45 protein-coding genes (1 of these 45 only partly in view) are annotated in these 57,671 nt (G+C 41.3%); 27 read left to right on the top strand and 18 right to left on the bottom strand.

Translation table 11 applies throughout. From position 1 onward, the window contains the following. Positions 1 to 671: 671 nt before the first annotated feature. Complete coding sequence (yejK, locus tag EJ103_RS06655; protein WP_004588924.1) at positions 672 to 1,688, bottom strand: nucleoid-associated protein YejK; 1,017 nt, start codon at positions 1,686 to 1,688, stop codon at positions 672 to 674. A 62-nt stretch (positions 1,689 to 1,750) separates the two neighbouring features. Here yejK and EJ103_RS06650 point away from each other — a divergent pair, with 62 nt between their 5' ends. From EJ103_RS06650 to EJ103_RS06625, 6 genes are all read left to right on the top strand, one after another. Then, positions 1,751 to 1,963 (top strand): DUF1414 domain-containing protein, encoded by a 213-nt coding sequence (locus EJ103_RS06650; RefSeq protein ID WP_004588923.1) that lies wholly within the window; start codon positions 1,751 to 1,753, stop codon positions 1,961 to 1,963. A 5-nt stretch (positions 1,964 to 1,968) separates the two neighbouring features. Then, positions 1,969 to 3,465 carry a DUF3413 domain-containing protein gene (locus EJ103_RS06645; RefSeq protein WP_126006616.1) on the top strand — a complete coding sequence of 499 codons (1,497 nt, stop codon included), beginning with the start codon at positions 1,969 to 1,971 and terminating at the stop codon, positions 3,463 to 3,465. An 82-nt stretch (positions 3,466 to 3,547) separates the two neighbouring features. Then, positions 3,548 to 4,027: a hypothetical protein gene (locus EJ103_RS06640; protein WP_029772054.1), complete on the top strand. Its 480-nt coding sequence runs from the start codon at positions 3,548 to 3,550 to the stop codon at positions 4,025 to 4,027. A gap of 200 nt (positions 4,028 to 4,227) precedes the next feature. Next, a complete protein-coding gene (gene aceK / locus EJ103_RS06635; protein WP_126006614.1) occupies positions 4,228 to 5,946 on the top strand; it encodes a bifunctional isocitrate dehydrogenase kinase/phosphatase in 1,719 nt (572 codons plus the stop codon). A gap of 17 nt (positions 5,947 to 5,963) precedes the next feature. Next, positions 5,964 to 6,902 carry a LysR family transcriptional regulator gene (locus EJ103_RS06630; protein ID WP_024032602.1) on the top strand — a complete coding sequence of 313 codons (939 nt, stop codon included), beginning with the start codon at positions 5,964 to 5,966 and terminating at the stop codon, positions 6,900 to 6,902. A 173-nt stretch (positions 6,903 to 7,075) separates the two neighbouring features. Beyond that, a complete protein-coding gene (locus tag EJ103_RS06625; protein WP_004588918.1) occupies positions 7,076 to 7,519 on the top strand; it encodes a PA2169 family four-helix-bundle protein in 444 nt (147 codons plus the stop codon). 329 nt (positions 7,520 to 7,848) lie between these two features. Here EJ103_RS06625 and EJ103_RS06620 read toward each other — a convergent pair whose 3' ends face one another. Genes EJ103_RS06620 through EJ103_RS06610 form a run of 3 tightly spaced genes read right to left on the bottom strand, consistent with a single transcriptional unit; the run spans position 7,849 to position 12,544 of the window. After that, positions 7,849 to 10,884 carry a TonB-dependent receptor gene (locus EJ103_RS06620; RefSeq protein ID WP_054982354.1) on the bottom strand — a complete coding sequence of 1,012 codons (3,036 nt, stop codon included), beginning with the start codon at positions 10,882 to 10,884 and terminating at the stop codon, positions 7,849 to 7,851. Between the two features lie 8 nt (positions 10,885 to 10,892). Further along, complete coding sequence (locus tag EJ103_RS06615; RefSeq protein ID WP_055255352.1) at positions 10,893 to 11,972, bottom strand: FecR domain-containing protein; 1,080 nt, start codon at positions 11,970 to 11,972, stop codon at positions 10,893 to 10,895. After that, positions 11,969 to 12,544: an RNA polymerase sigma factor gene (locus tag EJ103_RS06610; protein ID WP_126006612.1), complete on the bottom strand. Its 576-nt coding sequence runs from the start codon at positions 12,542 to 12,544 to the stop codon at positions 11,969 to 11,971. The genes EJ103_RS06615 and EJ103_RS06610 overlap by 4 nt, the downstream gene beginning before the upstream one ends. A gap of 119 nt (positions 12,545 to 12,663) precedes the next feature. Here EJ103_RS06610 and EJ103_RS06605 point away from each other — a divergent pair, with 119 nt between their 5' ends. Continuing rightward, positions 12,664 to 13,179, top strand: a complete 516-nt coding sequence (locus EJ103_RS06605; RefSeq protein WP_126006610.1) for a DUF2937 family protein — start codon at positions 12,664 to 12,666, stop codon at positions 13,177 to 13,179. On the opposite strand, the gene EJ103_RS06600 is transcribed toward EJ103_RS06605, so the two are convergent. Then, entirely contained in the window at positions 13,159 to 14,046 is an 888-nt protein-coding gene (locus tag EJ103_RS06600) for a LysR family transcriptional regulator (protein WP_024032599.1), read from the bottom strand. The two genes, EJ103_RS06605 and EJ103_RS06600, sit on opposite strands and share 21 nt — an antisense overlap. Positions 14,047 to 14,166: 120 nt before the next feature. On the opposite strand from EJ103_RS06600, the gene EJ103_RS06595 reads away from it, so the two are divergent. The 8 genes from EJ103_RS06595 (at position 14,167) to EJ103_RS06560 (ending at position 23,207) form a co-directional block, all read left to right on the top strand. After that, a complete protein-coding gene (locus tag EJ103_RS06595) occupies positions 14,167 to 14,817 on the top strand; it encodes a peroxiredoxin-like family protein (protein WP_126006608.1) in 651 nt (216 codons plus the stop codon). Continuing rightward, complete coding sequence (locus tag EJ103_RS06590; RefSeq protein ID WP_126006606.1) at positions 14,817 to 15,584, top strand: haloacid dehalogenase type II; 768 nt, start codon at positions 14,817 to 14,819, stop codon at positions 15,582 to 15,584. Before EJ103_RS06595 ends, EJ103_RS06590 begins: the two co-directional genes overlap by 1 nt. 381 nt (positions 15,585 to 15,965) lie before the next feature. Then, entirely contained in the window at positions 15,966 to 16,574 is a 609-nt protein-coding gene (locus tag EJ103_RS06585; protein WP_054982349.1) for a PilZ domain-containing protein, read from the top strand. Between the two features lie 57 nt (positions 16,575 to 16,631). Further along, a complete protein-coding gene (locus tag EJ103_RS06580) occupies positions 16,632 to 17,687 on the top strand; it encodes an agmatine deiminase family protein (RefSeq protein WP_126006604.1) in 1,056 nt (351 codons plus the stop codon). Then, the gene (locus EJ103_RS06575) at positions 17,684 to 18,577 is read left to right on the top strand and encodes a carbon-nitrogen hydrolase (protein ID WP_004588908.1); all 894 of its coding nucleotides are present in this window, start codon (positions 17,684 to 17,686) and stop codon (positions 18,575 to 18,577) included. The genes EJ103_RS06580 and EJ103_RS06575 overlap by 4 nt, the downstream gene beginning before the upstream one ends. Before the next feature lie 51 nt (positions 18,578 to 18,628). Next, positions 18,629 to 22,102: a transcription-repair coupling factor gene (mfd, locus tag EJ103_RS06570; protein ID WP_126006603.1), complete on the top strand. Its 3,474-nt coding sequence runs from the start codon at positions 18,629 to 18,631 to the stop codon at positions 22,100 to 22,102. Next, positions 22,102 to 22,938: a peptidoglycan binding protein CsiV gene (locus EJ103_RS06565; RefSeq protein WP_121637312.1), complete on the top strand. Its 837-nt coding sequence runs from the start codon at positions 22,102 to 22,104 to the stop codon at positions 22,936 to 22,938. Before mfd ends, EJ103_RS06565 begins: the two co-directional genes overlap by 1 nt. Positions 22,939 to 22,955: 17 nt before the next feature. Then, positions 22,956 to 23,207: a hypothetical protein gene (locus EJ103_RS06560; RefSeq protein ID WP_004588905.1), complete on the top strand. Its 252-nt coding sequence runs from the start codon at positions 22,956 to 22,958 to the stop codon at positions 23,205 to 23,207. Between the two features lie 66 nt (positions 23,208 to 23,273). On the opposite strand, the gene EJ103_RS06555 is transcribed toward EJ103_RS06560, so the two are convergent. From EJ103_RS06555 to EJ103_RS06545, 3 genes are all read right to left on the bottom strand, one after another. After that, positions 23,274 to 24,626: a hypothetical protein gene (locus EJ103_RS06555; protein ID WP_024032591.1), complete on the bottom strand. Its 1,353-nt coding sequence runs from the start codon at positions 24,624 to 24,626 to the stop codon at positions 23,274 to 23,276. A gap of 103 nt (positions 24,627 to 24,729) precedes the next feature. After that, a complete protein-coding gene (locus EJ103_RS06550) occupies positions 24,730 to 27,312 on the bottom strand; it encodes a TonB-dependent receptor (RefSeq protein WP_029774528.1) in 2,583 nt (860 codons plus the stop codon). A 917-nt stretch (positions 27,313 to 28,229) separates the two neighbouring features. Further along, positions 28,230 to 28,655: a hypothetical protein gene (locus EJ103_RS06545; protein WP_126006601.1), complete on the bottom strand. Its 426-nt coding sequence runs from the start codon at positions 28,653 to 28,655 to the stop codon at positions 28,230 to 28,232. 339 nt (positions 28,656 to 28,994) lie between these two features. Here EJ103_RS06545 and ccoN point away from each other — a divergent pair, with 339 nt between their 5' ends. From ccoN to ttcA, 11 genes are all read left to right on the top strand, one after another. Then, complete coding sequence (ccoN, locus tag EJ103_RS06540) at positions 28,995 to 30,428, top strand: cytochrome-c oxidase, cbb3-type subunit I (RefSeq protein WP_004588826.1); 1,434 nt, start codon at positions 28,995 to 28,997, stop codon at positions 30,426 to 30,428. A 12-nt stretch (positions 30,429 to 30,440) separates the two neighbouring features. Continuing rightward, positions 30,441 to 31,115: a cytochrome-c oxidase, cbb3-type subunit II gene (ccoO, locus tag EJ103_RS06535; RefSeq protein WP_004588825.1), complete on the top strand. Its 675-nt coding sequence runs from the start codon at positions 30,441 to 30,443 to the stop codon at positions 31,113 to 31,115. 5 nt (positions 31,116 to 31,120) lie between these two features. Next, positions 31,121 to 31,306, top strand: coding sequence for a CcoQ/FixQ family Cbb3-type cytochrome c oxidase assembly chaperone (locus tag EJ103_RS06530; RefSeq protein WP_004588824.1), 186 nt, complete (start codon positions 31,121 to 31,123; stop codon positions 31,304 to 31,306). Then, entirely contained in the window at positions 31,303 to 32,337 is a 1,035-nt protein-coding gene (gene ccoP, locus EJ103_RS06525) for a cytochrome-c oxidase, cbb3-type subunit III (protein WP_054982343.1), read from the top strand. The genes EJ103_RS06530 and ccoP overlap by 4 nt, the downstream gene beginning before the upstream one ends. Before the next feature lie 141 nt (positions 32,338 to 32,478). Continuing rightward, positions 32,479 to 32,970, top strand: a complete 492-nt coding sequence (locus tag EJ103_RS06520) for a FixH family protein (protein WP_126006599.1) — start codon at positions 32,479 to 32,481, stop codon at positions 32,968 to 32,970. Positions 32,971 to 32,978: 8 nt separating this feature from the next. Further along, positions 32,979 to 35,354, top strand: a complete 2,376-nt coding sequence (locus EJ103_RS06515; RefSeq protein WP_126006598.1) for a heavy metal translocating P-type ATPase — start codon at positions 32,979 to 32,981, stop codon at positions 35,352 to 35,354. Next, positions 35,351 to 35,518, top strand: coding sequence for a cbb3-type cytochrome oxidase assembly protein CcoS (ccoS, locus tag EJ103_RS06510; protein WP_002963071.1), 168 nt, complete (start codon positions 35,351 to 35,353; stop codon positions 35,516 to 35,518). Before EJ103_RS06515 ends, ccoS begins: the two co-directional genes overlap by 4 nt. Beyond that, entirely contained in the window at positions 35,511 to 36,182 is a 672-nt protein-coding gene (locus EJ103_RS06505; protein ID WP_126006596.1) for a sulfite exporter TauE/SafE family protein, read from the top strand. The genes ccoS and EJ103_RS06505 overlap by 8 nt, the downstream gene beginning before the upstream one ends. A 68-nt stretch (positions 36,183 to 36,250) precedes the next feature. Beyond that, complete coding sequence (locus tag EJ103_RS06500; protein WP_126006594.1) at positions 36,251 to 36,988, top strand: FNR family transcription factor; 738 nt, start codon at positions 36,251 to 36,253, stop codon at positions 36,986 to 36,988. A gap of 106 nt (positions 36,989 to 37,094) precedes the next feature. Beyond that, a complete protein-coding gene (uspE, locus tag EJ103_RS06495) occupies positions 37,095 to 38,021 on the top strand; it encodes a universal stress protein UspE (protein WP_126006592.1) in 927 nt (308 codons plus the stop codon). Between the two features lie 103 nt (positions 38,022 to 38,124). Then, positions 38,125 to 39,042: a tRNA 2-thiocytidine(32) synthetase TtcA gene (gene ttcA, locus EJ103_RS06490; protein WP_029774533.1), complete on the top strand. Its 918-nt coding sequence runs from the start codon at positions 38,125 to 38,127 to the stop codon at positions 39,040 to 39,042. 59 nt (positions 39,043 to 39,101) lie between these two features. Here ttcA and EJ103_RS06485 read toward each other — a convergent pair whose 3' ends face one another. The 9 genes from EJ103_RS06485 to EJ103_RS06445 all read right to left on the bottom strand — a co-directional run bounded on the left by EJ103_RS06485 (position 39,102) and on the right by EJ103_RS06445 (position 56,383). Next, positions 39,102 to 40,169, bottom strand: a complete 1,068-nt coding sequence (locus tag EJ103_RS06485) for a hypothetical protein (protein WP_126006591.1) — start codon at positions 40,167 to 40,169, stop codon at positions 39,102 to 39,104. A gap of 86 nt (positions 40,170 to 40,255) precedes the next feature. Further along, positions 40,256 to 41,317: a hypothetical protein gene (locus tag EJ103_RS06480; protein ID WP_126006589.1), complete on the bottom strand. Its 1,062-nt coding sequence runs from the start codon at positions 41,315 to 41,317 to the stop codon at positions 40,256 to 40,258. A 309-nt stretch (positions 41,318 to 41,626) separates the two neighbouring features. After that, the gene (gene recD / locus EJ103_RS06475) at positions 41,627 to 43,588 is read right to left on the bottom strand and encodes an exodeoxyribonuclease V subunit alpha (RefSeq protein WP_126006587.1); all 1,962 of its coding nucleotides are present in this window, start codon (positions 43,586 to 43,588) and stop codon (positions 41,627 to 41,629) included. Then, on the bottom strand, positions 43,585 to 47,148 hold the full coding sequence (recB, locus tag EJ103_RS06470; protein ID WP_126006586.1) for an exodeoxyribonuclease V subunit beta: 3,564 nt from the start codon (positions 47,146 to 47,148) through the stop codon (positions 43,585 to 43,587). The genes recD and recB overlap by 4 nt, the downstream gene beginning before the upstream one ends. Then, positions 47,135 to 50,437, bottom strand: a complete 3,303-nt coding sequence (recC, locus tag EJ103_RS06465; protein WP_126006584.1) for an exodeoxyribonuclease V subunit gamma — start codon at positions 50,435 to 50,437, stop codon at positions 47,135 to 47,137. The genes recB and recC overlap by 14 nt, the downstream gene beginning before the upstream one ends. Positions 50,438 to 50,597: 160 nt before the next feature. Then, positions 50,598 to 51,659: an alkaline phosphatase D family protein gene (locus EJ103_RS06460; protein ID WP_126006582.1), complete on the bottom strand. Its 1,062-nt coding sequence runs from the start codon at positions 51,657 to 51,659 to the stop codon at positions 50,598 to 50,600. Continuing rightward, entirely contained in the window at positions 51,656 to 52,783 is a 1,128-nt protein-coding gene (locus EJ103_RS06455; RefSeq protein WP_126006580.1) for an alkaline phosphatase family protein, read from the bottom strand. Before EJ103_RS06455 ends, EJ103_RS06460 begins: the two co-directional genes overlap by 4 nt. A gap of 86 nt (positions 52,784 to 52,869) precedes the next feature. Then, positions 52,870 to 55,143 (bottom strand): TonB-dependent receptor, encoded by a 2,274-nt coding sequence (locus tag EJ103_RS06450; RefSeq protein WP_126006578.1) that lies wholly within the window; start codon positions 55,141 to 55,143, stop codon positions 52,870 to 52,872. A 196-nt stretch (positions 55,144 to 55,339) separates the two neighbouring features. Continuing rightward, positions 55,340 to 56,383: an alkene reductase gene (locus EJ103_RS06445; protein WP_126006577.1), complete on the bottom strand. Its 1,044-nt coding sequence runs from the start codon at positions 56,381 to 56,383 to the stop codon at positions 55,340 to 55,342. A 415-nt stretch (positions 56,384 to 56,798) separates the two neighbouring features. Here EJ103_RS06445 and EJ103_RS06440 point away from each other — a divergent pair, with 415 nt between their 5' ends. Further along, on the top strand, positions 56,799 to 57,191 hold the full coding sequence (locus EJ103_RS06440; protein ID WP_004588808.1) for a DUF2750 domain-containing protein: 393 nt from the start codon (positions 56,799 to 56,801) through the stop codon (positions 57,189 to 57,191). 55 nt (positions 57,192 to 57,246) lie between these two features. On the opposite strand, the gene EJ103_RS06435 is transcribed toward EJ103_RS06440, so the two are convergent. Further along, positions 57,247 to 57,671, bottom strand: the 3' end of a protein-coding gene (locus EJ103_RS06435) for an alpha/beta hydrolase (RefSeq protein ID WP_126006575.1). Its footprint extends 445 nt past the window's final position; the window shows 425 of its 870 coding nt (coding positions 446-870); its start codon lies beyond the right edge, outside the window; its stop codon occupies positions 57,247 to 57,249.

Genomic DNA, 57,671 nt, shown 5'->3' with positions numbered 1-57,671 from the left:
GTAATAAACGCATATTCACAAAGAGGATAAGAGACGCTGCGCTTTTAGAGTGAGTAATAAAGCTAAACAAGCTAATTTGAAGGGCTCAGCTAATAAACAATAGCTTGTACTTTCTCATTTACTCCTCTTTCACTTCTCTTTGTGCAATAGATCTTTATTAGCAAAAATAAATAGCTGCTTCTCGCGCAAGTAAGCATTGCGCCTACAGCAGAACTTTAACACCGTGAATAATATTAACTTGTAGACGCACAACTTGTTGGCGTGACGGGCAAAGCCCGTAATAAAGGATTTATCCTCGAAGAGATTTAGAGGCGCTGCGCTTTAGAGAAGAAATGAAAAAATAATTGTTTGAATTGGTGTTGTTTTCTCATTTTCTTCTCATTCACTTCTCTTTGTGCAATAGATCTTTATTTGCAAAAATAAATAGCTGCGCTGCTTCTCGCGCAAGCAAGCTTTGCGCCTACAGCAGAACTTTAACACCGTGAATAATATTAACTTGTAGACGCACAACTTGTTGGCGTGACGGGCAAAGCCTGTAATAAAGGATTTACCCTCGAAGAGATTTAGAGGCGCTGCGCTTTAGAGCATTAATAAAACTAAATTAAAGGTAATAAAAAAGCGCGATATAAATATCGCGCTCTTAAATCGGCTTTTAACTAGATCAAATGAGTTTATTCGCTTTCATTTTCCATAAAGCGCTGTAACTGATCTTTTAAGTTTGGTGGAATGCCTTTAATAACCAGTGTATCGGTCGCTTCATTGTAAGTTACGCGCTCACCTAAATGTTTACGCTCAAAACTAACACTAACACCGCCCCCTAAACCCGAAAACTTAACCATACTGGTCACCGTTTTTTTATCGACCGGGAAAGAGTCTTCTAAATCGTAGCTTTGCTCTTTGCAAAAGTTATCAAACGGACTATCGTCACCTTTCGTTAGCGTAGCCGAGAGCTCAGTAACGCTTGCATCTTCACCCGTGGTCACGCAATCGTTACAGTAATCAAATACTTGCTTACGTAATTCGTCTTTTTCTGATTTATCGAATGATTGCTCCGATAAATAGTCTTCAACGGCATTAAGCATCACTTGGCTTTGCTGTTTAGGGTCTATGCCCTCTTCACAACCTAAAAAATCTAAGAAAAAGTCTGCCACTTTTCGACCTGCTCGCCCTTTAATAAAAGAGATATAGCGATTGTCCTCAGCTTGAGTATCCCACGCGGTTAAATCGATACGTGCAGCTAGTTGCATGCGCGATATGTCTAAGTGGCGCGACGCTGCTAAATCAAGCTCAGAGGTCATGCTGTAGTGCTCTTTAATATTGATCATAGCTATTAGCATGTAATCAGTAGCCACATACTGATAATGACAAAATACTAAGTAGCCTGTTTCGCTAAAGGCATATTTATCTAACTCTTCTTTTAAAACAGTAGATGCCTGCTCGGTCATGTGCCAAAAGCCTAACTCGTCATTACGATAGCTTTGCATTGCCGAGGCTACAACACTGTTTTTATCGCCACTAAATGCACAGTAACCTTTACCTGGCTTTGAGTTGTATGCATGATGAAGTTGTTCGATAAAAACAGCGACTTTATCGTTTATCACCATTTCATCGTTTCGTAGGTGAATTTGCGTATCGTCGTCTTTTTTGTCTACATAATGAACGACTAATTTTTTAACGTCTGTTGTCATCTTTGTTTTTCACGCCTCTGGTGTTAAAATACGAGAATATAACTCTTTTATTGAACCAACTGATGCCAATCTTATCAAAATACTCTAATGAAGAAGTAGAACAAATCGTCGATCAGCTCATTGATGTGCTAACGCAACACAATGCGCCGGTTGATTTAAGCCTTATGTGTTTAGGAAATTCTATCACGCATATCCTAAAAGAGCATGTACCTGCAGGGAAAAGACAAGCCGTAACTGAGAACTTTGCAAAAGCACTTGCTCAGTCGGTTAAATAAATTATATGAATTTATCGCAGCACAATCAGTTTTCGTCAAAAGCGAGTCAGTTATTAAGTTGGGGCCACTGGTTCACTTTTGCAAATATTGGTTTAGCGCTTTTTATTAGCCTAAGTTTTTTATTTGCAGATTCACCGCCAACTAGCTTTATGGGTATTACCTATATGTTAGTGACGTGGTTAAGCCATACCAGCTTTATCGCTTTTTTAGCATTTGTGCTGACGGTATTTCCTTTAAGCTTAGTGTTTCCCTACCCTCGACATATTCGAGGTATGGCTGCCGTTATTGCTACGCTTGGGGCGTCTATTTTAACGCTTGATGCGTATGTATACGTTAATCTGGGCTATCATTTAAGCTCTTCTGCGCTACCGGAAATCATTTCCTTACTGTGGCATCGTCTAACTAGCTCGCCCGCCCTTACTACCTTGTTAGCCGGGGGGATTGTTTTACTCATTTTAGGCTTCCAGTTAGTTGTAAGTAACTATACGTGGCAGCACTTAGCGCGTTTAAAACAACTTAAGTTTGCCCGTTTTGCCAGCTCGTTTTTAGTATTATGTTTTGCACTTAGCCACAGTATTCACATTTGGGCAGATGCAAATTTAAAGTTTGATATAACGAAGCAAGATAACGTTCTACCGCTGTCGTACCCTACGACCGCTAAAAGTTTATTAGCAAAAAATGATTTGCTCGACATTGAAAGCTATAAACAAGCTCACAATGTAAGAATTAATAACCAAAATATTAATTACCAAATACCTGCGCCAATGCAAAAATGTGAAGATTACACTGCGCAGCAAGTCGATATTTTTGTATTTGATAGCAACGAGCAGTTAAAACGCTTTGTTGCCAAGCATAAAAACCTACATAAAACTGATCAGTTCTTACAGCCAACACACCATGGCGATAGCTTGTTTAGTTTAGTGTATGGCTTACCTTCTTTTTATAAAATGGCTATTTTATCAGAGCGAACCTTACCTGCGTGGCAAAGTCAGCGCAGAAGCATAGAACTTGCTGGAATTGAAAAGCTAAACTTTATAAACGATCAAGCGCATTCAAACAGCGCAATTAAAATCATTAAAGGTGAAGATAATCCGTCTCCTCGCAGTGACGATACCCATATTTTTGCGTTTAGCTTAGCTAATAATAGCTCGGAAGTAGTTACATCATCGGTGTTATACAGCTCAGATAAGCGAATAGCCAAGGTAGATGGACTTATTCAACCCAGTGATATTATTGCAACCAGTGTAGGCCAATACTTAAACTGTAAGTCTGTGGTTAAACAAACCATGCTAGGTGAAAACCTGTATAAGAAAAAAACGGACACTGGCGTTAATTACTCGCAAGGCGTAGTAATTGCTTACAAAAAAGATAGAATTACGCTAATAGATTCAGACGGTAACTATAAAAATATATCTGCCGCTGAAGGTTTTTCTATTGAGCAAAGCCTCGATATCCCGTTTTTAGTACAAAGTATTAAAAAGCTAAAAACCTACACACAATAGCCCTATCCCTTAACCTAGCTTGCTATAACACCAAGCTAGGTTATATTTACTAAATCATAGTAAACGCTCAGGGATGAAATTAATGCAAAAACACACACTTTTTTTATGCGCAGTAATGGTATGCCCACTTTCTCTGCATGCGCAAAATGCCACAACTTACTATAAATGCGTGACAAAAAACGGCACTATCTTTTCGCAATTCCCTTGTAACGATAACGCTACCGCCTACACAATTAATACTGTATCGGGAATTAATACTGCACCGGCACAAGATTACACAAAAGAGCTAAACGCATTAGAGCGCGAACGGATTGTGCTTGACCTGCAAGCTGAGCTGAGAAGTAATACTAATAAATTAGCGATTATAAAACGTAAAAAAGACCGCGCAGAATACAACCAGCAACAGCGCCTCAACCGTATTTTAGATGACGAGGACAAAAAGTTAATTAGCAAAGATATTACCAAGCAATTAAAAATAATAAATAAAGATCATAAAAAGCAAACCACCGAAATTGAAAAGCGCATTAAAAAGTTAGAGAAAAAAATAGCTTCCTACCAATAACTTAGCTTTTGCCATCACACTCAATTATGCTTTAAGCTAAAAGTATAAAAACTGAGAATATTTACCTTGGTTTTAAACTTAAAATAACATAACCTTAACAACTATAGAGTTAAAGCTCTAACGTGTATAACACTACAGCACCACTAACATTTATAAATGCTGTACTAAAATCGTTATATACACTTTTTTAAGGAGTGTTTATGCAGCCACGCCACATAGCTGAATTAATTTTAACAGGTTTTAAAAAGCATTATCAGCTGTTTCAAAAAACCACCGCCCAAGCCCCGCTTGCCTTTGCAAAGCGCGATTGGCAGCAAATTAATGAAATTAGTAAACTGCGTATTAGTTACTACGATGACAGAGTAAACGAAACCACTAAAGCATTAAAACAAGCACAGTTAACTGAGCAATTAGATGAGCAGCTTTGGCTTGAAGTAAAAATACTGTTCCAGCGCTTTTTATGCTTTCACCCTCAAGCTGAACTTGCCGAAACATTTTATAACTCAGTATTTTGCCGTTTGTACCACAGACGCTATTTTCATAACGACTTTATATTTGTACAAGCCACATTAAAAGATGCCCCAGCCATTCCTGTTGAGGCAGAGTACCGCAGCTACTTTCCAGTGGTTGATGGTTTAAAGCCCACAATAAAACGCATTATTGAGCATTTTGATTTTAAAGCCCCGTTTGTAAATTTAGAGCGGGATATACGTTTGCTCGTAAAGGCATTTTACAAACAAGCGCCCGACACTCACCACCAGCCTTGGCAAATGCGCTTTGATATTTTGCACACCCCTTTTTATCGTAATAAAGCTGCTTACATAGTCGGCCGTGTGGTCTCTCAAAGTGGTGTGCAGCCTTTTATTATTGCAGTACTGCACCATGAAAATAAAGGCTTATACCTCGATGCGCTATTAACCAAATCATCGCAAATGCGGGTGATTTTTGGCTTTGCACGGGCTTATTTTATGGTTGAAACCCATGCGCCCTCAGCCATGGTGCGATTTTTAAATCAACTTATGCCTAATAAAACACTCGCTGAGCTTTATAATGCCATTGGGTTTCATAAACAAGGTAAGACTGAGTTTTACCGTGAATTTTTACATCACTTGTCTCACTCAGACGATAACTTTATTATAGCGCCAGGCACACCAGGCATGGTTATGATGGTATTTACGCTGCCCTCTTTTGGCTATGTATTTAAAGTAATTAAAGATAAGTTTGGCGAAAGCAAACCGTTTGGCCGCGATACCGTCCTTAAACGCTATCAACTGGTAAAAAGCCATGATCGGGTTGGCCGCATGGCCGATACCATAGAATACTCTAACGTCGTATTTCCTTTGGCACGCTTTGATAGTAATTTACTGGCACAGCTACATAAAACCATTGGCTCATCTATGGTAATTGAAGGCCCGTGGCTTATTATCAAGCATTTATATATTGAAAGGCGCATGACACCGCTTAATTTATTTTTAGAAAACGCCAGCGAAGAAAGTGCTGCCGATGCAATAGAAGAGTACGGCCAAGCACTTAAAGAAATGATTGCGGTAAATATTTTCCCAGGCGATATGCTGCTTAAAAACTTTGGGGTAAGCAAACACAAGCGCATTATTTTTTACGACTACGATGAGGTTCAATACCTAACAGATATGAACTTTAGGGCCTTACCTAAGGCCAAAAGCTATGATGATTACTTAACTGATGAACAAAGTTACTCAGTTGCGCCGCAAGATGTTTTTCCTGAGCAACTTTGTACCTTTGTTATGCCAAACCCAAAGTACAAACAGTTTTTGCTCAGTACACACCCCGAGCTTGTTGATGTTAGTTTTTGGAAGCAAGCTCAGCAAAATATAAAAAAGGGTCATGTTAGTCACATATACCCATACCCGACAGCACAACGCTTTATTCATCACTGGTAAGCGTTAAAGGACACACAATGAACATAAGTAAAATAGATTTAAATTTGCTGGTTTACCTCGACACCCTATTACGTGAGTGTAACGTAACCCGCGCCGCTAACCAGTTAAGTATTACTCAACCCGCTATGAGTAACGGCCTTAAGCGTTTAAGAAACTTGTTTAACGACCCAATTTTGGTACGTACCAGTGAAGGTATGGTCCCCACAGAGCGTGCTATAGAGCTGCAACCGGTTATTCGCGGTATATTAATGACCCTAGAAGAAACCCTCGCACCTAATCGCGAATTTGAAGCCAGCCAAAGTAAACGTGTTTTTAGAATAATGGCCAGTGACTATGCAGCCAGTACATTAGCGCCAAAGCTTTTAAGTAAACTTCATGAAGAAGCGCCCGATACAACCTTAGATATACTTACGCCTAGTGATGTAACGTTTCATGATGTTGAAAATGGTAAAGTGGATATGGCAATTAACCGCTTTGAAAACCTTCCGCAATCTTTTCATCATAAACGTATATGGAAAGACAGCTTTTGCTGCTTAGTAAAAGCCGACAACCCAATTATCGAAAACTTTAGCCTAGACAGCTATTTAAAAGCCCGCCATATATGGGTCAGTAAAACCGGCTTTGGGGTTGGCGTAGGTATGGACCCTAAAGATGTACAAAAGCTAGGTTGGGTAGATGAAGCACTTGCCCATTTTGGTAAACACCGAAATATTGCCACGTTTACCCGTAATTACCACGTAGCCATTCATTTAGCAAAAGAGCAAAATTTAGTGGCGACCTTACCTTCAAAGGCTGCCAATATTTACTTAGATGATGCAGGCCTTAAAATTTTAGAGCCTCCATTTCCTATACCACCTTTTGAACTAGATATGATCTGGAGCCCTTTACTGCATCGCGATGCAAGTCATATTTGGTTACGCCAAAAAGTAGCCGAAGTGGCGGATGAGCTTAAATAACCTTATTACAAAAGCCATGTAAAATTTGCGAGGTTGTTTTATTTTAAATAGCCTTGCAGTTTGAATATAAATAAAATAGCTAACTATTTCAGCATGTTAAAAATTAAAATAAAACTGGAATGGCCTTTGCTCTATTTACTATGAAACTTAAATTCATGTAAAGAGAGGTCATTATGAATACCCATCAAGGAACAGAAGCAACTCATATTACTGACATCATCCAAGTAATGAACAGTGGCATTGATTTTTATCAAAAAGCGCAAGAGAAAGTTGAAGACCCAGCCATTGGCGCATTATTTCAACGCATGATTGACGCACGAAAAGTAAGTGTTGAGCGCTTACAACCTTATGCAGTTAACGAAAAAGGTGAGCGTGAAGACGGCTCTTCTTTTGCTGTAGAAGCACGCAGAGCTTACACAGCCCTACTCACTTCATTTAGTTCTCATAACGATAAAACATACGTTAAAGAGCTTGAAGAGGTAGAAGATAAAACCCTTGAAGAAATTAAAGCAGCGATGGATAAACCACAGCCAGCCGACTGTGAAGCAGCCTTAGCGAAAACCTTGCTAACGATGCAAAGCTGCCACACCGAAATGAGCCGTATGCAAAAGCATTAATTTTCAAATGCATATATTTAAAACCCAGCCTAGCCGCTGGGTTTTTTATTATTAAAAGGTTTAAGGCTATAAGCCAATAATTGCAACACCCAGTTTAAACCCTGCTATGTATAGCCAAGTCCAAAATGCCACATTTAGTATTATCAAAGCCATACAGGGGTTAAACCAATCCGTAATAATGTTTAATTAAGCGAATTGGTATAATTTAACGCTGAGGTAAGGCGCAACACAATAAAATCGCGGTTGAGAAATAAATACTAAAAAGCCTAAATACAAAAAAAGGGCCTTACGGCCCTTTGAACTTAAATAACATAAGGGAGTGTTATTTATTAAAAACGGTATTCTGCGCCTACATAGTAATAAGCACCATTAAAGCCAAATGGCGCTGAACGGCGAGAGTATTCAAATACCCCATCGCTGCTTACAATCGTATTGCCATTTGAATCTACAATTGTGCCCGAGCGTGAGTTACCAATGGTGTTTTTATCTGGGTACACGTCAAATAAGTTATTTGCACCAATATTTACAGATAAATCTTCAGTCACGAAGTAATTAACTTTAACGTCAGTTAAAATTTCTGCACCGTAGGTTTGGCGTCCGCCATCTTCTACTGTGTATTCACCAAAGCGGTTAAGTGAAAGGTTCACAGTCCAATCTCCACGCTGGTAAAGCGCACTTAAGTTGATGCGATCTTCTGGTTGCCACTCTTCAATAATTGAAATTTCTTGATCAGAGAAAACATCTTCAACAGGTACGGTTTCAAGCCCTGAGCCCGATGGCGTAAATAACGACACCACCTCAGTTTCAGTAAAGTTAGCTGCTAAAGTAAAATCAAGCGTGCCACCTAATCCTTCGGTATTCCAAGTAGCTACAAAATCAATACCCGAAGTTTCGGTATCTGCACCATTTAAGAAAAACTGCCCTGCACCTGCGCCTGAGCTGATTAATGCAGCATCTAGGCTTGAAGAAAGCCCTTTACCTAAACGGTTACTAATTACTATGCGGTCGTCAATATCAATTGAGTAGTAATCCACAGTAACATTAATGTTATCCGTTACGTTGTAGACAATACCTAAGCTGCGGTTTTGCGATTTTTCTTCTTTAAGTTTTGGAATACCTAAACTTTGTGCAAGGGTTGAATCGTTTCTGAATGTACCTACTTCTTCAGCAACTAATGAGCCGTCTTCAGCCACAACAAATTGTGTGCTGATATTGTTAAAATACAATTGCTGCATTGATGGCGCTCTAAAGCCTGAGCTTAATGCACCACGCAGTGACACATCATCAGTAATTGCCCAGTTACCCGCAAGCTTAAAGTTTACCGTGTCGCCAAAGCCTTTGTAATTATCGTAACGCAGTGCGCCTGATAAAATGACATCTTCAATTAGGTAGGTTTCTGCATCAAGGTAAAACGAAATTACATCGCGTGACTCATCAACCGATGATGCCGGCGAAGAACCACCAAAACCTTGCGTACCGCCAGAGGCATCTTCAGAGCCTACACCGCCACTTAAACCACTATAAATACTTACCCCATCAAGGGTGTCGTAATCACGATAAGCATATTCGCTGCCCTCTAAAATACGGTATTCATCGGTACGAATTTCTGCACCCATAGCCAGTGAGTAGTCATCAAAGTTTTGTGTAAAATCTATATTAATGGTTTGCAGTGATAACTCCATGCCATAGGCATAGGCTTCACGCGGAATAGTACTGCGAATATCAGCGGCACTTAAACCTTGCTCGTAACGTAAAAAGTTAGCGTACGAGGCATTGATTGTGTCACTTGTTGTGTAATCAATGCTGTTTTCACCGTAGGTATACGATACATCTAAACTTGCATCGTTATCAAAGTCGGTTTTGTAACCAAAGTTGTAAGAAATATCATCAATTGTGGTATTAATTTTAGGTAAAAAGCCTAACGGGATAGTTGCGTCGTTGTCTTGTAAAACAGGGTTACCGCCCGCATTTGCATTATGACGGAAAAACGCTGCTGATTCGTTATCGCGCGTTGAATAAGTAATAAAGCCATACAGCTCGCCATCACCTAACTCATACCCTGTATTAACGGTTAAGCCAAATTGTTGTGAGTCGGCATCGCCAATACGAAAAGTGTCTCTGTCGGCGGTCAGTTCACGCGGATCGCCTGCCAGTAAAGTACCGTCGCTAAGCTCTGTACAGCCATAAAACTGACACGAGCCGTGCAAACCAGCGCGGTTAGTAGGCGAGCGGTCGCGGTAATTAAGTGTTGCATTTAAGTAGCCGCTATCACCTAGGGCAAACCCTTTATTAAAATCAACGTTTACTGTTTCGCCATCACCCTCTGAGTATTGGCCGTAATTAACCGCTGCTTTGCCGCCTTCGCTGCCATCTTTTAGTACAATATTAATTACACCGGCAATTGCATCTGAGCCGTATTGCGCTGCTGCGCCGTCTCGTAAAACTTCTATACGTTTTATAGCTGAGGCTGGAATGGCATTCATATCGGTACCTGCGGTACCACGCCCTACTGAGGTATTGATATGAATAATACTTGCCTGATGGCGGCGCTTACCATTAATAAGCACAAGTGTTTGGTCAGGCCCTAAACCACGCAGTGTTGCAGGTCGTAAGGCATCAGTGCCGTCACTGATTGACGAGCTTGAAAAGTTAAATGAAGGTGCAATAGATTGCAACATACGGCCAACTTCGGTTTGGCCTGTGTTTTCAAGTGCTTCAGCACTTAAAATATCAACGGGTACGGGTAAATCTTCTACTGAGCGCCCTGCTACGCGGCTACCTACAATAGCAATTTTTTCTATTTTCTCTTGTGCAACATCCTCTGCTGCATTCACACCGTGTGAATTTGCTGCAAGCAATGCTGGTAATACAGCTGCACTAACCCCTGAAAGCTTCATCATGTTGTTATCTTTCCTATTGATTTGTTTGAGTTTTATACTCAGTAAACCATTTTGATCAACAACCGCATCGAGCTCAGTCCCACTTAATAATGCTTGCAGTGCATCTAATTGGGTATAAAAACCATAAACCGAATTTGCTTGGTAATTTTTTGCCAACTCATAAGAAAACACCACGGTTTGCTCTGTTTGTTTAGCAAATTCTATTAAGGCTTTGTCTGCTCGCTGCGCTTGTATATCAAATTGCACCATTTGCCCAGTGGTCTGTGTTGCCCCTTGCACACTCAAGCTAAAAATAGCCGGAGCAAGTACACTTAAACCACTAAATAAATGCGTTTGGTTACTGCGCAATTTATATAAACAGCTGACAAACAAAATTCCTCTATAGTTTTTTATCTTTTTTTTAAACTTTTTTTTACTAATAACATTTAAAGATGCAACTTCACCTAACATTTGTTTGATATGCATAACATTTCTTATGATTTAGTTTGCTGTGTTAGGCTCACCATATGTTCACCTAAACGCTCATGCTCAATTGCAAAGTTAGTCTGTAAACTCTCAAGTAGCCCCTCAACATCGCCAGCTTTAAATACACCCGCCACTTTTATATTGGCAAGCTCATCGCTTGAAAGCTCAAAACGGGTAGAGGTGTAGCGGCTCACTTCATTTAATGCATCGCTTAAATGCTCGCCATTAAAAATTAACATGCCATTTTGCCACGCTAAATCACGCTGTACATCATCCACAGAAAGCTGTGTGATAGGTTTAGTAATGCTTTGCTCTATAATTGCTTTTTCACCAGAGATAACAATATTGGCATTGATTTTACGTACTTTTTTAGCGTTATTATCAGCCAGTTGGTAGTCTTTAAAATCGTTGGCACTTACCGCAACACTTGGGTCGGTGATCATCACTTTCCCTTCGGTTACAACCAGCTCTAAATCAGAAGAGGTATTGCGTTGTACATTAAATACAGTACCAAGTGCCGTAAAGCTCTTATCGCCAGCCATCACACTAAATGGGCGCGATGCATCTTTTGCTACATTAAAACGCCCTTCACCCTTGCTCAGTAATAACTGACGACGCCCTTTGCTATAAGCTACCTCTAATAGGCTATTCGTGTTTAATTGCACTATGGTGCCGTCGGGTAAAACATACGTGGCTTGTTCGCCCACCTTCGTTGTATATATTTTGGTGTAATTTATTTTAGCCAGCTCTTCGTTGTAGCCGTTTTCAAGGTTAATTAATAAGTAACTACACACCATTAATGCTGCAAATAAGCTCGCGGCAATCGCACTAGAAAACGCCCATCTTTTTTTCTGGGGCTGTTTTACACTTCTATGCGGAAATAAACTGCTTAACTCGTTTAATACGGACAATTCATCCCATAGCTGCGCAAGTTCGTAGACGGCATCTTGATGGGCGGTGCTTTGCATCATCCAAAGCTTAAATTGCTCTTTTTCAATTTCGCTTAAGCCCCTATCAATTGCGCTGATCCATTGGCAGGCTTTTTCTAAAATTAAATCTTTTGATGTAAATTGATGAACATTACTCATTTTGCTGCCCTCTCAATTGATAGAGCCGAATTACAAGCAGAATTATGTGCCGCAGATTGGTTATGATTTTGTTCATGTTCTTTCATGTATAACATGGTTTGTAATAAACCTTTGGCAATGTGTTTTTCTACTGTGCTTTCACTTAATTGCATGTGCTGGGCGATTTCTTTTTGGCTCATACCGTACACTTTTTTAAATATAAAACATTTACGGATAGAAGAATTTAGTTGATCCGTTGCTCTGCAAAAAAGTAAAAAACGCTCTTTTGAGGTGTACTCATCCTCAAGTTGTGAGGATTTAAGCAGCGGGGGTAATTCTGCGTTGTGCTCTAACGAGTCATTAAACTTGTTATCCCACTTGGCTATATGATTAAGCGCTAAGTGCTTTGCAGTTTTAAGCATGTAACTGCGTCTAAACTGAATATCTTGTTTTAAATCAGCTTCGTAGCTTTTAATAAAGGTTTCTTGCACAATGTCTTCTACGTCATCGGGCTGTACAATACGCGACACAAAGCGTTTTAACTGCTTAGTGATATCAACAAACGTTGATGTCATATTTACTTTGGTAGTCATCCTTAACATAGGCCTATTGTTATTTTTATTACCGATAGATTACGAGTTTTTGGCATAAAAACAAGCGCAAATGTTAATTTAGCGTTGTTTAGGTGGGTTTTGAGTAAACAGGAGATCAAATGAGTAAATTATTAGATTACATAAGGCTCAGTTTTTTTGCAGCAGGTTTACTATTAGGGGTACAAATACCAGCCTTTGTAAGCGACTTTGGGCACGCTTTAGATGCACATTTAATTGAAGCGAATAACGCATTAGCCCCGTTTAAAAAAGATGCTCAAAACTACTTTAACAACGATTTAAACAAGTTAATTGCCCACTATGAAAATATTGGTGATGATATTGTTGGTAAAGGGGCTACCCATATTAAAAGCCTCAATAATCGCCAGCACTCTTTACAAGTGGCAGTTAATAACTTTAACCAATCGCCCTATTTATTTACTTTAACCAGCGACTTTCTCACCATTAAAAAGCAAGTATGGCAACGCTTTGAAGGGCAAATAGTGTTAAAAAAAGACTCCATAATAGCAGCGCTTGTCAGCGCCATTATTATTGCTATTTTTGCTGAGCTTATTGGCTTTGTAACCTTGTTCATTATTAAGCGCGGGTATTACCGCTTATTCATAGCTGGCAAATAAAGACTTCATAAACTCATAAAACACCTCGGTTTTACGGGTTGTTAAGCTATTTTGAGGCCGTAAAAACCACACCGGCGCGTCGCTTTGGGCCATTACATTGGGCATCACCTCTACTAAGTTTCCGGCACTTAGCTCATCGTTAATTGCTATTTTAGATTTAATAGCTATGCCATGTCCGGCAAGCGCTGCTTGCGTCATGTTATCGGAATTAGAAATAGTAAAGCGCGTTTTGGCATTAAAGGTGTGTATTTTATTATTTTCATCATACAGCTTTAACTGCCTTTGCCAGGGTAAACACACCCAATAGTGCGTGCTCAGTTCGCTTAGTGTACAAGGCATACCATGCTTTTTTATATAACTTGGCGCTGCACATAAAATACGGGAGTTGTTGACAATTTTGCGAGAAAGCAGGCCAGAATCGGTTAATTGCCCTACTCTAATTGCCACATCTTGTGCATCATCGACCACATTGACAAAATGATCAGTAATTAAAAAGTCGAGCTTTAGCTGTGGGTATTGGGTTTCAAACTCGGTCAACTTAGGCATAACATACTTTGAAAACACCCACGGTGGCATAGTCACACGTAATAACCCGCTCACCGAAGAGCTTCGTGCGCCAATGCTGTGCTCTGCATCGTGCAAGGCTTCTATAATAGCCCCTACGCGATGATAAAATAGCTCACCGGCGGGCGATAACCTTACTCGTCTGCTGTCTCTAAACACTAACACGGTTGAAAGCTCACGCTCGAGCTTGCTTAGCCTGTGGCTTACTGTTGCCGGCGACAAACGTTGCTCACGCGCAGCTGCAAGCACCCCTTTATTTTCTACTACGGCAATAAATGTTTCTAGGTCACTTAAATTATACATACATTTGGCTAGGCAGTTTTTGGTGTTTAATATTTTCGAATGAAGCTTTCAGTTTTGCAATATATATTTAAATAACTAAAACACCCATAATCGCCATACAGTTATATTCGAGATTTAATAATGAGTTTAAAATCACAGATTGATGCCTATAACGTGCAAAAAGAAGCGAAGCTACCTGGCGATGTATTAGCCCTTATGGCGCAGACAAATGAAGAGCTCATTGCTCAGCATATAAAAAATAATGCGCTACAGGTAGGCGCTAAAGTAAGCAATTTCAGCTTAAACAATCATAGCGCTGAGCAAGTTGAGCTCGCTGATTTATTAAATAATGGCCCGGTAATAATTAGCTTTTACCGTGGTAACTGGTGTCCATATTGTAATTTAGAGCTAAAAGCACTTAATGATCACTTACCCGAATTTAAAACCCACAATGCGCAGTTAGTTGCGATATCGCCACAATTACCCGACGAAACGTTATCTAGCGCACAAAAAAATGCCCTTGAATTCGATGTGCTTTCAGATATTAATAACAAGGTGGCCGAGCAATTTGGTTTACTGTTTACTTTAGACGAGCGTATTGTGGCGCTTTATAGCCAGTTTGGAATTGATTTTGAAAAGTACTACGGCAATAAAAGTTATAAATTACCTTTACCTGCAACCTATGTAATTAACCAAAAAGGCATAATTACGTATGCCTTTTTAAACGAAGACTATACCCTACGCGCAGAGCCTACTGATGTATTGGCAGCCCTTGAATCGGAGCAACACTAATGTCTATTTTAAAATCGTTAAAAACCCTTACCCTATCACTACTTGTTGGTTCTAGCCTTGCCTCTGGCTACGCTATGGCTGAGGAGCCACAGGCACAAGTGAAACCTAAAGTACTTATTTTTGATGTAAACGAAACCTTGTTAGATTTAACCTCCATGCGCACCTCTATTGGTAAAGCGCTTGGCGGGCGTGAGGATTTATTACCGCTTTGGTTTTCGACCATGTTGCATCATTCACTCGTTGATACCGTAAGTGGCAATTATCACGATTTTGGGCAAATTGGCGTTGCGTCGCTGCGCATGGTTGCCAAAAATAACAACATAGCCATTACTAATGAACAAGCAAAAACAGCCATTGTCACCCCGCTTTTAACCCTACCTCCTCACAAAGATGTGAAAGAAGGACTGGCAAAACTCAAAGCACAGGGCTATAAGTTAGTAAGTCTGACAAATTCTTCAAACAAAGGCGTTAAAGCCCAGTTTGAGAGCGCTGGATTAATGTCGTTCTTTGATGCGCGTTACAGCATTGAAGATATTAAAATTTATAAACCAGACTTACGTGCCTATGAGTGGGTGCTGACAAAATTAAATGTAAAAGCAAATGAAGCAATGATGGTAGCGGCGCACGGTTGGGATGTAGCAGGAGCTAAAGAAGCCGGGTTACAAACAACCTTTATCGCCCGCCCAGGTAAAACACTTTACCCACTGGCAAAAAAACCAGACCGCGTTGTGAAAGATTTACATGAATTAGCCGCTCTACTTAAATAAGCTCTCCCAGCGCTAATTAATCAATACCCAAGCGGCCGATGTTAGGATGACATTGGCCGCTTTTTTATTAGGGTGTGTTGATTTTTGATAGTTAAATTTGCAGCAGTGTGTTTGGTTTTTAGGCAAGGCAGAGCCTATCAAGTGTAGTTATTCCATATAAATAAGCGAAACGCAGGAGCAGTTATCGTGTCCACTAGGTTACAAACCTCGCGCCGCAATTTAATCGCCCCTAGATTAAACAAATTTCAATCCGCAAAGTTCAACACGCCCTAATCAACATTCTTAAAAACTGGCTTATAAACAAACTATTTAGCATTTTTATCTGCTAGCAATTTACTCCCCACAACGCTACTATTTAATGAATACGCAGTGGAGATATTTATGAACAGTCAAAGATTAAGCGAATTTGAAGAATACTTTCAAATAAATGAAAGCATTCGAGTAAACTTATTTGCTGTAGAAAATCAGTTAGTGCCGCAATCTCAACTCGCGCTTGAAGACGACATACCTCCTCTATTTAAGCTAGCTAACGAAGTCAGTGAGCTTGAACAGGCCTCTTTAAGACCCCTTAGAAACCTAGGCGATTTAGCACAAGAGCTGGCGGCTTTTTTACAAGCACAGTCGCGTAAAATCGATTTAATAATGAGCCACATTTTAGCATCAGAGCAAGCTCAAGATAACGCCATACAGTGCGATAGCTACGGCGGAGGCGGTATTCGCTTTACTTCGCCTGATGTATACGCAATAGGCCAAGCATTTAGAACAAAGCTATTTTTGCACCACGAAGCCTCAGCCGTCTACTGTTATACAGAAGTTGTGGCCGTTGAAAAACAAGACAGCGAACACTACCAATACACATTACTGTTTACTGCAATAAGAACCACAGACCAAGAATTAGTTGTCAGAGCCAGCTTACATGCACAAACACGCCAGCTAAAAAAACGCCAAGAACTCGAGCAAATTGACGATGATTCTAGCGGCGATAAATAGCTGACATATGCATGTAAAATGCTAAACTAGCGCCACCGTAATTTGTATCAAAACTTCATGAACTTTAGACTTTTACCTGAATGGGCTGAGCAAGACGCCGTTATGCTTACCTGGCCCCATGCACAGACCGACTGGGCTGATACGCTTGAACGCGTAGAGCCTGTTTATGTTGAGCTTGCAACGCATATCACAGCCGTGCAGCAGCTTGTTATTGTTGCCCATAACACGGCGCTTAAAAGCCACATTACTGCCTTGCTTACAAAAGCGAATATAAACTTAAGCCACGTGCACTTTGTTGTTACACCAACAAACGATACCTGGGCCCGGGATCACGGCCCTATTACCTGCGCAAATATTGACGACGCTCGCCAACTTAAAATTTACGACTTTATCTTTAATGGCTGGGGTAATAAGTTCGAAAGTGCCCTCGATAATAAAATTAACGCAGTACTGGTAAACCAGCTAAGTAATCCAAACACTGATTACCAAGCCCAAAATGTGGTACTTGAAGGTGGCGGCATTGAAATTAACGAACACGGTGTGTTGCTTACAACCAGCGAATGTTTACTGAATAAAAACCGCAACCCCGATTTATCATCAGGCGATATTGAGTCAATTTTAACAACGCATTTAGGTGCAACTGACTTTTTATGGGTAGATCATGGCTACCTAGCCGGTGACGATACCGACAGCCATATCGACACACTGGTCCGTTTTGCCCCCAATAATACACTTGTGTATGTTAAGTGCGATGCTAAAGAAGATGAGCACTTTAACGCATTAGATGCGATGGAAAAGCAGCTGCAAAGCTTTAAAACGCAAAATAATACCCCATATACGTTAATTGATTTGCCGTGGCCAAAACCTGTGTTTGATGATGACAACACCCGTTTACCGGCAACGTACGCAAACTACTTGATTATCAATAATACGGTTTTAGTCCCTACGTATAACGATGACAACGACGCACTGGCGCTAGCGCAAGTTCAAAAAGCATACCCAGCGCACACTATTATTGGCGTTAATTGCCTACCTATTATTGAACAATTTGGTAGTTTACATTGCATTACCATGCAGTTACCTCGTGGATTTTTAGCTGGAGCAGCACAATGACAAGCCCTGCAAAATTAACCGTTGCCTTAGTGCAACAAACTAACAGTGATAACGCCTGCCAAAATATGGCAAAGTCGATTGCTGGCATTCGTGATGCTGCTAAGCAAGGCGCACAGCTTGTGGTATTACAAGAGCTGCATCGTAGTCTGTATTTTTGCCAAACAGAAGATGTGGATGTATTTGACTTAGCCGAAACAATTCCGGGCCCAAGCACAAATACACTGGGCGAGCTTGCTAAAGAGCTAGGCATCGTTATTGTGGCTTCACTGTTTGAAAAACGTGCCACTGGGCTTTATCACAATACCGCGGTGGTACTTGAAAAAGACGGCACCATTGCGGGTAAATACCGTAAAATGCACATTCCTGATGACCCTGGCTTTTACGAAAAATTTTACTTTACCCCAGGCGATTTAGGCTTTGAGCCAATTCAAACCTCAGTAGGTAAATTAGGTGTTTTAGTATGCTGGGATCAATGGTTCCCTGAAGCGGCCCGTTTAATGGCCATGGCTGGCGCAGAGGTATTAATTTACCCAACAGCAATAGGCTGGGACCCACGTGATGATAACGCAGAGCAAACACGCCAAAAAGACGCATGGGTAATAAGCCAGCGTGCGCATGCGGTTGCGAACGGCGTACCCGTTATTAGCTGTAACCGTGTAGGGCACGAAAACGACCCTAGCGGACAAAGCGAAGGTATACAATTTTGGGGTAACTCGTTTATTGCAGGCCCTCAAGGCGAAATGCTCTCAGAGGCGAACAATACTGATGAGCAAATTTTAGTAGTAGAACTTGATCAAAAAGCCTCTGAAAACGTAAGACGTATATGGCCGTACTTACGCGACCGCAGAATTGATCACTATCAAGACTTAACAAAAATTTACCGAGACTAAATAACTGCATGGCGTTTGTGAGCAAACGCCAACTAAAAAATGGAGCACTAAATGGCGTTTGAGCAATGGGCAGCCTTGCCGTGGGTAAAATCTCAAAAAGATAAAATTCAATGGGGGCAGCTAACTGGCAGTGCACTAAGTATAGCCATTGCAGAAGGTGTAAAACAGCAAAACGATTTAGTGCTTATTGTTACGCCAGATACGCCAAGCGCATTGCGACTTGAAACCGAGCTCGAATACTTATTGCCAGATAACCCGGTAATGGTATTTCCTGATTGGGAAACCTTGCCGTATGACCATTTTTCTCCGCACCAAGATATTATTTCAGCGCGCTTAGCCACTTTAAACACTTTAAAAAACGAGCAGCAAAGCGTACTTATAGTGCCTGTATCTACGTTAATGCTACGTACTGCGCCTGCTTCGTTTATTTATGGCTCTACCCTTAATTTTAAAGTAGGCGATAAACTCGACACCCATAACCTGCGCAGTAATTTAGAACAAGCAGGGTATTTAAACGTACAACAAGTAATGGAGCACGGTGAATACGCAATTCGTGGATCTATTGTTGATTTGTACCCGATGGGCAGCGTGCACCCATTTAGGCTCGACTTTTTTGATGATGAACTCGACTCTATTCGTTTATTTGACGTAGAAACCCAGCGCTCAGATGAAAAAGTTGATAAAATTGAGTTACTTCCCGCGCATGAATTTCCAACCAACGAAGCAGACGTTGAGCGTTTTAGAATAAATTATCGCGACAAATTTGGGGCCAGCTCAGAGCAAGACTCTGTTTACATGCAAGTAAGCAAAGGTACTTGGCCTGCGGGTATTGAATACTACATGCCGCTGTTTTTTGAAAAGCTTGCCACCATTTTTGATTACTTGCCAAACACCACTACGGTTATGCAACTAGGTGATTTAGAACACGCCGCAGATACCTTTTGGCACGATGTAAACGTACGCTACGAAAACCGAAAAGTAGATCCCCTGCGTCCACTACTGGCGCCCAGCGAGTTGTATCAACCTATTAATGAGTTGTTTTCTAATTTAGGTGAGTTTTCACGAATACGTTTATCGCAAGCTAAATTACCCACTAAAGCAAGCAATAAAAACTTAAATGTGAGCGAGCTGCCCGCAGTAAGAATCGATCATAAACAACACGAACCCTACGGCGCATTTATTAACTATGTGGCAGAGCAAAAAAAGAATAAAAGCCGTATTTTATTAAGTGTTGAGTCTGATGGTCGCCGCGAGTCTTTATTAAGCGTGCTTAAGCCAAGCGGCTTAAAGTTTAAAGAATTTGAAAGCTTACAGCAATTTACACAAAGCCAAAGCGATGTAGGCTTAATTGTAAGCCCTCTTGAGCAAAGTGTTGTACTGGGTACAAAACCGAGCCTTTCTATTATTACCGAGCAAGAGCTGTTAGGTATTAAGGTGTCGCAACGCAGGCGCCGTAAACATAAATACGAAGCAAGCCAAGATGCGCTAATACGCAACTTAGCCGAGCTTAAAGAGGGCCAGCCAATTGTGCACCTTGATCACGGTGTTGGACGCTATCAAGGCCTGCAAACAATTGACGCAGCAGGTGTAATCACTGAGTTTGTTACCATTACCTATGCCGGTGAAGCAAAACTGTATGTGCCGGTATCGGCACTGCATATGCTAAGCCGTTATTCGGGCGGTGAAGAATCAAGCGCCCCGCTTCACAAACTTGGTTCAGATGCGTGGGAGAAAGCCAAAAAACGGGCCGCCGAAAAAGTACGTGATGTAGCCGCGGAGCTGTTAGATATTTACGCACAGCGCCAAGCAAAACCAGGTAATAAATTTGCACTCGATGGGCAAAGTTATCGCCAATTTAGCGACAGCTTTCCATTTGAAGAAACCGACGATCAGCGTAATGCCATTGAAGCCGTACTTGGTGATATGCAATCAAAACTTGCTATGGACCGTTTAGTGTGTGGTGATGTAGGCTTTGGTAAAACAGAAGTGGCTATGCGTGCCGCGTTTGTAGCGGTTAACGATAACAAACAAGTAGCCGTATTAGTACCAACCACCCTGCTGGCTCAGCAACATTATGAAAACTTTAAAGACCGCTTTGCCGATTTTCCTATCGAAGTGGGAGTGTTGTCGCGCTTTAATTCAACTAAAGAGCAAAAAGACACGCTTGAAAAAATGGCCGACGGTAAACTTGATATCGTTATTGGAACGCATAAATTAATTCAGCAAGATATTAAATTTAACGATTTAGGTTTACTGATTGTTGATGAAGAGCACCGCTTTGGTGTACGCCAAAAAGAAAAAATAAAGTCATTACGTGCTGATGTAGATATATTAACGCTCACTGCAACGCCTATTCCGCGTACTTTAAATATGGCGATGAGCGGCATGCGTGATTTATCAATTATTGCCACCCCACCTGCTAAGCGTTTAGCGGTTAAAACCTTTGTACGCCAACGCGACAGCGACTTAATACGCGAAGCCATACTGCGTGAAATTAAACGCGGCGGCCAAGTGTACTTTTTGCATAACAATGTTGAGACTATTGAGCGAGTCTCGCAAGAGATCAGCGATTGGGTGCCAGAGGCTAGTGTCACCTCTGCTCATGGGCAAATGCGCGAGCAAGAGCTTGAGCAAATAATGACAGACTTTTATCATCAAAAATACAATGTACTGGTATGTACCACCATTATCGAAACCGGTATTGATGTGCCTACTGCTAATACTATTATTATGGACAGAGCCGATAAACTTGGCCTTGCGCAATTACACCAATTACGCGGTCGTGTTGGGCGAAGCCACCACCAAGCGTATGCTTATTTATTAACCGGCGATGCTAAAGCACTTTCTAAAGATGCCACCAAACGCTTACAAGCAATCGAGTCGTTGGAAGATTTAGGCGCAGGTTTTGCCCTTGCTACACATGATTTAGAAATACGTGGTGCGGGTGAGCTATTAGGCGACGATCAATCAGGGCAAATGCAAACTATTGGCTTTAGCTTGTATATGGAAATGCTAGAGCAAGCGGTTAATGCCCTTAAAAATGGAAAAGAGCCAACGCTTGAAAACCTGCTTCAGCAGCAAACTGAAGTTGATTTAAAACTCCCTGCCTTACTACCTGATGATTACATACACGATGTTAATGCGCGTTTAGGTATGTACAAGCGCATTGCAAGTTGTGCTAACCTTGCCGATATGGACGAATTACAAGTAGAGCTAATAGACCGCTTTGGTTTATTACCTGATGCCACTAAAAACCTATTTAGTATGCAGCAACTGAAAATGCGTGCTAGCGATTTAGGAATTACAAAAATAGAGGCAAACCCTAAAGGGGGCTACTTTGAATTTAGCCAAAATACGAAGGTTAATCCTAGCTTCATCATAGGCTTGATACAAAGTGCACCCCATGTGTACAAAATGGATGGCGCAAATAAATTGCGCTTTGCAATTAATGAGGTAAACCCTCGTGAACGCTTAAAAATGGTCACTGCAATGATTGCAGATTTCGAAAAAAAGGTTAGCCATTAATGTTGCTAAAAAAATCGCTTATCGTGTTATGTTGCTTATTTAGCAGCACCGCATTTGCAGAACGCTGGTTTGAAGTAGAAGTGCTGGTATTTAAACAGCGCCCTGCCCCCTATTTACAAGAAGACTTTAGCTTAAAGCACGAGCCCATTAAGGCGAAAAATACGTTAGAGCTACTCACCCCTTTATACACAGAGCAAGCTATGCAGGCATGTATAGATGGCGATAGTCGCTTTCAAAAACGCTCGTTTACCGACTCTTTAGTTAATGCCAACCCACAATCGGGTGTGTGTGATAACAGTATCGACTTTATGAAAAGTTACGACAAGTTGCCCGTTACGCCATTAGCACCGGCACAAGATACAATGGATGAGCCCTATTTACTCGCACCTGAGCAATTACAATTTACTGCCCAGCGCCGCGCTTTAGACAGAAAAGGTTTAGCCCCGCTACTACATACCGGTTGGCGCTTTGAAGGGGCAAGTAAATCGCGTGCGCCAAGCGTACATTTAATTTCTGGTGATCATATAAAACGCGACGTTAACACTACGCCTAATTATTCAAATCCCGACTTTATTAGCCTAGTACAAAGTAAGCCACAGCTATTTGATACCTCAGAGCAGCCCCTAAGCTATTGGGAGCTAGATGGTTTATTTAAAATACATTTACGCCACTACCTTTACATAACCGCTGATTTTGACGTAAACGAAAAACTACCTAATGGGGATATAGAATCGGCCCGCTTTTCACAATTTAAACGTGTAATTAGTGGTGAAATCCATTACTTTGATCATCCTCGTATGGGCATGATTGTACAAATACGAAAGTATAAACACTAAATCAATAGGACATAACAATGAAAAAACTCCTGATCATCGCAGCAACGCTAAGCCTGGCAGCTTGTTCAAAAGTAAGCCTAGAAAACTACGAAAAAATTGAAGTTGGCATGGATAAAGCCGAAGTAGAAGCTATTTTAGGCTCTGCTGATAACTGCGTAGAAAAAACCCTACATACTAATTGTGTATGGGGTGATGAGTCTAAAAACATTGAAATAACACTCGTTTCAGACAAGGTAACTATTTATTCTAAGCACGGTATTACACAGTAATACTGCGCTAAATTGGGTAAATTTACATGACACTAAGGGATAGCCGTTGCTATCCCTTTTTATTTTCTATTTTTTAGAGTAAATAAGTTCAATATTAACTATTTTACTGCGATTGAGGGTTATTTTGTAACGCTGGTATAAAGTTCTTTCCTCGTCTTTTAATACCATCACCAAATTTAACTGGTAGCGCCTTTCAACCGCTTGCTTTGATATTTTATTACCATCTAAATGATACAGCTTGCCCTCGCCGCGTTTTAAATACCGTGCAAAGGGCGCCAAATTAAAGCGCATACTTTGCTGCAGAGTATCGTAGCCTGGTAAAAACTCTTTGGCAGAAACACGTGTTTCACTAGCAAAATGCAGCCACTGCGCGGCTAGCTTGTTTTGCTGACGCCTTTTTGAAAATATTGTTTTTACTTCACTAGGGATTTTTTTAAAACGCATGTACTCAAGCCACACAAACTGACTTGCAACGCGGTCTTTAGTGATGCTGTTTTTAAATACAAACCGCCATTTAGGACGCCCCCGCACAATAGCGCGCCAAATTACCCGTGTAATGTCTTCTTTAAATATCTCACGCAAGCCGTAAATAACCCCTAATATTAAAATAAGGGTAGCGGTCACTTCGGTAAAGGTTGAGCGCGCATTAAGTATAACCACCATTACAAATGCCATAATGACAGCTGTAACCGTGCCTTTTACTAAACGCTTTAGGTAACTATTTAAATAACGCGTATTGCGATGCAAAATAACGCCGTGCTCTATAAGGCGCTGCAGTAAACGCATTTTATTTGTAATGCGGTTACCATCTTGCAACGTGGTTTCTGAGTTGTAATTTTGCTCAAACCGGTATGTATTTTCGTTTTTACAAAATTGCAGTAAGTCGTTGCGCTCTTTCGCAAAGTCACTGCTGCGCGGGCCTTCATCTAATAGTTTTAAAAACGACTGCTCCACATGCCAACTTAAATAGTTATCGGCATTGGTGTAAAACGGCACCAGTTTTTCATCATCGGGGGTATATCTGCGCAGCTTTTTTAGCAGCCCTTCACTTTGCTCAAACAGCTCTTGTGCACGGGCATAAAAAGCATCCACTTCTTGAATTTTTAATGCATCTTTAATATCAGCGTCGAGCGCTAAACGCACTTGATAACAGTACAAATTAAGGTTTTGGCGGTAATCTTGTTGCTCACCTTTGTTTTTACTAACAAAGCGGCTACGCACTAAGGGTAAGTGTATGTTTTTAGCGTTATAAGCTAAGTGCGATTTAAAGTGGTTATTAAAATAAGACTCTTCACTGAGGGTTTGCACGTTTATACCCATTTCATTGGGTATAGAAAAATACAGGTCGATACGCTGCTCAGAGCGCGGGGATAACTCTGGTTCTATGACAAAAGATAAATTTTCGTCTTGTTTTATCAAACAACTCTCCTTTTATTGAGTGTATAAGTGTACTGGTCTCCTTAATTTTGTTCAATAAAAAAGGCCCAGTAAACACTGAGCCTTAATACAATTAATGTGCTAATTAAAACTTAACGTTTACACCAGCAAATACACGGCGACCTAGTACATCGTATGTGTACGGGTCAGTGTTAGAATCGTTGTTACCTGTGTAGTAAGGTGGTTGCTTATCAAATAAGTTATTAACACCTGCTGTTACTGACACAGTCTCGTTAAAGATGTAAGCACCGCTTATGTCATGGTATACAACTGAAGGCGTTGTAGGCGCATAACATGATGACTCATCACCTTGACAGCTGTAGCTATCCATTCCTGCAATGTAGCGTGCTTTGTAGTTTGCGTTCCAAGCGTCGCCTTTCACAGTTAGTTCAAAGTTAGCTTTAACATCTGCATAACCACCGATACCAGAAGTAATTAAACCAGCGTAATCAATGCTTGATTCAACAACATCTACTAGGTACTCGTCTAGGTAAGTAACATCTAGTGATGTATTCCACGCAAGACCAGCTGCATCAAATGTGTAGTTTAAGTTTAAGTCGTAGCCTTTAGTTTGCTCGTAACCTACGTTTTGTAGTTGGTTATTAAAGGCAATACGGCCAGTGCTTTGGTTAAACGATACCGCAGCAGAGCTACATAACGCAGTACTTTGGTTAGCTAATGAACCATCTGTTGCTAAACAAGAGTCAACAATGTATTGGTTGTTAACAGTAGCAATTGCGTTTTCAATTTCAATGTCGTAGTAATCTAACGTCATTGAGAAACCTTCAAACCACTCTGGCTCGTACACAATACCCGCTGTTAGCGTATCAGCTTCTTCAGGCGTTAATTGGTCATTACCACCAACAGTTACTTCTGCTTGGTCTTGTGCACCAGGGAAGCTAACTTGTTCAAACGAAGGTGAATTACCTGAGTATAGCTCAGCTACTGTAGGCGCACGGAATGCTGTAGAGCGAACACCACGTAGCATTACTTCGTCGTTTACACGCCAAGTTAAACCAAGTTTCCATGTTTCGTCAGAACCAAAAGTGCTGTAATCGAAAGCACGGATTGCAGTGCTTAGTTCAACGTTTTGCGCTAAGAACGCATCGCTAACTAAAGGAATTGCAAGCTCTAAGTACGCTTCGTTTACGTCAAAACGACCGCTTGTAGGCTCAACACGTGGGTCGTTTGCAAGACCTTGTGATGTGATTGAATCTGGGATGTACCATGCTTTTTCTTCACGGCGCTCAACACCAGCAGCAAACCCTACGTAACCTGCAGGAAGTTCCATTACTTCACCAGCTAATGATGCAGTGAACATTAGTAATTGGCTACCACCTGAGTTTTGCTCAGTGTAAACGTAATCGCTTAAGTTCTCAGCAGACCAAGAAGATTGCATAAGTGGGTTAAAATCACCCGCTTCGATTGCATCTTGGATAGAGCCCATGTTGTGAAGGTTGCTTAAACGGTCAACTGAATCGTTACGACCAAAAATTACAGACACATCCCAATCGTAACCACTGTCAAGGTAACCTGCAGCACCTACTACAGTACGCACAGTGTCAACAACTTGTGAGAAATCACGAGTACCTGTGTCTGTCATACGACGACCGTAAGAAACTTCATCACCGTAGTTAATATTGTGGCTTGTTAGTGAATCGCCCATTTCTTCAGTGTAATCAAAGTCAAACCATACTGGCTGTGGTGCCATTTGTTGCTCTGACCAACGCTTAGAGTATGTGAATTCTGAGTATAAACGCGTGTCATCTGTTAAATCGAAGCTACCAATACCTGTAAGGTTTAAACGACGCATAGGCGTGTATAGGTAGCTGTCTGATGAGTAGTTGTACGCATCATCAGAACCAAAGTCATGCCAACCGTTGTCTGCTTGACCTTGTAGTGATTCATCACCTGACCATACGTGGCCATTTGGCGTGTATGAAGAACCAGAACAGTAAGGTGCACTGCCGTCGCCATCTTCAGTTAATGGACAATCAGAGAAGCTACGATCTGCTTGAGATGCGTCACCACGGTCAGTGTACTGAAGACCAATTACAACGTTACCACGACCAAAGCTACCACCCATAGTGATATCGAAAGACGTTTCATCAGCATCACCTTCTGTAGTGATTGCAGATTTAACATTTAAGTCTAAACCTTCAAAGTCATCTTTTAAGATGATGTTTACAACACCTGCAACCGCATCAGTACCGTATACTGCAGATGCACCATCTTTAAGTACTTCAATGTGCTTGATCATCGAAACAGGAATAGTGTTTAAATCAACAGTAGAGGCAGCACCTGTGCCTGAGTTGATCATACGACGGCCATTTACAAGTACTAATGTACGTTGTGAACCTAAACCACGTAAATCGATAGAAGCATTACCACCAGAACCATTATTGATACCTGGGTTGGTCATTGCACCACCAGTAGCAGTCATTTTTTGTAATACGGCATCAACCGAAACTGCGCCGGTTGCAGCAATGTCATCTGCACCGATTAAAGTAACTGGGCTAGCGGTTTCCATATCTGCGCGCTTAATGCGAGAACCCGTTACTTGAATTTTTTCAATAGCGTTTGCGCCATCTTCGGCCGCTACTACTTGCATACTTGAGAACATTGGGATTGCTGCGATTACAGCTAAACCAAGAGTTGATTTTTTCATGAATAAACCCTACTTGTTGGAAATTTACCTTGATTGGTAATGCTCACTTTTTATAAGAATTGTGAGTCAGGGGGGCAACTTAGGCTGAGTTAACTGAACAAAAACTTAATGAGAGATCGTTATATATACAACACCAAAAAAGAATAACCAAAAAAGGTACAAAGGTTATAACTTGTTGCAGTGTTAACTAAAAAAAACAATTAAAAATCATAGCCATACAACAAGAATAAAGCAATTAAAACACACCTGAAATCAAAGTTATGCAGATTGTAATCAAATGTAATTAATAGATAAATATACCCTTTTTAGAAAAATTAACATATTAATCACAGCGCATTAGTAAAACCGTAAAGCTGTAATAAAATTAAGAACCATAAATATGCAGATTTACCGCTTAAATAGTCTTATTAAGCTATTTATTTAGTTTTTTTGGTAATATTTTTTGTTCAGCGAGACTTCAACGTTTGCTCGGATCGGGAGGAGTTATTTGATTTAGCAAATCATTAGAGGGTCTTAATTTGAGGGCGTTTAGCCTTATTAAAATAGTTATCATGAAAGTAAGCAGGATTTACTTTTTTACATGCTCAGTAATGCAAGTAATACGCTTTTACTATAAATATGACGGAGCCCCCTATTGGCGTAAGGCAATTCACTCCATAACAAGAACGAGCAAGCACACCAACATAAACAGATGAGAATGAAAAAAAAGGTTACAGCATACAAGGCAGCAAAGAGGTTTAAATGTGTTAGTGCTTTAAATACAATTTTATACTCCTGCTATTGCAGCTCTGCATATAAAAGACGTCCGCTTAATAGTACTGCTTTATTATAGGAATAGCTTATTATAGTAATACCTTATTAATAGCTGACTTTTGTTATGCGCCAGCTAAAAAAATGATTAGCAGGAAAAAGGTACCTTAATACGTTACATAAAAATTATAAAAGTGAGTGATTTGCTCACCAGTTTGAACATTGCTTAAATTAAGCACCAGTTGCCACAGCATATTTTTCTCAGAGCATATGCCCACCATAGTGTCACTTTTATAAATAGTTGCTTCTTTAGTGAACTTTTGCGGAATAAAACCCATATACATGCTTATACTTTCAAGCTTAGCATTATCTATTTTTAGGTGGGCGGGTAAATCAAGGTAAATATTAAAGGGGGTTTCGGGGGTAATATTTTTATCACTTAACCATACTTTAACACCGGTATTATAAATACAGCGCTGATTCGTGTCGCAATTTGTTTTTAACAGTGCTTTTTGATCTTTTTGATTGGCATTGTCACAGCCTGTTAATACAAAAAACAGCATTAAAAACAAAGATAATCTATATATATGCATAACAAATCCGCGCTAAATAAAAACAAATCTTAATTAGCATGCTTTGAAATAACAATAGCCAGTGTGATGTTTGGTTAATATAGGTACAATCTGTATCAAAAAATAAACAACAAACTCACAAACTTTGATTGATGTCATAATTTTATGTAATTGACCTATCTTTTTTAGGCCAAAAAATTTATCATTTCACCCGCAAAAAATAAGGGTTTCTCGAGTTTGTTTTCTGAAGCATTCAGGCTTTGAACGTTTTAGGTAATACGCTTGGGGAAAATAGTAGGCCCCACTTTAAACGGTGGGTAATTCATTTCTAAACGCATTTATTGCAGCGGAAGCCAGAAAATGAGCCAAACAGTAGCATCACAAACTGAGTATAACTATAAAGTTGTACGCCAATTCGCTATTATGACAGTGATTTGGGGCATCGTTGGCATGAGTATTGGGGTTCTGATTGCTGCCCAATTAGCTTGGCCAGCACTTAACTTTGATACACCATGGTTAACATACTCTCGACTACGTCCGTTACACACGAACGCAGTAATTTTCGCATTTGGTACCAGTGCACTTTTTGCGACGTCTTATTACGTCGTTCAACGTACTTGTCAAACGCGCCTTTTCTCAGACAAACTCGCCGCTTTCTCTTTTTGGGGTTGGCAGCTTGTTATTGTATTAGCCGTAATTACATTACCACTGGGTATTACTAGCTCTAAAGAATATGCAGAGCTTGAGTGGCCAATCGATATTTTAATCGCGGTAGTATGGATAGTTTACGCAGTGGTATTTTTTGGTACGCTGATCAAACGTAAAGTATCGCACATCTACGTTGCTAACTGGTTCTACGCTGGCTTTATTATTACTGTTGCAGTGCTACACATTGTAAACAGCATGGCAGTGCCTGTGTCGTTAACTAAATCATACTCAATCTACGCAGGTGCGGTAGATGCAATGGTTCAGTGGTGGTACGGTCACAACGCTGTAGGTTTCCTACTAACGGCTGGTTTCTTAGGTATGATGTACTACTTTGTACCAAAGCAAGCAGGTCGCCCAGTTTACTCTTACCGTTTATCGGTAGTTCACTTTTGGGCACTTATTTCACTTTACATTTGGGCAGGTCCTCACCACCTTCACTACACTGCGCTTCCTGATTGGACGCAAAGTTTAGGTATGGTTATGTCTATTATCCTATTTGTACCGTCTTGGGGTGGTATGATTAACGGTATAATGACGCTCTCTGGCGCTTGGCATAAGCTACGTACCGACCCAGTACTGCGTTTCTTAGTTGTTTCATTGTCTTTCTACGGTATGTCTACGTTTGAAGGCCCAATGATGGCAATTAAATCTGTAAATGCATTATCTCACTACACAGATTGGACTATCGGCCACGTACACTCAGGTGCACTAGGTTGGGTTGCGATGATTTCAATTGGTGCTATTTACCACCTTATTCCTGCGTTATTCGCACAAGGTCGTATGTACAGCGTTAAATTGGTTAACACGCACTTTTGGTTACACACAGTAGGTGTTGTACTTTACATTGTTGCAATGTGGATCTCAGGTGTTATGCAAGGTCTAATGTGGCGTGCAGTTAACTCTGACGGTACATTAATGTACAGCTTTGTTCAGTCTTTAGAAGCATCACATCCTTTCTACATTATGCGCTTTGTAGGCGGTGTATTCATCGTTACAGGTATGTTAGTTATGGCTTACAACGTTCTGCGTACAATTTCAGCTGAGAAAGAATCACTGAAGTTAGACGCGCAAGCACAATTAGCATAACGGAGTGAGATGATGAGCAATAAAAATTCACAAAACAAACATGAAATAGTAGAAAAGAACGTTGGCCTAATGGCTATTCTGACTGTTTTTGCTATTAGTTTTGGTGCATTAGTTGAAATTACTCCGCTAATGTTCCAAGACGATACAACAAAACCTGTAGAAGGTTTGCGCCCACTTAACGCGCTTGAAATGGAAGGCCGTGACATTTATGTACGTGAAGGTTGTTATAACTGTCACTCACAAATGATTCGTCCTTTTCGTGATGAAGTTGAGCGTTACGGTCACTACTCTGTAGCGGGCGAATCAGTATGGGATCACCCTTTCCAATGGGGTTCTAAACGTACTGGTCCTGACCTTGCACGTGTAGGTAACCGTTACTCGGACGATTGGCATTATGCACACTTAGTTGATCCACGCGCCGTGGTTCCTGAGTCGAACATGCCAGGTTTTCCTTGGTTAGCAGAGACTAAGGTTGATACCAGCCTGACTCTGAAAAAACTACAAATTTTCCGTGATACTTTTGCTATTAACCCAGAAAACCCTAAACACCCGGGTTTAGGTTATGGCAGCGACGAAGAGCTACAAGCAGATGTTGATAAAGTTAACGCTATGAATAACGGCGAAGGCGCAACAGAAATGCAAGCCCTAATCGCGTATTTACAGCAACTTGGCACCCACTTGAAGTAATTATTATGGATTACGGAACATACAGAGGCATTTTGACTCTGGTAATTTTAGTATTGTTTATTGTGATTGTTGTATGGGCATACAGCAAGCGTAGCAAAAATCGTTTTGATGACGCTGCTAATGCCATTTTCGAAGATGAAAAAAAACATAACAACACACTCTCTAACGAGGAAAAGGAGTCTGAAAAATGACTAGCTTTTGGAGTATTTGGGTTATTGTATTAACCCTAGCCTGCTTAATCATCATTTTTAGCTTATTAGTTTGGAACCTTAAAAACTATGCGGGCGTAAAAGAAGGTGAAGACTGCGGACATGAATATGACGGCATTACCGAACTAAATAATCCACTACCAAAATGGTGGACGTACATGTTCTTCGCAACATTTATTTGGTCGGTATATTACTTAGCAGCTTATCCAGGTTTAGGTAACTGGGAAGGCTTAGGTAAATGGACAAGCTCTAACCAAGGTATTACCTCTTTAGCTGAATCTAAAGAAGCCACGGCTAAAGCAAAAGAAGAAGGCCGCTATGTAAAGCTTGATAAAGAATACGAAGCAGCACAAGAGCGCTTTGGTCCTATTTTTAACAAGCTTGCACAAGTACCAGTATTAGATTTAGTTAACTCTAAATTTGAAGGTGATGCAGCGCAGCAAGTAGCCCTTGAAAATGGCGAAAAGCATGAACAAACAGACGGCCAGTTAGCACTTGAAATTGGTCAGCGTTTATTCTCGCAAAACTGTGCGCAATGTCATGGTTCAGATGCACGTGGTGCAACTGGCTTCCCTAACCTAACTGATAAAGATTGGTTATACGGTGGCTCACCAGACAAAATTAAAGAAACGCTTCTTTATGGTCGTGTAGCCGCAATGCCTTCTTGGAGTGCAGCACTTGGTGAGCAAGGCGTTAAAGAAATGACAGCGCACGTACTTAGCTTGTCTGGTCGTACTGTTAACCAAAAAGATGCCGCTGCAGGTGCAGCTAAGTTTGCGATGTGTGCCGCGTGTCACGGTGCAGATGGTAAAGGCTCTGTTGCACATAACTTACCGTTTGGTGCACCAAATCTTACAGATAACATTTGGTTATACGGTGGTTCTCAACGCGCTGTTGAAGAAACCCTTAACCATGGCCGCGCCGGTGTAATGCCAGCATGGAAAGACATTTTAGGTGAAGATAAAATTCACCTGTTAACTGCCTATGTTTACAGTTTATCGCAAGATAAATAAACACCCAGTTAACTATTAATTAATCTTTTTATTTCAACAGATTAATCCAGATCAAAAAAGCCTCCAGTCGGAGGCTTTTTTTTAGTCTTTTACAAATATTTGCTATAAAATAGCCCTACCTAAACTAATTTTAGAGCAACTATGCAACCTACTCCGTGGTATAAAAATTTTTGGCCTTGGTTTTTAATCTTTTTTCCGCTAGCGGCCATTATCGGGTGCATAACCTTGATTATTACTGCTGTGGGCAACGGCCCAGATATGGTGGTTGATGATTACTATAAAAAAGGCAAAGCAATAAACTTAGAACTTACTAAGTTTGAAAAAGCCAAAGCACTGTTTTTACATGGCAAGCTTAATGTTACAAACGAGCGTGCCAGTTTTGCCTTTACTAAAGGCGATTATAGTAAAGTACACGCTTTAAAGCTGTCTTTTTATCATCGCACCATCAAAGCGCATGACTTTGAAGCAACGCTTACCCCTAATGCAAATAAAGAATTTACTGCCCTTTTAGATAACTACACACCAGGTGCTTACTCTGTATTTATAGAGCCGGTGGATGGTAGTTGGAAGTTAAAAGAAAACATCACTCTTCCTACCGAGCAGCCTTTGTTAGTTACCCCAAATTATAAGTAGCCACCACTATGAGCGTTTCTTGCTTTCATTGCCTTGAAAGTGTGCCAAATGGATTTCGCGCAACCGTAACAATAGATAACACGCCACAGCCTATGTGCTGTATTGGCTGCCAAGCAGTTGCGCAAAACATTGTTGACCAAGGCATGACCGACTATTACAAATACCGCACCGTACGCGCTGGTAAAGTAGAGCAGTTAGTCCCTGAGCAACTCGCGCTTATTAAAAGCTACGACAACGAAGACATACAAGATGAGTTTATAGCCACAACCGATAACTTATCCCAAGTACTTTTAAGTGTTGAAGGCATTACCTGCGCCGCGTGTGCATGGCTTATCGAAAAGCAATTACTTAGCTTAAAAACGGTAAAGCGCGTTGATGTTAATACCTCAACTAACCGTGCCATGATCCAATGGGATAAAACCCAAACCCCGCTAAGCGAAATTATTACTTCCTTAGCCAAAATTGGCTACAAAGCTTACCCGTTTCAAGCCGATGACGAAGCCCAACAAAAGCAACAAACAGCAAAAGCCTATATACGCCGCTTAGGTGTTGCAGGGCTGATGACCATGCAAGTGATGATGTTTGCCTTTGCCATGTACTTTGGCATGTTCTCGGGTATGGATAATAACTTTGAGCAATACTTTAGGTGGATAAGCCTAGTGCTTGCCTCCCCCGTTATTTTATACAGCGCATTACCCTTTTTAACTAATGCTATAAATGGCTTAAAAGCAAAACAGTTAAATATGGACTTACCCGTTTCGCTGGCTATTTTTGGTGCGTATAGCGCCAGCTGTTATGCCACATTTATGCAAGTAGGCGAAGTGTATTTTGAATCGGTATGTATGTTTACCTTTTTATTATTATTAGGTAAATACCTTGAATTTAGGGCTCGATTAAAAGCCAGCGAGTTTACTGCCAACTTACAAAAGCTGCTGCCTTTAACCGCCCGCACCCTTGATGATAACGGCCAAGAGCATATTATTGCAGCTAAAAAGCTTAAGCTTAATGATGTTGTACTCATAAAGGCTGGCGAAACTATCCCCGCTGACGGAGAGCTTATCAAGGGGCAAACAAGTGTTGATGAGTCGATGATGACCGGTGAGCATCAGCCCGTTAATAAGTTTATTGGCCACAATGTGTATGCTGGGTGTGTTAATCACGATGGCGTAATAGAAATAAAAATAAATAAAATTGGCCAAAACACCCTACTAAACCAAATTATACACTTACAACACACAGCGCTTACCAAGCGCCCTAAACTGGTAGAAATTACCGATAAAGTTGCCCAGTGGTTTATTGCCTGCTTGCTAGTTTTTGCCTCTATAACGGCCATTGGCTGGTACCAAATTGACCCAGAGCACGCGTTTTGGATCACTATTTCTGTATTGGTTGCCACTTGCCCTTGCGCGCTTAGCCTTGCTATACCTACCGCATTAACGTGCGCTGTAGCCACGCTTACCCGCAAAGGGGTGTTAATTAAACAAGCGCATGTGCTCGAAACCCTCTCGCAATTAACGCTGTTTGCCTTTGATAAAACAGGCACCCTCACACAAGGTAAATTTAGCTTAGATGCCATTGATATACTCGATGACACAATCTCTAAAGAGCAAGCGCTAAATATTGCAGCCCAGTTAGAGCGTTATTCTGAGCACCCCATAGCCAGCGCATTTAATAAATACGCCACCACCGAGCTTGCCCTTACAAACATTACTGTACACCCAGGTATGGGCATTAGTGCACAAAGCGCAGATGATCATTACGCTATTGGTAAAAGCGGCTGGTTTGACAGTAAAAAAACAAATGCCCAAGCAAGCCTATTTATAAATAAACGCGTAGTTGCTCGTTTTTACTTTATAGATAAAGTAAAACCCGGTGCCAGTGAGCTTATAAGTACCTTACAAGCACAAAACTTGAGCTGTCATATGCTCACAGGCGATGCATCAGACGCCGGACAAAAAATAGCAAAACAGTTAAAGCTCAACAGCAGCCAAAGCGCCCTGTCGCCTAAAGATAAACAAACCGCCGTAGAGCAATGGTCATCACAAAACGAAGTGGTTGCCATGGTAGGCGATGGCATTAACGACAGCCCAGTATTTGCCAGTGCCCATTTATCCATTGCAATGGAAACCGGTGCCGACATTTCTAAAAACAGTGCCGATGTAGTGCTGTTAAACAGTGATTTAGCCTCAATTGCGCACCTACTCAATGTTGCTAAGCAAACCAGGCGAATCATTAAGCAAAACCTAACGCTATCTTTGTTGTATAATGCCTCTATTTTACCGCTTGCAGCGCTTGGGCTTGTAGCCCCGTGGATGGCCGTTATTGGTATGTCTGCCAGCTCAATTATTGTGATTAGTAATTCACTAAGGCTTTTAAAGTTATGAGCATAATTTATATTTTAATCCCGATTGCCATATTATTTGTGATTATTGCCATTGGCGTGTTTTTTTGGGCCGTTAAAAGCGAGCAATTCTCTGATTTAAACAAACAAGGTCATAGTATTTTGTTTGAAGATGATAAAGAACAACACAACAAAAGTAATGATTGACCCACTTTACACCAGCGCCTTTTTAATGGGCTTAATTGGTAGCGGGCATTGCCTTGCCATGTGCGGTGGTATTGCCAGCTCATTGCAATTGGCCATTAACAAGCGCCAATCTGTTATTTATTCATTTGCTTATAACATTGGCCGAGCGTGTAGCTACATGCTGGCTGGCGCACTCGTTGCGGGTATAAGTAGCCAATTTGCAAAGCAAAATACGTTTTTTTCTGTAACCCTTTCATTCATTGCGGCTATTTTTATGCTGCTGGTAGGCGTATATATAATGCGCTTAGGCCCCACTTTGCAATGGCTTGAAAAAATAGGCAAAACACTTATTTGGCAGCATATTGTTAAGCTTAATAAATATTTAATGCCTGTAGATTCAACGGCTAAAGCATTGGGTTACGGCGCGTTGTGGGGCTGGCTACCCTGTGGTTTGGTTTATTCAGCGCTCACATGGGCAATGACCAGCCCTAGTGCATTTGATGGTGCCCTAGTGATGCTTTGCTTTGCGCTTGGCACCTTTCCGGCCATGATCACCTTAGGCCTGGCCGCCCAAAAACTTAATAGTGTTATTAACCACCCATGGACGCGAATTGTGTTAGGCAGTATTATAATTTGGTATGGTATGTACCTATTGATCATTGCCACCGACAAACTAGTACATTAATCGTCAGCGGCATTAAGCCACTCGGTTTATTTTCACTGCTGTGTATAAAAATTAAAACGGATTAAATTATGGATTTCTCTCAAAGTCGCGCTAAAAGTAATTGTGCAATTAGCTGTAACAACTGCAGCATCAGCCAATTGTGTTTGCCGTTTTCGTTAAATGGCCAAGAAATGGATAAACTTGACGAAATCATTGAACGCAAAAAGCCCCTGCACAAAGGCGACTACTTGTTTGAATCCGGTGCTGCGCTTAATGCAATTTATGCAGTACGCTCAGGCTCATTTAAATCGTACACATTGTCTGAACAAGGGGATGAGCAAATTACCGGTTTTCACTTAGCCGGCGATTTAGTCGGCTTTGATGCCATTAGCAAAATGGCTCACCAGAGCTTTTCGCAAGCACTAGAAACATCAATGGTCTGCGAAATCCCGTTTAATACACTCGATGAGTTAGCAGGTAAATTACCCAAACTTCGCCAACAAATTATGCGTTTAATGAGTAGCGAAATTACCTACGATCAAGAAATGCTGCTACTTCTTAATAAAAAATCGGCAGAAGAGCGCCTAGCGAGCTTTATTTATAACCTTTCGGAGCGCTTTGGCGAGCGCGGATTCTCGCGTAAAGAGTTTAGATTTACCATGACTCGTGGTGAAATAGGTAACTACTTAGGGCTAACCGTTGAGACCATCAGCCGCTTATTAAGTCGTTTTCAAAAAGCGGACTTAATAAAAGTAGAAGGTAAATTTATTACTATTTTAGACAGCGACGCACTCGCCAAAACGGCAGCAATAATTAAGCCTTGCTAAACTAACAGGTGTTGTAACTTTGATTTAGAACAACAATTTGTGTGCTACCCCTTTAACTGCTGTGTATTTACGTTACACTGAAAGTAAGTTAAAAAGGGAGTAGCATATGAACACTATTAAACGTATTTTAGCCGTTATTGATCCCACTAAGGATGACCATCACGGTTTAGCTCGCTCGATTGATTTAGCCAAAAAGTCAGGCGCGAGTATTACCGCCTTTATGACTGTTTACGACTTTTCTTACGAAATGACCACTATGCTGTCGTTTGAAGAGCGCGAAGCAATGCGAAAAGCCGTTATAAGCGATAGAGAATTATGGCTTAAGGATATAATTTCTACCTACCCAGATGTAAATATCACCACCCAAGTGGTCTGGCATAACCGCCCTTTTGAAGCCATTATTAATACCGTGATTGAACAAGAATACGATTTAGTGGTTAAAAGTACCCATCAGCATGGCGCGCTAAAATCGGTTATTTTTACCCCTACCGACTGGCACTTAGTACGTAAATGTCCCACACCTGTGTTATTTGTAAAAGAAATGGCCTGGCCTGAGCAAGGTAATATTTTAGCCGCAGTCAATGCGGTTAGTGAAAACGATGAGCATGTAGCCCTTAATAAACGCATTATTAAAGATGCACAATTTTTATGTGAACTTGCCAACGCTAAACTTAATTTAGTTAATGCCTACCCTGCTACACCCATTAATATTGCCATAGAGATACCAGAATTTAACCCAGGCCTTTATAACGAATCTGTAAAAAAACACCACATAGAATCTACCAACGAGCTTGCTAAAACCTTTAGTTTAACTAATGAGCAATGCTTTATAGAAGAAGGCCTACCGGAGGATGTGATCCCCGATGTAGCAAATCGCTTAAATAGCGAACTGGTGGTGATTGGCACCGTAGGGCGCACGGGGCTAAGTGCCGCATTGGTTGGCAACACTGCCGAGCACGTAATTGATAGCCTAGACTGCGATGTCTTGGCATTAAAACCTGATGGCTACGTAAGCCCGCTTGCCAAAAGTTAAACAAAGCCTTAACTAGCGCTTTAATACCCATAGTACTTGGGTATATAATACGCCCCTTTATTTTCAGCAAATAATTTGCCGCATTGTTTTATAAGGGGGCGTAGTGTCTCACTCAGCTCAAGCCAAAGCTCAATACAACTTAAATAAGCTACAAAAGCGTTTACGCCGTCTTACTGGCCAAGCCGTCATGGACTTTAACATGATAGAAGAAGGCGACCGTATAATGGTATGCCTATCGGGTGGTAAAGACAGTTACACCATGCTTGATATGCTTAAACATTTAAAGCGTGTGGCGCCTATTAAATTTGATTTATTTGTTGTTAATCTCGATCAAAAACAACCAGGCTTTCCTGAACACGTTTTACCTGAGTACCTTGATAAACAAGATATTGAATACAAAATTGTAGAAGAAGACACCTACAGCATTGTTACCGATATAATTCCTGAGGGTAAAACCACGTGTTCGCTTTGCTCACGCCTACGTCGTGGTATTTTGTACCGTACAGCCAAAGAAATGGGTGCAACTAAAATTGCCCTTGGCCATCACCGCGATGACATGATCGAAACACTCTTTTTAAACATGTTTTACGGCGGTAAGCTTAAAAGCATGCCGGCTAAATTAATGAGCGATAACGGCGAGCATATGGTTATTCGTCCCCTCGCTTATTGTAAAGAAGCCGATATAAGTAAATACGCATTTAGCCAAGGCTACCCTATTATTCCTTGTAACTTATGTGGCTCACAAGAAAACCTGCAACGTAAACACACTAAAAACATGCTAGCGCAATGGAATAAAGACCACCCTGGGCGTATTGAGAGTATTTTTACTGCAATGCAAAATGTGGTGCCTTCGCATTTAGCCGATACAGAACTATTTGACTTTGAAAACCTAAAAACCGGCGACGTTATTGATGGCGGCGATATAGCACTCGATAAACCAGATATACCTAACGCGCCTGTAAGCGATGAAGATGAAAACCAACAGCAACAAGCTGATGTTGTTACTATTAACCTAAGCTAACGGTTTTAAAAATACAGTTAAGGGGCTACTCGCCCCTTTTTTTATACTCATTAATCCTGCTAAGCGCCTTTATCAGCTAACCCTTTTAAAAACTCTAAACTCATTCGTTCTTGCTCGTTTGCTTGATAAGGCAACTGTTGCAAACTATCGTAGGCAAAATCTGTAATTTCAAACTCAGTAATGTCACTGCTACCAAAACTATTACGCTCACCTGGTCTTGGCGACATGCGCTCTATCACAAAGTCACTTAAACGCATGTTAACCACCCCTTGTGGTAATACCGACCAATGCGCCTTTAAATCCACCGTTTGACTGCCCTGTGAAAGTTTCTTTTTAGTCACCAAATGTGCAAGTGGGGTCGTATCACTGTATAAATTAGCTCTAATTCTATATAAGCCACTTTTAAGCACCTTTAAATGGGCTGTGGCTATCATGTTTTCGTTTTGTACATAGGCATTATCAAAATCAATAAGCGTCGCACTGGGTGGCATATACTGTATTTGCGCAACTGCAGGCACCTTTTTACCTGCAACATTTGCCTCTACAAATAGCTGTAAATTTCGCGGGTAGTCTTCACTGGCTTTAAAGCTTACTGTGGCTTCACCCTGCTGAGCTGTGGTGGTTTTTGAACTGATTGACGCTTTGGTATCGGTATTGCTTAGCGCTACATTTACCTCTGCTAGGTTTTGCGCAGCAATATGAACGGTTATTTCTTGCGGGTATACAAACCGATATTTATCTAAACTAACAACGAGGGCATTACCCGCATCGTCAATGGGGCTTGTAACTGGGTAAAACTGATTGGGCTTTAAACGGTCTTCATCAAGTGCGCTTAAGGGCTGCGAATAAGGTGGGTATTTGAGTGCGCTTTGGTATTGCATTGCCACATGCTCTGCGGCACTGGCCAAGTGCTGATCATAATGTATTTTGGGTGGGCTTTTTGCCTGTTTTTGTTTTGGCACATCAATGGTTATTACGGTGTTTTTATCTGGGCTTGCTGGATCTGTCTTGTTTTTTATTGCCAGTGCAGCGGGAGGCTCAAGCGTTTTAACTTCATTTTTATTTGTAAACCACAGTAAAAACATCGCAATACTGACTACAGCGGCACCAATGTAAAACTTTTTCATGTTGCATCAATCCTTTAAAAGCGTGCAGCAAATAACTACACGCTCTAGCATTTAATACCTAACGCGTTTAAAAATTTAGGTACTTATTAAGGGATCACGTTATAAATAAGTGCCGAGGCACTTTGCGTGTTTGAATCCTTAATATAGCGGTAGTGTTTTTTCCAAAACCAAGTACCCGTTGTTTTATCAAATGTATTAAAGCCAACATTTTGACCATCTACATTTATATTGTTCATGGCAATTGTGACATTCCCTTTGCGTTGCGCATTGTGGATCTCGTTGTGGCTGTAGCTGTCGCTCATCATCATTGGATAATGGTTCGGCATAAAGCTATTAACGGCATCGCCTTGTGATTTTAACTGGCCATTAGTATCAATACTGCTACTACAACTGCCAAACGATTTAGCCGCGCTTGCTCCACACGATGAATGCGATGCCACCACCGAATCATCATTACCTTTTAAAAACCCGCCCGTTAAACCTAGGTACTCATTACCATCGGCTACAAAACGTAAACGCGGCGTACGCGCATCTGGAAACGGCGAAATTTTGCGTGCGTTATTTACTTTTAAATCGTGTAATACGCCCACCGCTTCTGTCACATCGCTGCCTAACCACCATTTGAGTGCAGCATCCACTGCAAAGTTCCATGCTGCGCCAGTTAAAGCACTTACAGCAATATCGGCAAGCTCGCTGCCGCCCCCTGCTCCCGCTAAATCAAAGGTCGCCACAATATTAAGTGGCGTAAGGCCTGCATTTTCAAGCCAATTAGCTTGGTTATCAATAATATGGCGAGCAACTAAATCGCCTGTTGAATGCGTTACTAGCACACAGCCATCAGCACATAAGTTAGAACGCGATATTTGCTTTAATTTAGGCCATACCCAATCGGTCGCAATTTTACCTTCAATGCGCTCATAGGCTGGCCAATCAATACGTTCATCAGCACGGTTATTCCAATAGGTTTGCCAATAGGTTTCACCGTCGTTTATTACATCGCTGCCCGACTTATTGGTTATTTGCGATACCTGTAAGCCGTGGATCAGTATAATTTTGTGATCTTTACTCAGTGCAGAAAAGCTCATTAAAAACGCAGCGCTGGCAAAAAGTAGATATTTAAGTGTGTGTGTTCGTTTAGAGTTGTTCATATAAATCCTTAATGTGTTCAGTGTTTTATTTTTATGCCTATGTACTTAAGGTATTCATTTACACATGTGCAGGCGCACATGCATTGACCAGTATTAGGAACAACGCTCAAAAATGCAACAATTTATTATCATTTAAATTCTGCTAAATCTATATTGACTGTATATTCAATTACTTAAATTTAAATAATTGCAATATTTAGTATTATTTACACACACCTAGTAGTCGGCAGTACTAAAGCTAAAAAACCTAACGCATAAAAATACGTTAGGTTTTTAGTAATTAGTCCAACCTTTAAATATAAACAGGTATTAGTATTTTAAACGCTCATACAATCCTGAGGCTCTTGATACACTTTTGCTCATGGCCAATTGCAGTACTTTTTTATCGGCCACCAGCTCAAAGGTGTTTTTAGCACGTGTTATGCCTGTGTACACCAGCTGCCTATTTACGCCCATACTGGCATGTTTAAGCGGCGGTAAAACCATAGCAGTATAACTAAACTCCGAGCCCTGCGATTTATGTATGGTCATTACATACACTTTATCGTGAGCAGGCAGGCGCGCAGGTGAAAACGCCCGTACCGTGTTTTGCTCATCAATAAATAATGCTTTTAACTGCCCGCTTTCATCGGGCATTAAAATACCAATATCCCCATTAAACAACTTAAGTTGATAATCGTTTTGGCTCACCATAATGGGCATACCACTGTAATGGCGCTGGTTTGGGCTTACCGATATTAACCCTTGCTGCACAAGTGCGCGCTCAATGCGGCTGTTTAAGCTATTTACGCCGTAATCACCCTCACGCACGGCCGCTAATAATTGATATTGAGAAAACGCCGCGTGAACATCTGCAACACTTGCCCCTTGGGCGATTAAATTTAAATAATGAGCGTAATGCTTAGCAGCACTGTTTATTAATTTTTCTATGGGTTTTGCAACAAAGTCATAATCTAAAATAACATCGTTAAATTGCCCTTGTGTGCTTTGTTGCTCTACGTATTTTAAAATACCGTTATGGTTAGTATTAACCGCCAGCGCAAGCTGGCCAATGCCACTTTGTGCATCAAACCGGTAACTGTGTTGTAAAAACGCAATGCAATCAGCTAGTTTAAATTCGCTATGTCCAGGCGCCGCTAATTTAGCCTCTCCTTTAAAACATAAAGCATTGAGCTCATCACATCGTGCTTGCGAGTAATTAGGCGTTTCACCCAATGCTAACCCTTGGCATAAATCACTCATTACACTGCCGGTATCTACCGAGGCAAGTTGGTCTTTATCGCCAAGCAATATTAAACGCGCATGCGCAGGCAGTGCTTCTATTAATTTAGCCATGAGTGATAAATCAACCATACTGGCTTCATCAATAATAAGTACATCTAAATGCAGCGGGTTGGTGCTGTTATGCTTAAATTTATTAGTAAAGGGTTTAACCCCTAAAAGCCGGTGAATAGTTTGCGCGCTATCGGGAATTAAGGCCTTTATATCCTCAGGAATAATTTTAAGTTGCTCTTTTGCCCCTAAAATTGATTCACTTAAACGAGCTGCCGCTTTACCTGTAGGCGCCACCAGCTTTATGCTTAAAGGTGCACTTTTATAAAGCGACTGTAAAATAGCTAATAGCTTAGTCACGGTGGTGGTTTTACCTGTCCCTGGCCCGCCCGTAATAACGCTAAAGCCTTTTGTTGCGGCAATAGCACAGGCTACTTTTTGCCAATCAATCGCAAGCGCTGAATTATCAACAAAGTAGTCATTTAATAATTGGCTGAGTAACTGGGTATTTATATTTAAATGGCGCTCACTCATCGCTAGTAAACGTGTAGCTAAGGTGTGCTCATAATCAGCTAGGCGCGCAAAATAAAGCCGTTCGTTAAATAACTGTAAGGGTTTGGCCTTACCCACACTGTTATGGGCACTTAAACAGCTAAGCGCATCGAGGTAGTTAAAGGCTTCGTTAAAAGGCGATGTAATATTTGGTACATTGCCCTCGGTTTTAGTAAAGTCGCTTTGGCGTAAATTAAACGGGTTTTGCCAGTCGACTTCTTTTAATGTTAAACAGCTATGTTGGCTTTGCTGTGCTAAACACAGCAATAACACTATATAAAACACGTCGTTTTGCTGGTTATCGCACAGCATTAAGGCAAGCTTTACATCTACCATTCTTATGCGTTTTTCATCTAATAAGTAGTCAAGCAGCTCCACCGTATTTAACGGTTGGGCAGGTGCTGGCGGCTCATCAAACAAGCTTTGCTGCATAGGGTAGTCACTCATAACATGGCTCCTTGGCTAAATAAGCCATCTAATAGTGTGATTTGCTCTGCGCTAAGCTTATTAAAATACACCCCTTTGCCCGCCGGCATGCCGCGTAAAAACGTATAATAAACCCCGCCTAAATGGGTTTCTATTGCATAATCACTGATGCGTTGTTTGAGTAATCGGTGCAGCGCAACGCTATAAATTAAATACTGTAAATGATACTGATGGCTATTCATGGCTTGCTCTAGCAGGTCGCTTTCATAGTCAGCGGGCGTATTGCCTAAGTAATTAGACTTATAATCTAAAATATAATACTTCCCTTGATAGCAAAAAATTAAATCTATAAATCCCTTTAACAGGCCTTTTACATGAGAAAACTCGAGTTTGCTTTGGGTAAAACCAAAATGCTTAACCAGTATTTCGTTTAATTTGGGCGCGCTTAAACTATCTAAAGGTAAATTAAATTCCATTTCGACTAGGCAGTCTGTCGGGGCTAATTGACTTAAGCTTAATCCCTCATTGTTTAAGGGGCAGGTTAACGAATCAAGCACCCATTGCTCGGTCACGTGTTGCCAGCTTTCGCTAATATGGTATTTATCCAGCGCATGTTTAACTACCTCTGCTAAATTTTGCTCTGGATTTGTAGGGTGTACTTGTGCACTGGTAAAGTCTATTTGCTCAAATATTTCATGCAAACAGCTTCCGGGCTTCGCCCCCTTGGGAAAACTGTAAGGCGATGGTATTTCATCTTGGCTGTTAGCAAATTTATCTTTTTCATGATCTTCATCGCTGCGCCCAGGCTCAATATGATCGGTGTGCTTTTTAAAGCTCAGCGCGCTAAAGCTGGTTGCTCGCCAATCTCGCTCTATGTTGGCTGTAACCGTATTAACTCTTAACGCTTGGCTTTGCTGCACTGCGCTATTGAGTGTTAATTGGCCTTGTTCGGCCAATTGCTCAGCCGTAAATTGCTGATAGTGCATTTCGGTGTGAGCGTCGCAGAATTCACTTAAATGGGTGCGCCACGTTTGGCTACTTGTAAGCTCAAGCCCTGCAAATAACACATGCCCTAATGCACTACTTTGTATAGCCAAGCGACTACTTTGCCCTTGCCCTATGTTATACACCCCAAGTGCACAAAAATGTACCGCGCGGGTAAGGGCAACATAAAGTAAGCGTAAGTCTTCAGCTAAGCGTTCTTGCTCGGCTTGTGCTAAGGCGTCTTCGTTTTTACTTAAATCGTAAACTAGCTGGCCGTTTTGATGATACAGCGCTTCTTTAGTTTCGCGATAGCCGCTGGCAAAAGGCATAAATACCAGCGGATACTCGAGCCCTTTTGAGGCATGCATAGTCACAATTTTAACTAAGTTTGCGTCACTCTCTAGGCGTACTTGCACGGTTTCGCCATCTTGCTGGCTTACTTTTTGTGCAAACCAACGTAGCAAGCGCAAAGTGCCTTCTAACTCTATTTGCTTTTGCTGCAGTATTTCACCTAAGTGTCTAAAGTCGGTTAACCAGCGCTCTACGTTATAGCCAAGTCCTTGCCACTTAGCGCTCAGCTGATTATGGCTTAACAAACGCTCAAGCATGGCCATTGCGCCTTGCTTGTTCCAAATATGGCTAAGTTGAGCAAAAAAGTTTAAGTGCTCTTGCCATTTATTTTCATCATCAGCAAGGGCGTAAATTTCGTTGTAGCTTAAACAAAATAATGGCCCGGCTAATACGCCGCGCAGTAACGACTCGTTGTATTGCCCATGCAATGCCGTTAAAAAATTAAGTAAATGGTGGCTAAGCTCTTGGCTAAAAACACTGTCGCGCGATAAATACACGCTAGCAATATTGGCATTGCTCAGTGCTTTTTTCATTATTTGCGCTTCTACACGGTCGCGCACCAATATACAAATATCGGCAGCGGTCACCTTATGCTTACCAATGCACGCTCGCCCTTGCCCGGCTTGCTCAAGCAATGTCACTATTTTATTGGCAAAATAGCTGGCCAAATGCCCTTGCCCAACGCCTTTGCTGGTGGGTTTGTTTTTTTCATCTGCAGCTTCATCTACAAATACATTAAACTCAAACGCGGTGGCAGGTTTGCCATCTATTGTAAATGTTTCATCGGCTTTTTTGCCTTTTGCTGCTACTGCGTTAAACGGTATGGCATCGTTATAAATAAAGCTATTGACATGTTTAGAAAACAAACTGTTCACACTGTTTACTATATCGGTGCTTGAGCGAAAATTAGTACCTAAAGTAAATTGCTGCTCAGGCTCTACCGACTCTTTTGCGCCAATATAGGTAAAAATATCAGCGCCCCTAAAGCCATAAATAGCCTGTTTTGGGTCGCCTATCATGGCAAGCGTCGTTTTTTCTTGGCCGTATATTTTGCTAAAAATTCCGTACTGAATCGGATCGGTATCTTGAAACTCATCAATCATGGCAACAGGAAATAACTGCGCTATTTTTTGCGATAAAGCCTCGCCCTGCTCGGCATATAAAGCACTGTGTAAATTAGTCAGTAAATCATCTGGGGTGATCACACTTTGCTCTTGCTTGCGTTTTACAATTGCCTGTTTAACCCACCGAGCTGCGGTTTGTACAACGGCAATTTTAAGGCCCTGATTAATTTTAGTATTAAGTGCACTGAGCTCATCAAACAGGCTAAGCAGAGGGTGGCTAAATAATGGCTGATTTTTTTTATAATTACTGGCATCACTTAAGTTTTCGCTGCTCCACACCTCAAACGAGTATTTATTGGTGCCAAATTCAAAAAATAACTCATCACCTAAACAAAATCCTTCAAGGGCCGTTAAACTGCCTTTTCGCCCAGGTGTTTTAGAGCCACTTAAACCCGAGCCCTTTATTGCAGCTATAAACTCTTGCTCCAGCACTGCTTTTTTAAAAGCGGGTACTTTAGCAATGTACTCATCGCGAGCTTTAAATACGTCATCTAAGTTTATTTGCGGCACTATGTTCGCATTGGCTTTATTTAGCACACTACTAACTTGGCTAAATAGCGATTCAGGGGCTGCAAACACCTCTAAAATAGCATCCGTGCGTTCTTTATTAAGTGGGTATACAAAGGCGCGCCAAAAATCCTTAATTGTGTCGAGCAGTATGTCGCGCTCATCTAGAATAAATTCAAGGTTAAAAGCAACGCCCGATTCAAACGCATGCTGCTTTAACATGCGTTGGCAAAAACCATGAATGGTAAATATAGCGGCTTCGTCCATAGATTTAGCGGCGGCATCGAGTAAATCAAAGGCGCGGTGTTTATCATCTACTGCGGCTATTACACCTTCTATTAATTCATCATTTGGGTTTTGGCCCAGTAATGCATCGCGCGCAGCAATAATACGGCTGCGTACGCGGTCTTTAATTTCTTGCGTTGCAGCATCGGTAAAGGTAACCACCAATATTTGCTCAACACTTAACGGGGGGTTTATCTCCCCTGGTATTTGCAAGCCTAATAAATAGCGTAAATAAAGCCCGGTAATGGTGTAGGTTTTACCCGTACCCGCACTGGCTTCTATTAAACTTTGCCCTTTTAACGGCATTGTTAGCGGATTAAGCGCTTGCATGGTCACTCTCCTTTGCATGTGCATGTAATGGGGAGAGTAATTTTTCGCTCCACTTAATAAATTCTTCTTGGCAGTCATTGAGCGATTGCACCGTTAAACGAATATACGGGTTTTCGCCCTCGCCGCGCCCTATGTATTGTGGGTTAAACTTGCTAATGGCTTTACCAATATCGCCACCACTTTTAACGTATTCATAGCCACTTACCGGATAAAATGCCACAGGCTCTTTGCGCAAGGCTTGGTATAACGAAAACCAATCATTGAGTAAGGCATCGGCCTCATTTTTACTCAGTGGTGCAAAGCTAATTTGCTTATCGAGCCCCAGTAAAAGGGTTTCAACATTTTGCTCCATACTTTGTGCAACAATATGATATATAAAGCCTTTAATTAAATCTTTGGCCTTTATACTGGCACTTCGGTAAAACACTTGTTTTTGAAGGTAAATATGATTAAGCCAGCCCTCAATAGTGGTGTTTTCTATGCGCAAAGACACCTCAAGCGGGTCGGTTTTGCCGCTTTTAATATGCTCTTTTACTTGCCCGGATAGTGCATCTACTCGGTGCGCCATGCTCTCATACACTAAATTGCCCACATTGGCTTGTGGCAGCTCTCCCCGTTGCAATATTTGCTCTGTACTTAAAGGTTGCTCATTAATGTTGGCTTGCAGTATTTCGTCTAAATAAAAGTAGCGGCGCAGCGCATCTAGGCTAAAAGGCTCTTCATCTTTTGCTACTTCGTTAAATTCAGGAAGGCGTAAACCTAATGTTTGCTGGTAAAAGCTCTCTTGTGCGTTGCACACACTGCGAATAAATACATCAAGCTCTAATTGCGCGGGCGCTGTTACATCAATGGCTGTTAGCGGCTGCGCGTCTATACGCTCGCTTGGTAGCCAAATAGGATTAAAACTGTGATTACTCAGCTTTTCATCAGCTTCAGTGTCTGCTGTGTAATACGCACGATTAAAAGGCTGTAAGTGCTGCTGATTAATTAAACACTCAGGCAGCGTTTTTTCGCTGTTATTTGCTAACGTAAAGCTGCGGCCTATGTACTCTAAAAGCTCGCTTACTAAGGTTGAGGGCATACGCGGTTGATTGTCAAAACACGAGCGGCCAATGTAACTTATGTATAAATTTTCGCGGGCACTCAGGAGGGCTTCTAAAAATAAGTAGCGGTCATCTAATTTACGTGATCGGTCACCTTTTTGTTTTTTAGAATACGGCACTAAGTCAAACCCTATTGGCTGCACCGTACGTGGGTAATCGGCATCGTTTAAACCAAGCATACACACCACTTTAAACGGCACGGCGCGCATAGGCATTAGTGTACAAAAGTTAACTTGCCCCACTAAAAAGCGCTGTCCTACCCCTTTTTCCTGAATGCCTTGTTTTATCAGGTAGCTTACAATTCGTTGCGATACATGTTTATCGTAATCGCCATTATCGTGGTGCTTTTTAAGCTCCTCTAAAACATTTTGCAGTACCAGTAAATCCCAGCTGTCTTCGCCCTCATTGTAATAAATAGCATTTATTAGCTCAGATAAAATATCCGCTTTATTGCTAAGGGTATCATCAGGGGTTAGCTCATCTTTAAAGCGCTGCAGTACATCAATAAAATGCACCAGTTTATTAAGGGTATCAAGCGCCATGCCCTCTACTTCATCGGCACTGTAAATGCCGTTAAACGGGCATTGCTCATCGCGCTGGGCTATGCCTAGCAGTAAACGGTTTAAACCATGCTGCCAGGTATTTAAATCTATTGCGGGTAAATCAAAGCTGCTTTTATGCTCAGCATTTATACCCCATTTAACCCCTACACGCTCAAGCCAATATTGAATTTGTTCGTACTCGTGCGCCTCTAGCGCAAATTTTTCGGCAATTTGTGTTACTTGCAGTAAATCAAGAATATCCGAGACACCAAAACGCGAAAACGGCAAACTGGCTAAGCTGGCAAACGAGCTCAGCACCGGTTTTTCTTGCTCTATGGCTAAATCGGCCAATGCATAAGGAATAAAGCGACTGGTGTTTTGCGCGCCGCCAAATACCGCTTCAATATACGGGCTGTACGTACCTACATCAGGCATCATTACAATAATGTCTTTAGGAGTGAGCGACGGGTTTTGATTAAACAAAGTAAGTAAGTAATCGTGCAAGCGCTCTACTTCTCTAAGCGGTGTGTGGCAATCGCTTAAAGTAATGCTGGTGTCGGTGTCGCTAATGGGCAGTTTACCCTCATCATTAATAAACCACTGCTTATTATCGGTAAGCGACTCACCTTTAAATGCAAGTTGGTAAATCTCGCTTTGAATTTGGCCCAGTAAGCTATCGTCAAACGCATCTATAAAGCCATCAATCCAACGCGCATCAAGTTGTACAAGTTGCTCAAAGTAGTCGCGCCCTAGTTTTCCCCATGACGATAAAAGCGGGTTACCTATAAAGTAGTACTCTTCATCAGGGTTAGTTTGTTTTTTTTGCTGCGCTTCTAAAAGCGGCATTTTGGCGTATTTGGCATTTATTTTGGCTGCTGCTTTTTCATCAACCACATCGCCCCAATAATGCTCGCTAGGATTAAAAAAGAATAAAAACACCTCTGTTTTTTTGCTCAGCGCTTCAAACACCTCAAGCTGCGAGCTCGCAATCGCCGATATACCAAATAAACTAATGCGCTTAGGTAGTAAGCTATTATCCATATTCTCAAGGGCACCGAGTAGCTGCCCTTGCATATTGGCACGATGAAATTGGCTTTGTCCAAGCGCTTTACTGTGCGCCACCAGCTTTCGCCATAAATCGCTTTGCCACGGGGCAATGCTTACATCAACATCGTCAAGTTCATCTTTGCCGCTATCCCAAGTGGCAATCCAATGCGGGCGGTACATTAAATATTGGTCGTACACATCGGCAATTTTTTCACACAGGGCAAAGGTTTTTTGCCCGTCTAGGTCGCCCTCTAAATAGGTTTTTAAGGGCAAATAAAGCGGTTCATCAATACAGCTGGGCAGTATTGCAAATAATTTCCAAGCAAGGTTAGGCTTATTAAATGCCGACTCTTTAGGTACATTGGGCAGTAACTGCTGATACAACTGCCATATAAAGCTCGATGGCAGCGGAAAATCGACCTGCGCGGCTAACCCTAGGTTTTCGCTTAAACCAATTTTAAGCCACTGCGACATACCCGGCGACTGCACTAATACCACTTCTTTATCGAATGGGCTTTGCAGCGGGTTTACTTTTAACAGCTGATTAAACTGAGCCTGCAGCGCTTCCATACGGTTTGATTGAATAATATTGAGCATACAACTGGAGTCCTTACTTGAAGTAAAACCAGTTTAAGATATTTTCATTTATAGGGGTAGCGCAATCAGCAAATTGGCACTAATAAATCAGCGAGTTAGCAGGGAGTTTAAACGCACAGCGTTAATTTTAATCACTGTGCGTTTTATTTGTCAGGTCATTTTATTTATAAGGGCTAATGCTTGATAAGCTAAATGCGCTTTGCATAATCACTTTACCATCTATCCCTTTAAGCTTGAGTGAGATGGCCGGATCTGCTTGTTGCCAATCTATGCTTAAATCGCCGTAATTCACATTGTGGGTGTAATCACCTACACGGTGTTTATTTGGGCTTACGTCTTTCCACTTTTCAGTGAGCCCTGAGCTGGTCATTTCTATTAAAGGGTAATCAAGGTTTTGTTGATACTTTGATATTTCGCCCCAGTGCGTATCGCCACTGATGATAATAACCCCATTCACTTGATGCTTTTTAATTAACGCAAATAAACGGTTACGATCCTCTGGGAAATTAGCCCACGACTCCCACCCTGTAAAATCGGGTAATAACTGCAAGCTTGAAGCAATTAGCTTTATAGCCGCAGGCTTTTTAAGCTCTTGCTCAAGCCATTGCCACTGCGCCTCACCTAGCATAGAGGCGCCTTTCACTTCTGTTGGGCTATACGGGCCTTGGTTATTAAGCTTACGCTTAGTGTAATATTCAAGCTCGCTTACGTGGTTAAGCGCATCACGGTTCCAGCGTAAGTCGGGCATTATTACGTGTACGGTTTGCTCATCCTCACCATACATATACGACGTGTAAATACCATCCGTGCGGGTGCGTCGGGGTGAGCTTTTTGGCTCGCCCCAAAAATCGAGCATAATTTGGCGAGATTGCTCTTTATGTGGGTAGTCTTTACCAATATCGTTTTGACCAAAGTCGTGATCGTCCCACATCGCAATGATTGGCGTATTCGCTTTTAGTGTTTTAAAGCCTGGTTTTGCACCTAATTTTTGGTATTTATTGGCAAGTACCGTCATATCGTTGGTGTCGCCGTAAATATTGTCACCTAAAAATATAAATAAATCGCCCTGCTCTTTATTAATGGTGTCAAATATTGGGATGTCTTTATCTTGATGCCCACACGAGCCAAATAAAATTTTTGAAGGGGCTGCCATAACGTTTGCGCTAAACGCTAACCCTAATGCTAATACGGCGTGTGTAATAGGTTTTACTAACTGCTTCATTTTAAAATCTCACTTATTGGCGGTGCCATGTTTGAATTTAGGTGTTTTGGGTTTATACCCAATGCGCTTAAAACAGTGGCTGCAACCTGTGCCTGTTTAAGCTCATTTTGTGTTGTAATTAAACCGTGCCCTTTTATTGTAGGGCCAATGGCAGCAAGCCAAATATGCTCAGAGCCGACAATGCCCTCAGGAAATTTATTACCCGCTAAATGCAGCTCAGCCAACGCACGTTTAGAGCTATGATGTTGCCAGTCACTTGCACTGCTTCCGCGGCCGTGGTCGGTCGTAACAATAAGCGTTGTATTGTTTTTATAGCCCGGTGTAGTTTGAATTGTGCTCCATAAGTCTTTTATAAACGCATCGCTTTGCCTTGCAGATTTTAAATACTGGTCGTAATGGCCATCGTGCGCAAAGTCATCGGTTTCACCTAAGCTAATAACTAATAAGCGCGGCGTTTTTGCCAGCATATACGCTTTAGCAAATCGGTAAGTAAAACTGTCTAAGCGTACGTTTTCCCATGGGCTTGGAATTTCATTTTGCAACGCGTTTAAAAGCTTAGCATCAGCAAATAAATCGTTTTCTATGGGCATAAAACCCGCATTCACATACACGTTACTACGCTGAGTATTCACAATGTAAGGAAATACATCCCAACTCCCAAACAAAGCGGTTTTGCCTTTAAAGTCTGCACGCTCATCTAGGCGCTCTAAAATGGTTTTATTCGCGTTTAATACTTTATTGTTGCTATTAATTTTTTCATCTACTTCGCCGGTGAGAATTTCGTTATACCCAGGGTATGAAAAATACCAAGGGTTGCTCAGCGACATATTAGAGCCTTTTGCTCTATCACCTACAATTACGCCATTTTTAGCCACATGCTGAGTTAAAAATGGCATGAGTAATTGCTGGCGCTTATTGGCGGTAGGCGCCCAAAATTGCTTATTTAATTGCGTTGGGTTTTTAACAAAATCGGCATTATTAATGAGGTTTTTATCTGCGCCGCTAAACACCTCTTGCCAGCGCACACCATCAAGGGTCACTAGCACTACATTTTGCGCTGCGCTTGCGGTATTGCTGATTAATACAATGATGCTAAATACCGTGGCTTTTATAATTGAGTTCATAATTACTGTGTACCTAATTACTGTGTACATTTAACAAAAAGCCCATCAAAGATGGGCTTTTAATTATTTACTGTACATTATGGCTATTAAAACGTAGCCGATAACGTCAGTGCTGCTGTACGTGGTGCACCAATAAAGTAAGTGCTGCCATTGCCCGTGCCACCCGCTAAATAGCTTTTATCGGTAACGTTATAAACAACAAAGGCAACATCAATAGTTTTAAATGGTCCTGCGTTTATATCGGTTGCGTAACCTGCGTTTAAATCAACCACGGTATAGCCATCAACTTCGCCACGCTCACCGGTGTATTTAGCCGATAAACCAAAGCGGAAATCACCGCTAAAGTAATCGGTCGATAGCACAAATAAGTCATCTACTGAGTCTATTACTTTTTCACCGGCTTCAAACCCGGGTGCATCGCCTTTGTACTCTGAGTCATTATTCGTGTACGAGCTATATACACTCCATTGTGGGCTTAGCATGTAACTTGCCGACAGCTCTAAACCTTGCGATTCAATACCCCCTACGTTTAAGTAAGAGCCATTAGTACCTATGGTGTAATCAATACCGCCAGTGTCACTACCTGGGGCAATGAACGTAATACGGTTATCAAATTCGATTGAATACGCTGTTGCGGTCAGGTTTAACGCGTTATTTTGATAACGTACACCTAAATCGATGTTTTCAGCGGTTTCAGCTTCAATGGCTGATAAATCAGAGCTGTCGCGCTCAAGCACCCCGTCTTTAATAGCTGCAAAGTTTTCGCTGTAGCTGGTAAATAGCTCGGTTGAGTTATTTAATTGATACAAAATACCGCCACTAAATAGCACATCAGAGTCGCTATTAACTTTAGCGGTTGTGGCATTTTGATAATGGTCGTACTTTTCAATATCAACAAGGTACTTTTTAACACCCACGTTAAGCGTGAAATCGCCAAGGGCCATTGAATCCTGCGCGTACCATTTAAGGGTGTCTGTCTCAAAAGTGTTTTTATACTGGGTCCAGTATGGCGTGCTATCAAAGTGGTGGTAAATGCTGGCATTAATTACTTTGTGCCAATCGCGCGACTCGTCACGGTCGCTTTGCTCATACCAAAAACCGGCTTCTATGTCGTGCATGCCAAATGTAGCTTGGTAGTTGGCAGTAACCCCTAAGCGGTCTTTTTTGTAATGCGTATGACGATACGACATTACAGGTATTGCCGTATCATCGTAACACGCAGGGTTTAAACCAGGGCCCGACTCCCACGGCCAGCTTAAACTTGCCGTACACCCTTCGTTTGGTGCCAGTGCGTTACCTGCGCTATCTACAAAACCGTAAGAGCCTGCGTTAGTACCGCCCTCTGTGGTTGGGTTGCCGTTTTCATCTACTGGAGTAGTTAAATACGGTGGGATCCAATCGCCACGGCCCGAGTTTTTATGATAATAAGGGCTCACTGTAATAAGCGATGTTGGCGAAAGCGCATACTCAAACTTTAAATACGCTAGTGTATTTTCACGCAGTGTACCCCAGCCCTCAGCAAACATTTGGTCGTAATGTGGAACGCCTGTCCAGTTCCACGTTAACTGATCCCACTCTGGCGTTTGTTCAAATTGCGCAAGACTTACACTGTTGTAGTTAGTCTCGCTTACATCATCGTAAGATAAACGCCCTGTAATTGTTAAATCAGCAAGCGTTGTTACAAATTTAAGCTCTGCGTGTTGGTTATCTTTTCCGCCATTGCTACCCGAGCCAATCCAGCGGCTAGTATCAGTTTGCGAGTAACTTACATACGCTTGTGTATTATCAAATAAAGTACCCGTTTCGTGCTTAACGTAAAAGCGGGTCGCATCGTGACTACCCGAGGTGTAAGCAAACGTGGTGCTGCTTTCAAGGCTTGGCGCTTTACTTACAAAGTTAAATGTACCGCCTAGTGCCTCAAGCGATGCCGATTTAATATCTGAGGTGCCTTGGCCTACTTCTACAGTGGCTAAATTTTCAGTGTCTAGGTAACGGTTTGCTTTAGCGCCACCACCATAGTTTGAGCCACCGTTAGGAATACCATCAACGGTCATCCCTAATTGCTGCTGGTTTGAGTCAATACTAAAACCACGCATAGTAATTGTGGTAGACCAGTCATCGCCACCAAATGCATCGCCTTCGTTTATGCTAATGCCAGGTAAGTTATCGATAACCGATAACACACTCGAAACCGTTGTTTGTTGATCAAGCATTGCAGGCTCAATCACATTATTTGCGTAACTGGTTGGTTTTGCAGTAACGGTTATTTCTTCTATTTCGTTGTCATTCGCATAAGCTGACGTTGATACAGCCATAGCAATTGCCATGCTCAAAATCGATTTATTAGTTAAAGCGTACATTGTGATCCCGTTTGGTTTTAATTATCTAAAGTAATTATGAAAGCGGGCACAGTATGATTTCGAATTATGACAACAAAAATGAAGTTTATTTACAGGGGTGTTAAAAAAATGTGGGGTTTTTATGGCTTTGTTATGTCATTTGTAAGTCAGCCTAAGCACAAAAACCTAGGCTGATTTATATATAAACACTAATTCATTAGAATAGTTTAGCTAACATCTCGTCACTATAAGTAACAAGTTCTTCATTATTAGCCACTTTACTAATGTAATCTGGATTAGCAATAAATGGACGACCAATCGCAATTAAATCAAACTGGCCATTATTTATTGCTTGTTTTGCATCATCAAAACTATAGCTACCTACCCCTACAAGGCTGGTTTTAGTGTTAGCGCGCAAATACTGCGAGGTTGTTTTACCTTCTAAAGAGTCAAATTGAGTGCTGTCATCAAAAATACCGCCATGAATGTAAGCCAGTTTTTTGTCATCTAGCTGCGCTAATAAATAATCAAATACCGCTTTATCACGCTTATCCTCTTCCATATTAAAATAAGCACCTGGCGATAACCTAATTGCCGTACGCTCATTACCTACTGCATTAATAACCGCATCGGTCACTTCTATTGCAAAACGCGCCATATTTTCAGGTGTTTGGCCATATTCATCTGTGCGCTCATTTGCAGCGTAATGTAAAAACTGATCAATTAAATAACCATTTGCGCCATGAATTTCTACACCATCAAAACCAGCTTCAATGGCGTTTTCGGCCGCTTTAGCAAAGTCTGCTATCAGTGAATTAATATCCTCTTTGGTGGCCGCTTTTGGCGTAATGTACGTCAGCTCGCGCATACGTGGTACAGAGCCTTCAACACCAATTGCCGATGGCGCTAATACTTCGCCGTCAAAAAAGTGGGGGTGAGCAACACGCCCAACATGCCAAAGCTGTGCAAACATTTTACCGCCGTTTGCATGTACGGCGTCGGTTACTTTTTTCCAGCCTTGAATTTGCTCGCTGGTAAATAACCCCGGTGTATTTGGGTAGCCTTGTGCATCTGGGCGAATAATAGTGGCTTCGCTAATAATTAAGCCGGCATCGGCACGGCGCGCATAATATTCGACCATATCTTGCGTGGGTACTAAATTATCATCAGCCATACAACGGGTTAAAGGCGCCATAAAAACGCGATTTTTAAGTTCAAGTGAGTCGTTTAATGTATACGGGGCCAGTAAATCTGTGGTCATTGTTAAATCCTTCATTAAGAGTATGCATATGAGATGCGGCCTTTTTAACAACATTCAAGGGTAATTTTGAATGCTCGCTCAAAATATACTCAGGGAGTACCAAAACAGATCTGAATTACAAAATTAAATAACCTGAACTCTGGTTAAGAGATTTACTAACATATTTTATCATGATGATAGTTAAGCTTATTTTATCTCTAGCCAGAGATTTTCAGTAAAAACAAGGCGAATTTACGCGTCCATAGCTAGCCTATTGCAAGTAAATTCAACGCAGTTAGCACTTAAAATAGCTGCTAGAGATAGATTTATTATCCAGAGTTCAGGTTAAATAATAATTTTTCAACACACTGTCACATAACTCGATATACTTGTAACAGTAAGATTCAAATTTGAAGCAATAAAGAGTGAGCCAATTATGACAACTGCAAATGCGACTGAAGAACAAACCGTAATTTTAGGGCTAGGGGCAAAAAAACGACTCGCTTTTATGTTTGAAACCGTACAACAGTACAAACAAGTATGGATTTTAAACGATGATGATGGCTGCGTAATGCTTGCCAACGAAGATGACGACTGTGTACCAGTGTGGCCAACCCGCGATTTTGCACAAGCTTGGGCCACGGGCGAATGGGAAGGCTGTACACCAAAAGCCATTCCGACTAAAGATTGGTTTAGCCGCTGGACACCCGGCCTTGAAGAAGACGACTTACTGATTGCGGTGTTCCCTACCGAAGAGGACGACGGCACGGTGCTTTTTCCTGATGAATTTGAAAGCCAGTTAAAAATCCCTAAAAAAAGAAAGTACTAAGTAGCCAGCATCACGTTATTTAGTTTATAAACGCGGCCTAAAATAGCCGCGTTTTTTATATCTGCTTTCTAAAATTTAAATAAGCCTCAGTTATAGCCTTGGCATCTTCTATTTGTGGATAGTGCCCAAGCTCACCAAACCCTTGTACGCGCGCATTAGGTATTGTTTTTTTATAGTGCTCAAGCATGTGTTTACCCGATATTGGGTCTTGCTCACCTGCAATAAACGTAACCGGTATATCGCTATTAATCATTGCCCCAACCCAGCGCTGTTCGTTTTGTTTTCGCTGTGTAATATATTTAATTAGCTTGGGCATCACACGTAAACCCTTGTTATAAATTAACAACGCCCAAAGGGTATCAATTACCATAGGGGCTGGTGGCGTGTTTTTGCCAAAAATAGTGATTAAATTTTTAGCAAACTTTTGTTTGCTCATTAGCTTAGGTACTAGCCAACCAAGTTTTGAAAGTAGCAGCTTTT

Origin of the sequence: Pseudoalteromonas sp. Xi13 (genome assembly GCF_003952205.1) — a bacterium.
Classification (GTDB): domain Bacteria; phylum Pseudomonadota; class Gammaproteobacteria; order Enterobacterales; family Alteromonadaceae; genus Pseudoalteromonas; species Pseudoalteromonas atlantica.
The sequence above is the reverse complement of the archived record's forward strand: the minus strand, read 5'-3'. Positions and strand labels throughout refer to the sequence as shown.

Bases quoted from the DNA above. Each gene is read 5' to 3' on its own strand.
- yejK (WP_004588924.1), bottom strand. From the start codon at position 1,688: ATGACAACAGACGTTAAAAAATTAGTCGTTCATTATGTAGACAAAAAA.
- EJ103_RS06650 (WP_004588923.1), top strand. From the start codon at position 1,751: ATGCCAATCTTATCAAAATACTCTAATGAAGAAGTAGAACAAATCGTC.
- EJ103_RS06645 (WP_126006616.1), top strand. From the start codon at position 1,969: ATGAATTTATCGCAGCACAATCAGTTTTCGTCAAAAGCGAGTCAGTTA.
- EJ103_RS06640 (WP_029772054.1), top strand. From the start codon at position 3,548: ATGCAAAAACACACACTTTTTTTATGCGCAGTAATGGTATGCCCACTT.
- aceK (WP_126006614.1), top strand. From the start codon at position 4,228: ATGCAGCCACGCCACATAGCTGAATTAATTTTAACAGGTTTTAAAAAG.
- EJ103_RS06630 (WP_024032602.1), top strand. From the start codon at position 5,964: ATGAACATAAGTAAAATAGATTTAAATTTGCTGGTTTACCTCGACACC.
- EJ103_RS06625 (WP_004588918.1), top strand. From the start codon at position 7,076: ATGAATACCCATCAAGGAACAGAAGCAACTCATATTACTGACATCATC.
- EJ103_RS06620 (WP_054982354.1), bottom strand. From the start codon at position 10,884: ATGCATATCAAACAAATGTTAGGTGAAGTTGCATCTTTAAATGTTATT.
- EJ103_RS06615 (WP_055255352.1), bottom strand. From the start codon at position 11,972: ATGAGTAATGTTCATCAATTTACATCAAAAGATTTAATTTTAGAAAAA.
- EJ103_RS06610 (WP_126006612.1), bottom strand. From the start codon at position 12,544: ATGACTACCAAAGTAAATATGACATCAACGTTTGTTGATATCACTAAG.
- EJ103_RS06605 (WP_126006610.1), top strand. From the start codon at position 12,664: ATGAGTAAATTATTAGATTACATAAGGCTCAGTTTTTTTGCAGCAGGT.
- EJ103_RS06600 (WP_024032599.1), bottom strand. From the start codon at position 14,046: ATGTATAATTTAAGTGACCTAGAAACATTTATTGCCGTAGTAGAAAAT.
- EJ103_RS06595 (WP_126006608.1), top strand. From the start codon at position 14,167: ATGAGTTTAAAATCACAGATTGATGCCTATAACGTGCAAAAAGAAGCG.
- EJ103_RS06590 (WP_126006606.1), top strand. From the start codon at position 14,817: ATGTCTATTTTAAAATCGTTAAAAACCCTTACCCTATCACTACTTGTT.
- EJ103_RS06585 (WP_054982349.1), top strand. From the start codon at position 15,966: ATGAACAGTCAAAGATTAAGCGAATTTGAAGAATACTTTCAAATAAAT.
- EJ103_RS06580 (WP_126006604.1), top strand. From the start codon at position 16,632: ATGAACTTTAGACTTTTACCTGAATGGGCTGAGCAAGACGCCGTTATG.
- EJ103_RS06575 (WP_004588908.1), top strand. From the start codon at position 17,684: ATGACAAGCCCTGCAAAATTAACCGTTGCCTTAGTGCAACAAACTAAC.
- mfd (WP_126006603.1), top strand. From the start codon at position 18,629: ATGGCGTTTGAGCAATGGGCAGCCTTGCCGTGGGTAAAATCTCAAAAA.
- EJ103_RS06565 (WP_121637312.1), top strand. From the start codon at position 22,102: ATGTTGCTAAAAAAATCGCTTATCGTGTTATGTTGCTTATTTAGCAGC.
- EJ103_RS06560 (WP_004588905.1), top strand. From the start codon at position 22,956: ATGAAAAAACTCCTGATCATCGCAGCAACGCTAAGCCTGGCAGCTTGT.
- EJ103_RS06550 (WP_029774528.1), bottom strand. From the start codon at position 27,312: ATGAAAAAATCAACTCTTGGTTTAGCTGTAATCGCAGCAATCCCAATG.
- EJ103_RS06545 (WP_126006601.1), bottom strand. From the start codon at position 28,655: ATGCATATATATAGATTATCTTTGTTTTTAATGCTGTTTTTTGTATTA.
- ccoN (WP_004588826.1), top strand. From the start codon at position 28,995: ATGAGCCAAACAGTAGCATCACAAACTGAGTATAACTATAAAGTTGTA.
- ccoO (WP_004588825.1), top strand. From the start codon at position 30,441: ATGAGCAATAAAAATTCACAAAACAAACATGAAATAGTAGAAAAGAAC.
- EJ103_RS06530 (WP_004588824.1), top strand. From the start codon at position 31,121: ATGGATTACGGAACATACAGAGGCATTTTGACTCTGGTAATTTTAGTA.
- ccoP (WP_054982343.1), top strand. From the start codon at position 31,303: ATGACTAGCTTTTGGAGTATTTGGGTTATTGTATTAACCCTAGCCTGC.
- EJ103_RS06520 (WP_126006599.1), top strand. From the start codon at position 32,479: ATGCAACCTACTCCGTGGTATAAAAATTTTTGGCCTTGGTTTTTAATC.
- EJ103_RS06515 (WP_126006598.1), top strand. From the start codon at position 32,979: ATGAGCGTTTCTTGCTTTCATTGCCTTGAAAGTGTGCCAAATGGATTT.
- ccoS (WP_002963071.1), top strand. From the start codon at position 35,351: ATGAGCATAATTTATATTTTAATCCCGATTGCCATATTATTTGTGATT.
- EJ103_RS06505 (WP_126006596.1), top strand. From the start codon at position 35,511: ATGATTGACCCACTTTACACCAGCGCCTTTTTAATGGGCTTAATTGGT.
- EJ103_RS06500 (WP_126006594.1), top strand. From the start codon at position 36,251: ATGGATTTCTCTCAAAGTCGCGCTAAAAGTAATTGTGCAATTAGCTGT.
- uspE (WP_126006592.1), top strand. From the start codon at position 37,095: ATGAACACTATTAAACGTATTTTAGCCGTTATTGATCCCACTAAGGAT.
- EJ103_RS06485 (WP_126006591.1), bottom strand. From the start codon at position 40,169: ATGAAAAAGTTTTACATTGGTGCCGCTGTAGTCAGTATTGCGATGTTT.
- EJ103_RS06480 (WP_126006589.1), bottom strand. From the start codon at position 41,317: ATGAACAACTCTAAACGAACACACACACTTAAATATCTACTTTTTGCC.
- recD (WP_126006587.1), bottom strand. From the start codon at position 43,588: ATGAGTGACTACCCTATGCAGCAAAGCTTGTTTGATGAGCCGCCAGCA.
- recB (WP_126006586.1), bottom strand. From the start codon at position 47,148: ATGCAAGCGCTTAATCCGCTAACAATGCCGTTAAAAGGGCAAAGTTTA.
- recC (WP_126006584.1), bottom strand. From the start codon at position 50,437: ATGCTCAATATTATTCAATCAAACCGTATGGAAGCGCTGCAGGCTCAG.
- EJ103_RS06460 (WP_126006582.1), bottom strand. From the start codon at position 51,659: ATGAAGCAGTTAGTAAAACCTATTACACACGCCGTATTAGCATTAGGG.
- EJ103_RS06455 (WP_126006580.1), bottom strand. From the start codon at position 52,783: ATGAACTCAATTATAAAAGCCACGGTATTTAGCATCATTGTATTAATC.
- EJ103_RS06450 (WP_126006578.1), bottom strand. From the start codon at position 55,143: ATGTACGCTTTAACTAATAAATCGATTTTGAGCATGGCAATTGCTATG.
- EJ103_RS06445 (WP_126006577.1), bottom strand. From the start codon at position 56,383: ATGACCACAGATTTACTGGCCCCGTATACATTAAACGACTCACTTGAA.
- EJ103_RS06440 (WP_004588808.1), top strand. From the start codon at position 56,799: ATGACAACTGCAAATGCGACTGAAGAACAAACCGTAATTTTAGGGCTA.